The 56,245-nt window shown below is 57.0% G+C and carries 62 protein-coding genes and 1 tRNA gene (2 of these 63 running past the window's edge); 11 read left to right on the top strand and 52 right to left on the bottom strand.

What is annotated here, in order from left to right; genetic code table 11:
- The 24 genes from flhA to JNK54_01445 form a co-directional block, all read right to left on the bottom strand.
- A protein-coding gene (flhA, locus tag JNK54_01330; protein MBL8022913.1) for a flagellar biosynthesis protein FlhA crosses the window boundary here: on the bottom strand, window positions 1-858 show its 5' portion. 1,248 nt of this gene lie to the left of the window's left edge; the window shows 858 of its 2,106 coding nt (coding positions 1-858); its start codon is at window positions 856-858; the stop codon falls past the left edge of the window.
- 47 nt (window positions 859-905) lie between these two features.
- Window positions 906-1,973, bottom strand: a complete 1,068-nt coding sequence (gene flhB / locus JNK54_01335; GenBank protein ID MBL8022914.1) for a flagellar biosynthesis protein FlhB — start codon at window positions 1,971-1,973, stop codon at window positions 906-908.
- Between the two features lie 9 nt (window positions 1,974-1,982).
- Window positions 1,983-2,750 (bottom strand): flagellar biosynthetic protein FliR, encoded by a 768-nt coding sequence (gene fliR / locus JNK54_01340; GenBank protein ID MBL8022915.1) that lies wholly within the window; start codon window positions 2,748-2,750, stop codon window positions 1,983-1,985.
- Between the two features lie 12 nt (window positions 2,751-2,762).
- Window positions 2,763-3,032 carry a flagellar biosynthetic protein FliQ gene (locus JNK54_01345; protein MBL8022916.1) on the bottom strand — a complete coding sequence of 90 codons (270 nt, stop codon included), beginning with the start codon at window positions 3,030-3,032 and terminating at the stop codon, window positions 2,763-2,765.
- Window positions 3,029-3,796, bottom strand: a complete 768-nt coding sequence (gene fliP, locus JNK54_01350) for a flagellar type III secretion system pore protein FliP (GenBank protein MBL8022917.1) — start codon at window positions 3,794-3,796, stop codon at window positions 3,029-3,031. Before fliP ends, JNK54_01345 begins: the two co-directional genes overlap by 4 nt.
- Window positions 3,786-4,226: a flagellar biosynthetic protein FliO gene (locus JNK54_01355; protein MBL8022918.1), complete on the bottom strand. Its 441-nt coding sequence runs from the start codon at window positions 4,224-4,226 to the stop codon at window positions 3,786-3,788. The genes fliP and JNK54_01355 overlap by 11 nt, the downstream gene beginning before the upstream one ends.
- The gene (gene fliN / locus JNK54_01360; GenBank protein MBL8022919.1) at window positions 4,226-4,585 is read right to left on the bottom strand and encodes a flagellar motor switch protein FliN; all 360 of its coding nucleotides are present in this window, start codon (window positions 4,583-4,585) and stop codon (window positions 4,226-4,228) included. Before fliN ends, JNK54_01355 begins: the two co-directional genes overlap by 1 nt.
- Window positions 4,582-5,484, bottom strand: a complete 903-nt coding sequence (locus JNK54_01365; GenBank protein MBL8022920.1) for a FliM/FliN family flagellar motor switch protein — start codon at window positions 5,482-5,484, stop codon at window positions 4,582-4,584. The genes fliN and JNK54_01365 overlap by 4 nt, the downstream gene beginning before the upstream one ends.
- A complete protein-coding gene (locus JNK54_01370; GenBank protein ID MBL8022921.1) occupies window positions 5,481-6,098 on the bottom strand; it encodes a flagellar basal body-associated FliL family protein in 618 nt (205 codons plus the stop codon). The genes JNK54_01365 and JNK54_01370 overlap by 4 nt, the downstream gene beginning before the upstream one ends.
- A gap of 17 nt (window positions 6,099-6,115) precedes the next feature.
- Window positions 6,116-8,137: a flagellar hook-basal body complex protein gene (locus JNK54_01375; protein ID MBL8022922.1), complete on the bottom strand. Its 2,022-nt coding sequence runs from the start codon at window positions 8,135-8,137 to the stop codon at window positions 6,116-6,118.
- Window positions 8,138-8,222: 85 nt separating this feature from the next.
- Complete coding sequence (locus JNK54_01380; GenBank protein ID MBL8022923.1) at window positions 8,223-8,576, bottom strand: hypothetical protein; 354 nt, start codon at window positions 8,574-8,576, stop codon at window positions 8,223-8,225.
- Window positions 8,576-8,986: a flagellar hook capping protein gene (locus JNK54_01385; protein MBL8022924.1), complete on the bottom strand. Its 411-nt coding sequence runs from the start codon at window positions 8,984-8,986 to the stop codon at window positions 8,576-8,578. The genes JNK54_01380 and JNK54_01385 overlap by 1 nt, the downstream gene beginning before the upstream one ends.
- A gap of 16 nt (window positions 8,987-9,002) precedes the next feature.
- A complete protein-coding gene (locus JNK54_01390) occupies window positions 9,003-10,607 on the bottom strand; it encodes a flagellar hook-length control protein FliK (GenBank protein MBL8022925.1) in 1,605 nt (534 codons plus the stop codon).
- A complete protein-coding gene (locus JNK54_01395) occupies window positions 10,604-11,314 on the bottom strand; it encodes a hypothetical protein (GenBank protein MBL8022926.1) in 711 nt (236 codons plus the stop codon). The genes JNK54_01390 and JNK54_01395 overlap by 4 nt, the downstream gene beginning before the upstream one ends.
- Complete coding sequence (locus tag JNK54_01400; protein MBL8022927.1) at window positions 11,311-11,757, bottom strand: flagellar FliJ family protein; 447 nt, start codon at window positions 11,755-11,757, stop codon at window positions 11,311-11,313. The genes JNK54_01395 and JNK54_01400 overlap by 4 nt, the downstream gene beginning before the upstream one ends.
- Complete coding sequence (locus JNK54_01405; protein ID MBL8022928.1) at window positions 11,754-13,073, bottom strand: FliI/YscN family ATPase; 1,320 nt, start codon at window positions 13,071-13,073, stop codon at window positions 11,754-11,756. Before JNK54_01405 ends, JNK54_01400 begins: the two co-directional genes overlap by 4 nt.
- The gene (locus JNK54_01410) at window positions 13,070-13,639 is read right to left on the bottom strand and encodes a hypothetical protein (protein ID MBL8022929.1); all 570 of its coding nucleotides are present in this window, start codon (window positions 13,637-13,639) and stop codon (window positions 13,070-13,072) included. Before JNK54_01410 ends, JNK54_01405 begins: the two co-directional genes overlap by 4 nt.
- 4 nt (window positions 13,640-13,643) lie before the next feature.
- Window positions 13,644-14,711, bottom strand: a complete 1,068-nt coding sequence (locus JNK54_01415; protein MBL8022930.1) for a hypothetical protein — start codon at window positions 14,709-14,711, stop codon at window positions 13,644-13,646.
- 19 nt (window positions 14,712-14,730) lie between these two features.
- Entirely contained in the window at window positions 14,731-16,287 is a 1,557-nt protein-coding gene (gene fliF, locus JNK54_01420) for a flagellar M-ring protein FliF (GenBank protein ID MBL8022931.1), read from the bottom strand.
- Window positions 16,288-16,367: 80 nt separating this feature from the next.
- Entirely contained in the window at window positions 16,368-16,679 is a 312-nt protein-coding gene (fliE, locus tag JNK54_01425) for a flagellar hook-basal body complex protein FliE (protein MBL8022932.1), read from the bottom strand.
- Window position 16,680: 1 nt separating this feature from the next.
- Window positions 16,681-17,706, bottom strand: a complete 1,026-nt coding sequence (locus JNK54_01430; GenBank protein ID MBL8022933.1) for a hypothetical protein — start codon at window positions 17,704-17,706, stop codon at window positions 16,681-16,683.
- Window positions 17,703-18,122: a flagellar basal body rod protein FlgC gene (flgC, locus tag JNK54_01435; protein MBL8022934.1), complete on the bottom strand. Its 420-nt coding sequence runs from the start codon at window positions 18,120-18,122 to the stop codon at window positions 17,703-17,705. Before flgC ends, JNK54_01430 begins: the two co-directional genes overlap by 4 nt.
- 5 nt (window positions 18,123-18,127) lie before the next feature.
- The gene (locus tag JNK54_01440; protein ID MBL8022935.1) at window positions 18,128-18,502 is read right to left on the bottom strand and encodes a hypothetical protein; all 375 of its coding nucleotides are present in this window, start codon (window positions 18,500-18,502) and stop codon (window positions 18,128-18,130) included.
- 41 nt (window positions 18,503-18,543) lie between these two features.
- A complete protein-coding gene (locus JNK54_01445; GenBank protein MBL8022936.1) occupies window positions 18,544-18,849 on the bottom strand; it encodes a hypothetical protein in 306 nt (101 codons plus the stop codon).
- Between the two features lie 123 nt (window positions 18,850-18,972).
- Between JNK54_01445 and JNK54_01450 the strand changes: the two genes are divergently transcribed.
- Entirely contained in the window at window positions 18,973-19,551 is a 579-nt protein-coding gene (locus JNK54_01450) for a hemerythrin family protein (GenBank protein MBL8022937.1), read from the top strand.
- Here the strand turns inward: JNK54_01450 and JNK54_01455 are convergent.
- Complete coding sequence (locus tag JNK54_01455; protein MBL8022938.1) at window positions 19,438-20,775, bottom strand: sigma-54-dependent Fis family transcriptional regulator; 1,338 nt, start codon at window positions 20,773-20,775, stop codon at window positions 19,438-19,440. The two genes, JNK54_01450 and JNK54_01455, sit on opposite strands and share 114 nt — an antisense overlap.
- A 188-nt stretch (window positions 20,776-20,963) precedes the next feature.
- On the opposite strand from JNK54_01455, the gene JNK54_01460 reads away from it, so the two are divergent.
- The 4 genes from JNK54_01460 to JNK54_01475 all read left to right on the top strand — a co-directional run bounded on the left by JNK54_01460 (window position 20,964) and on the right by JNK54_01475 (window position 25,885).
- Window positions 20,964-21,740: a flagellar motor protein gene (locus JNK54_01460; GenBank protein ID MBL8022939.1), complete on the top strand. Its 777-nt coding sequence runs from the start codon at window positions 20,964-20,966 to the stop codon at window positions 21,738-21,740.
- A gap of 3 nt (window positions 21,741-21,743) precedes the next feature.
- Window positions 21,744-22,625, top strand: a complete 882-nt coding sequence (locus JNK54_01465; protein ID MBL8022940.1) for an OmpA family protein — start codon at window positions 21,744-21,746, stop codon at window positions 22,623-22,625.
- Complete coding sequence (locus JNK54_01470; protein ID MBL8022941.1) at window positions 22,612-23,139, top strand: hypothetical protein; 528 nt, start codon at window positions 22,612-22,614, stop codon at window positions 23,137-23,139. The genes JNK54_01465 and JNK54_01470 overlap by 14 nt, the downstream gene beginning before the upstream one ends.
- A gap of 73 nt (window positions 23,140-23,212) precedes the next feature.
- Window positions 23,213-25,885 (top strand): cation-translocating P-type ATPase, encoded by a 2,673-nt coding sequence (locus tag JNK54_01475; protein ID MBL8022942.1) that lies wholly within the window; start codon window positions 23,213-23,215, stop codon window positions 25,883-25,885.
- A gap of 37 nt (window positions 25,886-25,922) precedes the next feature.
- On the opposite strand, the gene JNK54_01480 is transcribed toward JNK54_01475, so the two are convergent.
- From JNK54_01480 to JNK54_01580, 21 genes are all read right to left on the bottom strand, one after another.
- The gene (locus JNK54_01480) at window positions 25,923-26,672 is read right to left on the bottom strand and encodes a hypothetical protein (protein ID MBL8022943.1); all 750 of its coding nucleotides are present in this window, start codon (window positions 26,670-26,672) and stop codon (window positions 25,923-25,925) included.
- Window positions 26,673-26,742: 70 nt separating this feature from the next.
- Entirely contained in the window at window positions 26,743-27,417 is a 675-nt protein-coding gene (locus JNK54_01485; GenBank protein MBL8022944.1) for a hypothetical protein, read from the bottom strand.
- 146 nt (window positions 27,418-27,563) lie between these two features.
- Window positions 27,564-28,673 carry a glycosyltransferase gene (locus tag JNK54_01490; protein MBL8022945.1) on the bottom strand — a complete coding sequence of 370 codons (1,110 nt, stop codon included), beginning with the start codon at window positions 28,671-28,673 and terminating at the stop codon, window positions 27,564-27,566.
- 2 nt (window positions 28,674-28,675) lie between these two features.
- Window positions 28,676-29,080, bottom strand: a complete 405-nt coding sequence (locus JNK54_01495) for a hypothetical protein (GenBank protein MBL8022946.1) — start codon at window positions 29,078-29,080, stop codon at window positions 28,676-28,678.
- An 11-nt stretch (window positions 29,081-29,091) separates the two neighbouring features.
- Entirely contained in the window at window positions 29,092-30,180 is a 1,089-nt protein-coding gene (locus JNK54_01500; GenBank protein MBL8022947.1) for a hypothetical protein, read from the bottom strand.
- Window positions 30,177-31,058: a ParB/RepB/Spo0J family partition protein gene (locus JNK54_01505; protein ID MBL8022948.1), complete on the bottom strand. Its 882-nt coding sequence runs from the start codon at window positions 31,056-31,058 to the stop codon at window positions 30,177-30,179. The genes JNK54_01500 and JNK54_01505 overlap by 4 nt, the downstream gene beginning before the upstream one ends.
- A 12-nt stretch (window positions 31,059-31,070) precedes the next feature.
- Complete coding sequence (locus JNK54_01510; protein MBL8022949.1) at window positions 31,071-31,880, bottom strand: ParA family protein; 810 nt, start codon at window positions 31,878-31,880, stop codon at window positions 31,071-31,073.
- Window positions 31,880-32,182, bottom strand: a complete 303-nt coding sequence (locus tag JNK54_01515) for a hypothetical protein (GenBank protein MBL8022950.1) — start codon at window positions 32,180-32,182, stop codon at window positions 31,880-31,882. The genes JNK54_01510 and JNK54_01515 overlap by 1 nt, the downstream gene beginning before the upstream one ends.
- Before the next feature lie 46 nt (window positions 32,183-32,228).
- Window positions 32,229-32,978, bottom strand: a complete 750-nt coding sequence (locus JNK54_01520) for an energy transducer TonB (GenBank protein ID MBL8022951.1) — start codon at window positions 32,976-32,978, stop codon at window positions 32,229-32,231.
- A 103-nt stretch (window positions 32,979-33,081) separates the two neighbouring features.
- On the bottom strand, window positions 33,082-33,495 hold the full coding sequence (locus tag JNK54_01525) for a biopolymer transporter ExbD (protein MBL8022952.1): 414 nt from the start codon (window positions 33,493-33,495) through the stop codon (window positions 33,082-33,084).
- Between the two features lie 14 nt (window positions 33,496-33,509).
- Window positions 33,510-34,139, bottom strand: a complete 630-nt coding sequence (locus JNK54_01530; protein MBL8022953.1) for a MotA/TolQ/ExbB proton channel family protein — start codon at window positions 34,137-34,139, stop codon at window positions 33,510-33,512.
- Window positions 34,136-35,752 (bottom strand): HEAT repeat domain-containing protein, encoded by a 1,617-nt coding sequence (locus JNK54_01535; protein MBL8022954.1) that lies wholly within the window; start codon window positions 35,750-35,752, stop codon window positions 34,136-34,138. The genes JNK54_01530 and JNK54_01535 overlap by 4 nt, the downstream gene beginning before the upstream one ends.
- 54 nt (window positions 35,753-35,806) lie before the next feature.
- Window positions 35,807-35,879: transfer RNA gene (locus JNK54_01540), tRNA-Thr, on the bottom strand.
- Between the two features lie 75 nt (window positions 35,880-35,954).
- Window positions 35,955-36,611, bottom strand: a complete 657-nt coding sequence (locus JNK54_01545; protein ID MBL8022955.1) for a dienelactone hydrolase family protein — start codon at window positions 36,609-36,611, stop codon at window positions 35,955-35,957.
- Between the two features lie 83 nt (window positions 36,612-36,694).
- Window positions 36,695-37,630, bottom strand: a complete 936-nt coding sequence (locus JNK54_01550; protein MBL8022956.1) for a universal stress protein — start codon at window positions 37,628-37,630, stop codon at window positions 36,695-36,697.
- 10 nt (window positions 37,631-37,640) lie between these two features.
- Complete coding sequence (gene hypE, locus JNK54_01555; protein MBL8022957.1) at window positions 37,641-38,669, bottom strand: hydrogenase expression/formation protein HypE; 1,029 nt, start codon at window positions 38,667-38,669, stop codon at window positions 37,641-37,643.
- Window positions 38,666-39,763, bottom strand: coding sequence for a hydrogenase formation protein HypD (hypD, locus tag JNK54_01560; protein MBL8022958.1), 1,098 nt, complete (start codon window positions 39,761-39,763; stop codon window positions 38,666-38,668). Before hypD ends, hypE begins: the two co-directional genes overlap by 4 nt.
- Entirely contained in the window at window positions 39,760-39,981 is a 222-nt protein-coding gene (locus JNK54_01565; GenBank protein ID MBL8022959.1) for a HypC/HybG/HupF family hydrogenase formation chaperone, read from the bottom strand. Before JNK54_01565 ends, hypD begins: the two co-directional genes overlap by 4 nt.
- Window positions 39,972-42,236, bottom strand: a complete 2,265-nt coding sequence (gene hypF, locus JNK54_01570; GenBank protein ID MBL8022960.1) for a carbamoyltransferase HypF — start codon at window positions 42,234-42,236, stop codon at window positions 39,972-39,974. The genes JNK54_01565 and hypF overlap by 10 nt, the downstream gene beginning before the upstream one ends.
- Window positions 42,220-42,594 (bottom strand): hydrogenase maturation nickel metallochaperone HypA, encoded by a 375-nt coding sequence (locus JNK54_01575; GenBank protein MBL8022961.1) that lies wholly within the window; start codon window positions 42,592-42,594, stop codon window positions 42,220-42,222. Before JNK54_01575 ends, hypF begins: the two co-directional genes overlap by 17 nt.
- Window positions 42,587-43,018: a hydrogenase maturation protease gene (locus JNK54_01580; protein ID MBL8022962.1), complete on the bottom strand. Its 432-nt coding sequence runs from the start codon at window positions 43,016-43,018 to the stop codon at window positions 42,587-42,589. Before JNK54_01580 ends, JNK54_01575 begins: the two co-directional genes overlap by 8 nt.
- Before the next feature lie 100 nt (window positions 43,019-43,118).
- On the opposite strand from JNK54_01580, the gene JNK54_01585 reads away from it, so the two are divergent.
- Complete coding sequence (locus JNK54_01585; GenBank protein ID MBL8022963.1) at window positions 43,119-45,389, top strand: YfhO family protein; 2,271 nt, start codon at window positions 43,119-43,121, stop codon at window positions 45,387-45,389.
- A 9-nt stretch (window positions 45,390-45,398) separates the two neighbouring features.
- On the opposite strand, the gene JNK54_01590 is transcribed toward JNK54_01585, so the two are convergent.
- Genes JNK54_01590 through JNK54_01615 form a run of 6 tightly spaced genes read right to left on the bottom strand, consistent with a single transcriptional unit; the run spans window position 45,399 to window position 52,076 of the window.
- Window positions 45,399-46,325 (bottom strand): response regulator, encoded by a 927-nt coding sequence (locus tag JNK54_01590; protein MBL8022964.1) that lies wholly within the window; start codon window positions 46,323-46,325, stop codon window positions 45,399-45,401.
- The gene (locus JNK54_01595; protein ID MBL8022965.1) at window positions 46,322-47,893 is read right to left on the bottom strand and encodes a Do family serine endopeptidase; all 1,572 of its coding nucleotides are present in this window, start codon (window positions 47,891-47,893) and stop codon (window positions 46,322-46,324) included. The genes JNK54_01590 and JNK54_01595 overlap by 4 nt, the downstream gene beginning before the upstream one ends.
- A gap of 20 nt (window positions 47,894-47,913) precedes the next feature.
- On the bottom strand, window positions 47,914-49,881 hold the full coding sequence (locus JNK54_01600) for a hypothetical protein (GenBank protein MBL8022966.1): 1,968 nt from the start codon (window positions 49,879-49,881) through the stop codon (window positions 47,914-47,916).
- Window positions 49,868-50,326 carry a glycogen-binding domain-containing protein gene (locus tag JNK54_01605; GenBank protein ID MBL8022967.1) on the bottom strand — a complete coding sequence of 153 codons (459 nt, stop codon included), beginning with the start codon at window positions 50,324-50,326 and terminating at the stop codon, window positions 49,868-49,870. Before JNK54_01605 ends, JNK54_01600 begins: the two co-directional genes overlap by 14 nt.
- Before the next feature lie 46 nt (window positions 50,327-50,372).
- Window positions 50,373-51,452: a hypothetical protein gene (locus JNK54_01610; GenBank protein MBL8022968.1), complete on the bottom strand. Its 1,080-nt coding sequence runs from the start codon at window positions 51,450-51,452 to the stop codon at window positions 50,373-50,375.
- A gap of 9 nt (window positions 51,453-51,461) precedes the next feature.
- Complete coding sequence (locus tag JNK54_01615) at window positions 51,462-52,076, bottom strand: radical SAM protein (GenBank protein ID MBL8022969.1); 615 nt, start codon at window positions 52,074-52,076, stop codon at window positions 51,462-51,464.
- 146 nt (window positions 52,077-52,222) lie between these two features.
- Here JNK54_01615 and rplU point away from each other — a divergent pair, with 146 nt between their 5' ends.
- The 5 genes from rplU to JNK54_01640 all read left to right on the top strand — a co-directional run.
- Complete coding sequence (rplU, locus tag JNK54_01620) at window positions 52,223-52,558, top strand: 50S ribosomal protein L21 (GenBank protein ID MBL8022970.1); 336 nt, start codon at window positions 52,223-52,225, stop codon at window positions 52,556-52,558.
- 1 nt (window position 52,559) lies between these two features.
- A complete protein-coding gene (gene rpmA, locus JNK54_01625; protein MBL8022971.1) occupies window positions 52,560-52,847 on the top strand; it encodes a 50S ribosomal protein L27 in 288 nt (95 codons plus the stop codon).
- A gap of 256 nt (window positions 52,848-53,103) precedes the next feature.
- The gene (gene obgE / locus JNK54_01630) at window positions 53,104-54,384 is read left to right on the top strand and encodes a GTPase ObgE (protein MBL8022972.1); all 1,281 of its coding nucleotides are present in this window, start codon (window positions 53,104-53,106) and stop codon (window positions 54,382-54,384) included.
- Window positions 54,385-54,538: 154 nt separating this feature from the next.
- Entirely contained in the window at window positions 54,539-55,630 is a 1,092-nt protein-coding gene (gene proB, locus JNK54_01635; protein ID MBL8022973.1) for a glutamate 5-kinase, read from the top strand.
- Window positions 55,631-55,675: 45 nt separating this feature from the next.
- On the top strand, window positions 55,676-56,245 hold the 5' portion of the coding sequence (locus tag JNK54_01640) for a sigma-70 family RNA polymerase sigma factor (GenBank protein ID MBL8022974.1). 15 nt of this gene lie beyond the right edge of the window; only the first 570 of its 585 coding nucleotides appear in the window; it begins with the start codon at window positions 55,676-55,678; the stop codon falls past the right edge of the window.

Genomic DNA, 56,245 nt, shown 5'->3' on the forward strand with positions numbered 1-56,245 from the left:
CGCCATCGCGATGGAACGGGGATTCGCAGCCATTTGGCGCGCCCATTCCTGCCCCACGGGAGCCCGTGTCGCCGACCGAGTCACAAGGATACCCGCCGCGGTGGAAACCACCAGAGCCGGGATTTGGTGAGCCAAACCGTCCCCGATGGTCAATACCGTGTAGGTCCGGAGAACGTCCACAATATCCATGTTCCGACGCATCATACCGATGACGACCCCGCCAATAATATTGACCGCCACCACCACCAACCCCGCCACCGCGTCCCCGCGAACAAATTTCGACGCGCCATCCATGGCTCCAAAGAAATCCGCTTCCCGCTGAATGGCTTCTCGCCGAGTACGGGCCTGTTTTTCATCAATCAACCCCGCATTCATTTCGGCATCCACCGCCATTTGTTTTCCGGGCATGGCGTCTAAAGTGAATCGGGCGGCCACTTCCGACACTCGCTCAGACCCTTTGGTGATCACAAGAAATTGAACAATCACGAGGATGAGAAACACCACAAATCCCACCACCGCGTCGCCCCGTACCACGACTTTGCCAAAAGCTTCCACCACCGATCCGGGATCCCCTGACAACAAAATCAGTTTGGTGGTGGCAAGATTCAGGGCCAAACGAAACAGAGTCAAACCCAGCAAAACGGAAGGGAAAATAGAAAATTCAAGAACATCCTTGATGCCCATCACCACCAGGAGCACGGTCACCGAAAGCGCCAGATTTGTCACCACCAACAAACTCACGGACCAGGACGGCAGGGGAACAATCATCATCCCCAAAATACTGAGGAGGCCAACGGCCCCCAACAAATCCCACAATTTCACCCGCCCCTTCGTTGGGGGAGCGCCCTCAAAGCTCATTCAAAACCCTCCTTTTATATCTAAAAGAATCGAGATAGGAGCGCCATCTAAGACCGGACCCTATTTTTGAGTCGATACACATAGGCCAAGACCTCGGCCACAGCCTGATAAAGTCCCACCGGTACGGGATCACCCACCTCTACTTTCTTATACAAGAGTTGTGCCAAGGGCTTGTTTTCCAATAGGGGAACCCCGTTGGCCAGGGCTGTTTCCCGGATCCGTTGAGCCATCAGGCCCGCTCCTTTCGCCACCACTTCAGGAGCACGCATACGGGACCGATATTGAATGGCCACGGCCAAATGGGTGGGATTCGTAACCACCACATCGGCTTTGGGAACCTGACTCATCATTCGCCGACTTGACATTTTTCGCATCAATGTCCGGATGCGGGATTTGATCTGCGGGTTCCCTTCCGTTTCCTTATTTTCGTCTTTGACCTCCTGCAAGGTCATGCGCAGGTCCTTGGACACTCGCCGGAATTCTTTGGCGTAGTCCCACACCGCGATCGCCACGAAAAATGCTGTGCATTGCCACAACATTTTTGAAGAGAGAGCCCAGGTCGATTCGGCCAAAGCAGCGGGGGACATCTCGACCATCAGTGGCGCTTGAGCCCAAAAGACCTTTAAGGTGAGGTAGGCAATGAATCCGAATCCCGACGCTTTTAATGCCGTCTTTCCCGCGTCCACCCATTGGCGGATGGAAACCAACCGACCAAATCCTGTGATGGGATTTAACTTGTCGAATTTAGGTTTAAGAAGACCGGGGGTGAATCGAAACCCCATTTGCCCCCACCCGAAAACCAGCGCCCCGGAGGCACAGGCCAGGAGAATGGGCGCGAAAAGCCACAGGAGACTAATCACCGATCGCTGGATTGGCTCAAAAATATTTTCTTCCATGAGGGGGGCCCGGGAGAGAGCAAGACTGATTTCGTTCCAAAGGGTGGCCCAGCGACCTTTCCACGCCGATCCGGTGGCCCCGATGGCGATGATCCCCAGGGCGAGGGCCGCGACACCAGGAACTTCTCGACTGTGGGCAACGGTGCCTTCCTTTTTTGCTTTTTCGAGGCGGCGGGGGGTGGGTTTCTCTGTCTTTTCTTTTCCGTCATTCGCGGCCATGGGAAGCGCTCACGGGGCAAGACATCGGACCAGGACGTCCGCCCGTTTAAAAAAGAGGTCCAGGAGTCGTTCGCATACCCGTGTTAAATGAGGGGCCGACAGCGCGAGAACAAAAAAGCCCACGACACTCCGGAGTGGAAAATCAAGGGACAGGAGATTCATTTGAGGGGCGGCACGACCGATCAGACCCAGACCTATCGTCAACAACCAAATGGCCACCGTCAGGGGGGCCGCCAGTTTAAACCCGATCTCAAATAGATTTCCGAAAGAGGCCGACCAATTTGAAAAAAACGATCCATGAAACGCGGCGTTCCCCAGGGGAACCCACTCGAAACTTCGCACAAGGATTTCCATCAACCGCAAGTGGCCGTCCACAGCGAAGAACAAAAGGAAAAAGATCATCCGTTGGAAAAGGACAACCACCTCGGAGGAATCCCCCACCGTTGGGTCAAAGAGCCCCCCCCACCCCAACCCCATTTGAGCGCCCATGAGATGGCCCGCCATTTGAATTCCAGTCAAAAACATCGACCAGAACCCCGCAATGACCAATCCCACCAATAATTCCGTTCCCGCCGCCAAAGCCCACCCCAACCCATCATGCGGGAGGGTCGCGGAAGAAGGAATCCACGTCACCAAAAGAGTTGCTGTGAGGAATGAGAAACCCGCCCGCGCCATGGGAGCCACGTCTTTTCCTCCAAAGGGAGGCGCAAAGGAGAGGAACGCGGAGACGCGAAGAAAAACAAGGAAGAATCGAGCCAGCTCAAAATCAGACGGCACGAGATGTCCCGATCAGCGCGCCATCTGAGGTAATCCAGCCAAAAGTCGACTGGCAAACTGAACCAAGAGACCCCACTGCCAATGGCCGAACACCGTCACCACCAGAGCCACAATGATAATCTTCGGGACGAAGACTAAACTCATTTCGTGGACTTGGGTGGCCGCTTGAAAAAGGCCGACCGCCACCCCTACGATCAAACTTACCGCAAGGATGGGCCCCGCGAAGAGGAGCGCCCCCATAAAACATTCCCGCCAAAGTTGCATCACGAAATCGACGGTCATCGCACGCTCTTGACCAGTCCCTGCGCAATAAGAGCCCACCCATCCACCATGATGAACAATAAAATTTTAAGGGGCAACGACACCATGCTGGGGGGAACCATCATCATCCCCAGAGACATGAGAACACTCGACACCCCCAAATCGATCACGAGGAACGGGAGGAACAGGAGAAATCCCATTTGAAACCCCGTTTTCAATTCACTCAAAACAAAAGCGGTGACCAAAACAATGAAGGGAACCTCTTCCTCATTTTTTGGCGTGGGCATGCGGGACATGCGAATGGTAAACCCCAATTCACGGGCCCGGGTTTGACGTAACAAGAAACTTCGAACGGGGACCGCGGCTTTTGGGATCGCCTCGGCAAAGCTGAGCGTATTTTCTCGGTAGGGTTGCACAGCCACTTCATTAACTTCCGCCACGGTCGGGGCCATAACAAAAAAAGTTAGGATCAGGGCCAAACTGATGAGGACATGATTGGGAGGCGTGGTTTGAAGCGCCATCGCTTGGCGGAGAAGACCCAATACGATAACGAACCGCAGGAAACAAGTGGTCATGATCAGGGCTGAAGGGACAAGAGAAATGGCTGTGAGCACAGCCACTGCCTCGAAAACAGACGTCAACCGCTGGGGATCGCCGATCGCGCGAACAGCCCCTTCTAGCGGGGTGGGCAATGTCGGTGCCGCCGGAGCGGCGTGGACCGTCCACACTGAGAGAATAAGAATCCCCGTGGCGCCAAACACTTTCTGAAAAGTTTTAGAGGTCATGGGGCAACACGGACGGCGGGTTTTCAAGGGACGTTCCATCCCCCAGTTCGGCCAATAAACGGACCCCGTCCGCCCCAACCCCCAGCAAAAATTTCCTTCCTTCCGCTCGGACCAAACAAATTCCCGCACGTGGCCCCAGAGAAGCACGCCCAAGCACATCAAGCCCCGTCCCGCCAGAAGCTCCTCCCCATTTTGTTTTTTGGAGAAGTGGTTTTACGAAATACAGAGCGCCCAGAAGAAGGGAGAGCGTCACAATAACCCGGACCACGGGGAAAGAAGGGGCCGACTGAGGTTTGAGAAAATCCGGGGTATCCGGCTCGGAAACCGAAGGTTCCATGGGAGGTGGAAGCCCCTCCCCGGCTTGAAGAACGATGGTTCCCCCCAACACGCAGAGGGCGAAGAGGACGCTTCGGCCGGTGGGGAAACCCATCAGGAAACCCCGGGTTTCGACCCGCCCACGATGTCAATAATTTTTACTCCAAAAGATTCGCCAACCGCCACCAATTCTCCTCGGGCGTAAAGACGTTCATTCACTAAGATATCAATAGGGTCTCCCGCCGCACGGTCCAGCTCAACCACAGATCCCGTTCCTAATTTCAACAACTCACCAAGGGTCATTCGTGTTTCACCCAACACCACGCTCACACGTAGAGTGATGTCCATCAGGGGGGCGATGTTGGTGGGAAGAGGGTCCCCCCCTCCCGCGGCCAGATCCGCCAAACGGACTTGCTTCACTTCCGGGGAATTCGGCTCCGTTGGCGCTGTGGGGGTAGATTTTTCGTCTGTCATTGAGACCTCCGATCCTGTTTGGCGATACTCGTGATGCGGATGGCGCGGTGTCCGTTCAAAATCCCGGCCTGCCCACGGAACATGGGAACAGAACCAGCCAGTAAAACCGCTTCGGCGCCCAATCGCCCGACGTTGAGAACGTCGCCGGGCTCCAACGCCGCCATGTCACGAAGTGAAATATCGGGTTCGGCAAGAAACGCCCGGACCGGGACCGTGACCCCATCCATTTTTCGTTTTAAAACGGGGTGAAGTTTCGGGTCGTCCACCATCGATGTGTCTTTTTCTTCTGGATGTTCCAAACCCGCAGTAAGGGGTTTCACAAAAGAGAGGGGAAGCCCCACCTCCAAGGCACTCGATGTCCCCATGGCGCTCAGGGAGAAAAGGACAATCACATAGGTCTCTTCCGCTCGTTTTTCGGGGGACCCTTCTTCAAAGGACCCGGTTTTCCTTGACGTGAACGCGCATTCCCCCAAGCTTTCCCAAAGGGCGTTCAAACGACTGAGAAAAAATTCCATAAATCCTTCAGCCACCCGGCGCTCCACGGGCGTTATGTCCCCCGCGGACCGTTCTCGAGTGGAGGATCCCGCAGGCTGGGCCGTTCCTCCCAGGGACGCCTCTAAAAAAACGCGGGCAGCGGCACTCTCTAGCCCCATAAACCCTGAACCGGCCCCAGGAGAAATAAGGAACGGCATGGCGATGGCTCCCGCTATTTGGGGGGTAGCACCAATCACCACCTCAACAGATCGTGCCTCGATTTTAATGGGCAGACCCAAACGTGCGGCTAAATCCGTTGATGCCTTTGGACCAAAGGTGAGGTGGATTCGGAACAGGGCATCGCGGGTTTTCCGCGAGAGGGTCCCTCCCGGCGCGGGGGCGAAGGGGCGGGCGGTTTCGGTCATTGGATCAGAAATTCCGTCAAGTAAACGTCGCTGATCTCACCTTTCGTTAAAAATTTATTCATTTTGGTGCGGAGAGTTTCTTTCAACATGTTCTTCCCCACATCACTACCGATGTCCTGGGCCCGCACATTGCCCAAGGTGTCGATCAGACAATCGTAGATTTGATGGTCCACGCTTTCGAGTTCTTTGATCACCTCCGGGGAATCGGCTTCCAGGGTGATGGAGACTTTAGCGAAACGGTGATTGGAATCCCCCGCCAAATTGACCACTGTGGTTTTTAGCGGGTAAGGTGTTGCGATTTTTGTCAAAATCCCCTTTCCGTCATTTTTCCCTTTCTTCTTTCCGGTGTCGCTTGAGCCATGCCCTTCATTGGGATTAGGCTTGACTTTCCCATCCCCGGCCCCTTCCCCCAAGTCGATGGGGCCCGCCCCAGCGGCCAAACCGAGCGGCCCCACAGAATAGGCCGAGGGCTGTGCCGCCAACTGAGCGCTGGCTTCAGCCAGCGCGTGGTCCACAGCCAAACGCGAACCAAACACACACACCGCGCCCGCCGCCGATAGGAGAACCACATCCCACACACCTTTTAGGATTGTTGCTTTATCAATCAGCGCCATCGGTCACGGTCTCCTTATCATCGTTTCAGATTAACCAACTCTTCAAGCAACTGGTCTGACGTGGTGATGACCCGGGCGTTCGATTGGAACCCACGCTGGGTCACGATCATATCGGTGAACTCCCGGGCCACATCCACATTGGACATCTCCAGGGTTCCGGAAATAATGCTTCCCCGTCCCCCGACCAGCGCGGCACCGAATTCCGCGGTACCCGAGTTCGACGTTTCGGACATGTAGGTCTGCCCTTCGCGTTTTAAGCCGGAGGAGTTGCTGAACGACGCCACGGCCATTTGACCCAAAATCAAGTTTCGACCGTTGGAGAAAGTTCCGACCACCTCTCCCGATTGTCCAATGGAAAAACCGCTTAAGGTGGCACTACTGAACCCATCCTGATTGTTCAGCACAATGGACGAATTGTTGGTGAATTGGGTACACCCCGTAAAGTCCACCGCGACCGCCAAGGGAGACGCCGCCCCGTTGGTCAACGGGACTGAAATGCTTCCCGTGGGGGTTACCAATTGCCCCCCGTTGTCAAAGTTCATAACGCCCGCCCCCACAGACACTCCCTGGTGAGAAGCCGTCCATTGCCAGCTGTTGGTGGCAGACTTTGAAAAACGAAGATCGATAGCCAATGGATTTCCAAGAGAATCGAAAACTTGGGTGGACGTTCGATAACTGGTGGCGTCCAAAGCTTTCTGGATTTCCCCAAAACTTTGGGAAGCCGAAAAGGTGGACCGGAGATCATCACCTGAGTTCGGCCCGGCCCCAATCACGATGCCCGCGACGCCATTGGACGCTCCGTTGGATCCAGTTAAGTAGAGGGTTCCGTCCGACTGAATGACCAAATCTTCTCCCAAAGCCGGGGCCCCTGTGAAAAGAGCGCTCCGAAGAGCGTCCCGGTAATCCCCGTAGGTGGAAGCGATCGTGATGTCCGCCAGAATAGGTGTTGAGGCCACAATCGATCCCTTCACGTTTGCCGAAATGAGCGTCATATCATCACCCGCCGTCAACCCCAAGGAAACCCCGGAAGAGGATTTCATGGAAACCAGAGTGTCCGATGCGATCGCGGGGCGAAGCATTACTTCCGTATTGCCGGTCGTCCCTCCCCCCAAAATGGCGAGAGGAAATTGGAACGCGTTATTCGCCAGGGTATTCCCGGGTACACTGATTTGAAGGTTGGTGATGTCGTTTGTTCCGTCCGATGTGACTCGGATGGACCCATCCGCTTGAACCGTAGCGGTTTCCGTCAAATCGCCGTCCGCCACCCCACGAAGAGCCGCTTGCAGAGCCGAAGCAATGTCCGCGAGAGTGGTCCCCGCTCCCACAACCAATGGCGTTGCCGAGATCAGGGTTCCCCCCACAGATCCTGTAAAGGATAAGGAGCTTCCTGTCGTAAGACCCAGGGAAGCGCCCGCGGCGTTTCGGATACCGCTCACCAAAGACGTCCCTGCCGCCGCGGCCAGGAGAGGCTGAGTTTGCGCAATGGTTCCCTGAATAAGCGTTCCGGCCGCGTCCAAGTTTCCGATAAATGTCATTCGTCCGGTCCTTTGGGCCGGAAGGACATCCCCCACCGGAATAGAAAGAGTGGAAATAGAACCGGAGGTGTCCACCACCGAATTGACCGCGTTCCATCCCATATACGTGGACCCGTCAGAAGGATTGACCAAATTCCCCCCCAACCCCAATTCCATGAGTCCCGCCCGGGTGTATTTGTTCCGATTGCCGTCGTTGACAACAAAGAAACCGTTCCCTTGAATCGACATATCTGTCGACCGTCCGGTGGACTCCAAGTTTCCTTGAGTATTGATCGTGTCCACACTGTGGATGAACGATCCCAACCCCAATTGAACGGGGTTGGTTCCCCCCACCGCCTGCGGGGCAGAGGCGTCCCGAACCGTTTGATAAATCAGATCGCCAAAACTGACGCGGTTGTATTTATAACCGATGGTGTTCACGTTTGAAAGATTGTTTCCGATCACGTTCATACGAAACTGATGGTTCTTTAATCCCGACACTCCTGAGAACAAGGCTGGCATCATAGATTCGGTTCCTCCTGGTTTTGGATGCACTTCCCGGTAAAACTCTTCATGTTGTGTTTATGCAAGATCCGTGCGAACCGTGCGACTATAAAATGACCGCGCTATCGATCTGAGTGAATACGTTGTCCCGCAATCGATCGCGGGTCATGGAGGTGATTACAATCTTTTCTCTGACGTTGGCGATGAAGACCTTATCGTCCATGAGGAGCACCGAGGAACGGGCGCCCTTCGCCGCCGCTTTGTCCATCCCGCTGTCCAACCGCTCCTTTTCGGCTTCCGTGAGTTGGATTCCGTCCCGTTGAAGACGGTCCTCCGCGTGTTTTGAGAACCGGACCAATTCCCGACGGAAAATATGGTCAAATGCGTCAGAGGGGCGGGCTGCTTGAGGGCCCCCTGGCCGGGGCGAGGAGGGACCTCCGATGGAACCAATCCCGTCCATTAGGCGAAGACTTCGGTGAGACCGGCCAAAGGCAAGTCCACCCCGTCTCCCAAATCCAACAACATTTGATCACCTTCCATTCTCATCCCGAATACTTTTCCCGTCACAATATTCCCCGCATCGTTCTTCCCGACCACAATTCGACCGAGGATACTTTGCCCTTGACTCCATTGGTTGCTTCGCGTGAGAGCCTCCATGGAAAGGGCCAATTTTTCAGTCTGTTCAAGAGATGAGAATTGGGCCAAGGTCCCCACCATTTCCTGTTCTGACGCCGGGTTCAGGGGGTCTTGGTGTTCAAGCTGAGTGGTTAGAAGTTTGAGGAAATCGCTCTTCCCCAACCCCCCTGTGTTTCGCGTCGCTGATGTTTTTGAAGCGTCGGCCGATGAAACAGCATCAATGGATTCCGGCATATTTTTTCTCCTTTTCTTACGCGACTAAATCAACGCGCCAGGCCCCAGGCGCTCTTTCTGTTTCGGTTATCCCCGTTTCGTCCACTAAGACGTTGGAATTGTGCGAAGAGGACCCCATGTCGGAATGTCCTCCGTCCCCGCGCCCGTTTCCCACCCCCCCGGAAGAAACGTTAACCGCAAGATCATTGACACTCCACCCCAGGGTCGTCAACGTCCCGGAAAGCTCGCGCAACCCGGAAACCACGACCTGGCGGGCGGTATCGTTGTCCACCCGGAATTGCATGGACACATCTTTTCCTTTGGCTTCAAGGGCGATATGAAGTTCACCTAAATGGTCTGGCTTGAGATCGAGACGCACCAAAGAACGGCCGGATTCCAAGGTCACATGAATTTGCCGTGCCAAATCGATGGGCGACGGTTTGAATTCGGGTGGGGCCGGAGGAGGAGCGGAAAGAGCGGCGTTGGTTTTGGATCCCTCCACAGAGGGGAACCCAGGGGATTGCCCCCCCATATGGGGAACAACCCCACCACTCCGACCCAACCCATTCAGGACCGAAGCCGCCGGAGACAGGGCCTCTTCCGTAGAGTTCATCCCTTTCGGAATCAACGTGTCCACCGGTTTTCCTTCCGGCACGGCGAGGGAAAAAGAGGGGCCAGACCGAAGAGAGGACGGGAGTTCGCGACGATCTTTTCCCTCCAATTGATCTTGGAACTCGGAATTTCCTTTCTCCTCCTGGGTGAGTCCCGAAGGCCTATTCGCTACCACAGGAATGGCCCGTGGTATTGTTTTGGCTTCAGGAGTTGGCCCTTCTGAAGACGGGGCCACCGCTTCGCGTTTCGAGGGCGGAACCTCTTGAGGTTTTAAAGGGAGAGGTGAACCCGCCTTCCCTTCCGAAGAAACCTCCACTCTTTTTTCATGGGTGTCTTCAAGGTTTAGGGAAGGCCCCCCATCCGCCATGGGGGACAAGGATCCCAGGGACTTTTCCTTGGAGAGTGCGGGTTGAAGAGGCACAACGACTTCGGACTTTTGATGGGGAACGGGGGGAACCAGGGAGGGAAATAGAAACGGGGAAACAGGATCTCCTTTCGTGCTCGTCTCACCCGAACGAAAATCCTCCGTCGTTTCAGAACCGGAATCACTGGGGGCATCCGGTTCGGGCCTCTCTTCTTCCCCCTGCAAAACCACCTCGGGAAGAAGGACCGGGACAACCTCCACTCCCTCTGTTTCATTCGCGTGAAGGTCTTCTCCATGGACAGGTGGGGAAGCGAGAGAATCAACATTCTCTTCGTTTTCACCCGAATCCAGGAGGCTCCCCTCCGTTCCCGTACGCTGGTCGTAAGGGAGAGCCTCTTTTGTCAGAGGGAGAGGACGATCGTCCTTTAGAGACGGAGAAGAAGTTAACTTCCGCTGCGCTCCATGGGGAGAAAACGGCTTTTCCTTTCTTTCCGATTTCGTAGAAATCGAGGGGCTCTCTTGAGAAGGAGGCTTCCGGTTTGGATCGAAACGGTCGACTTCCTTATATAAATGAATTGAGAAACGCTCACCCTCACTCGCCGATCCCGGCGAACTTTTTGGCCCTCCCTCAAGGGGTCCAGGCCCTGCGACAGACGGAACAATCATGGAGGTCCTCCTCGGTTTCCAGCCAATCGGGCCGATAGGGCGGCCGCACGTTTTGGGGGAAACAAAACCAAAATGGCGCCAGCTTCAGCCTCTTTCATGCGTGCCAATAAATCAGCGGTCTCTTTGTTCGGTAATTCCTGAAGAATCTTCGCCGCGTTCTCCGGCGGCATGGTCACAAATAATTTCACCATCTTTTTTGTGCTGAGAGTGGCCTGTCTTTCCACTTCTTCCGCATTTTTTACCGCGCTTTCCATTTTTCCAATCCTTATTTGGGCCGCTTCAAGGGCATTGCTGGCCTCTTGAATCAGACGCTGGGTTTCCATCATCCTGTTTTCATACCCCTCGGCGATTTGCGTGGTGGACTTTATTTCACCTTCCATCCGCATTAAAGTCTTAACGTGAACCTCCATTTGGGTTTTCATACTTTCCCGTTCCAACTCCGCGTAGCGCCATTTCGTTTCGATCGCCTCCAGATCCGATTTCAAGGGCTTTACCTCGTTCTTCCCCACACCCGATTCTAATGCAAGAGTCGTGCTAACAGGGCGTGAGAGAGGACCAAGAAAGTCCGGTGTAATTGCAGGGGAAGTCGGAGCAAGTGGCGCAGAACGAGCGGTCCTCATCAGGTTAAACAGTCCCCCCGCTAAAAAATACGATGTTCCAATTGTTGTAAAAATGGCCACCATGGCCACACGAAGAGTCGGGTTCATTGGGTAGACCTCCGGAAAACGGCGGACGCTGCAAAATCCATTCGTTTCATCTCCAAAGCTCTCATGTCCTCCCGATGGGATTTTTTTCTGATTTCCTTGAGACGTTCAAGTATTTGACGGTCCCGCACAGCGATTCGAAGCGCGCCTTCACGAACAGACACCTCATGAGCCAAACGTCGGACAATTTCCTTAGAGGCCTGGATTCGAAATTCCATATGCTCCACGTAATCCCGCCGACATTGATCCCGGGTCAAATCAAGGGTGCCCGACCCATCCAGGACGGGAGGCACGGCCCAAACCTCTCGCTCTTTTTCAAGACGCTCTAAATCCAAGCGAGCCGCGATACATTCGGCGTGGGCCCGCGCCAGTTCCTGGGCAACTTTGTCCTCTTTTCGACGCCGAAGACGAAGCGGGGTTTCCAGTCGAAACCGAAACTTTTTCACGCGGGTTTCCGTTCCGCAAAGAGGGACATCAGTTGGCGTTGGGTTTGCTCAAACGTTGATCCCGCGGAGACCTCTTGGCGAAGAAACCCGTTGACACGGTCCAAATGACCCACCGCGTAATCGATTTTAGCGTCACTCCCCTTCGCGTAGGCTCCCACGCGAATAAGGTCCTCCGCTTCGCGGTGCGTGGCCAGGACCTCCCGCAATTGACCGGCGGCTTTTTGTTGTTCGGCACCCGTGACATCGGGCATAAGTCGACTGAGAGATTCCAGCACGTCCACAGCCGGATAGTGACCTTGGCTTGCCAGCCGACGGGAAAGGACCACGTGCCCATCCAATAACGATCGGAGCGCATCGGCCACGGGTTCGTCCATATCATCGGCCTCAACCAAAACCGTGTAGAACCCCGTGATACTCCCGGTTTCAAAAAGGCCCGCCCGTTCCAATAGGCGGGGAAGAAATGCGAACACAGAGGGGGTGTACCCTTTGGTTGTTGGCGGTTCGCCCAACGCCAACCCCAATTCACGGCCGGCCATGGCCAGTCGCGTGACCGAATCCATCATGAGCAAAACGTCTTTCCCTTCCGCGGCAAAATGTTCCGCCGCCGCCGTGGCCCCCAGAGCGGCGTGAAGTCGCGCCATGGGCGTTTGGTCCGAAGTGGCCACCACCACGACCGATCGAGCCAACCCCACATCTCCCAAATCTTTTTCAACAAAATCGCGAACTTCCCGGCCCCGTTCGCCCACCAACGAAATCACGTTGACATCCGCTTTGGTGGATCGAGCGATCATCCCCAAAAGTGAACTTTTTCCAACCCCTCCCCCCGCGAACAAACCAATACGTTGCCCCCGCCCGCAGGTCAACACCCCATCCAGCGCGCGAACTCCCGTGACCAACGGCGTTTGGATGCGCCGACGGCGCATAGGTTCGGGAGGTGTCGCCCGCAAGGGGCGTCGTTCGGTGAGGCGGAGGGGCCCCTGGTCATCGAGAGGCATGCCCCGATGATCCACCACACGACCCAATAAGGCGTCCCCCACCGGCATCGAGACAGAACCGATCCCGTTCATCCAAAGGCTTCCGGGCCCTAACCCATCCACTTCTGTCAACGGAGCGAACAAAATCGTCTCATCTCGAAACCCCACTGTTTCCGCCCAAAAAAAACGATGCCCCCGTCGTTCCCAGACCCGACAAATTTCTCCCAAAGACACCGCGGGCCCCACCCCTTCCAGTATTCCCCCCGAGACGCGGGTGAGCCGTCCCACGTGGCGCGCGAGGGGCACCCGTTCGACCACATCGTCATACTTGGCAAAATTCATCCTTCCTCCGCTAACCGGTGAAACGTTCGTTCCAGCTCTTCCAACCGCGTGGAAACCCGGGCGTCCCATTGTTCGCGCTCCCCTTCGATCACCACATCTCCCGGGGCCAGGGAAGAATCCCCTTGAACACGAACGGTTCCCCCCGCACTCTCAGTGGAAACACGGACGGCGTTGACATCATCATGGTGGACACGAATCGTCCGGGGGCCATCGTCCCCTAAGACCGAGAGTCCTTCCCGCACCCACTGGAGAACCCCTTCACGATTGATCGCCAACTCCTGACGACACACCCGGGTGGCAATGGAAAGAATAAGGCGAGCGATCTCGGGCTCACTGCGGGCAAAAAATCGGTCCAATTCGGCTTGATGGAGCGCGGCCAGTTTCTCTTTTTCAACCGCCAAAGCGGCGGCCGTCTCCTCGGCCAACAGCGCTCGGATTTCCGCTGTCAATCTTTCTCTCTCCACACGCAATTCTTCCGATCGCTTTTCATCCCGAGGAAGTCCCTTCGGCTCATAGCGTACCGTCCCCTCGGACATCCTCGATCGCTTTAGAATTTTCGGGGACATGCTCTTACACCAACTGCTCTTCCGCTGGAACGTCCACTGGGGGCGCCGCGCTGTCGGTGGCGGCCGCCGCTGTGGGCGGTTTCAAAGTGATATCGCCATTTCGAACCATTTCGCGGACAGTCGACGCGATACGGCGTTGAGCTTCCTGAACCGCCAAGAGTTTCTGGGGAGGAGATATTTGGATTTCTTCTTTGAGAGCGGCTCCCACTCGTTCGGACATATTTTTAAAGACTTTTTCTGTGATGGCCTCCGGGCAACGACGCAGGGCGATCTTGAGATCCGATTGATTGATTTTGGCCAACACCCGCTGAAGATCTTTGTCTTCCACCCGCACCAAATCATCAAAGGTAAATAAGGCTTCGGCAATCTTGCGCCCCAGTTCGGGATCTTGTTGATAAAGAGCGTCCATAATGACTTTCGATACTTCTGTCGTCAGTTGGGACAAAATTTCTGCGGACGCTAATATTTCCGCGGGCGCTGGCGGAGGAGGCCCTCCTTCTTCCTTCTGAGTCAGTCCTGCCCGCAATCCTTCCCGAACCCACTGAGCGATTTCCGGCCGAAGCGAAACGCCCCGGGCCCGGGCCAGAAGAACGCTCCCGCGCGTTCCTTCCGGGAGAAGCGCCAACACACGGGCCGCTAAAGTGTTTGGCATTTCGGTCAAAGCGAAAGCGCCCACCCCTGGAATTTCTCTGGACAACAACTTTGCGATATTGGCGGGGCCCACTTCTTCCGCCAGGGCCGCCAACCCTTTATCATCTCCCCCGGCCGCTTTTAAGCGAACCACAATTTCCGATGAACGCCGGGCTCCGTACATCTGGGCCAAGATCCCTTCAATCGTTTCGATTCCCGCTTGTCCATCGGATTCGGCCAACGCCTCAGAAAATTCCGTGAGAACTTTCGCGCGCGTTTCGTCATCCACCACGACCGGGCTCGCCATGACCGCGCAAATCCGTTCGACTTCCTCTTCCGGGTAGTTTTTCAGGACTTCCACACATTGCTCATCGGGAAGAGTACTTAAAATTATCCCTATCTTCTGAATTTGAGTGGGATTCGAAATGGCCACCGTTGTCATAACTCAGATCCGAAATGGTTCATGCCGAAGCCCTCCCGGCGAATTTCTTTTGCATCACCCGGGCCACCCCCGCGGGATCCTTGCGGGCCGCGTCCAGAAGTGCCGCTTGAGCCTGAGATGAATTTAGGGTAGGCAATTCTTTGGGAGAGGGGACCCCTCCTTCGGCCCCTCCCGTTGACGCGGGAGGGGGGGGAGTTGCCGCGGCCAAAACCGGTGCTGCAAGAAGTGCGGTATCGTTGGTGTTGGGTGGCGCGTTATTTGTTGAAGCCCCCGCCGCCTTGAGAAACTTCATAAAGAGAATCAGCACCATGACAATCGCCAGGGCCGAACCGCCGCGTCCGATGGCCAGCATAAGGGTTTGTCGGGTCCTTTCCTTTTTCAGAACCTCTTCCTGCGCGGCCGCTTCCTCAACCATTTTGTCTCGCTGGGCGGTATCAAACGCAACATTTTTGATTTCAAATTGGTCTTCTCGATCCTCACTAAACCCCACGGTTTGTTTCACCAAGAGACCGATGGCGTTCATTTCTTCTTCGGAACGCGCCACGTAGGTTCGGGCACCGGGGGTGGCGGGATCTTCCTTATTCGTTCCATCAATGACGACCGAGACGTAAAGGCGCCGAATGGCCCCGGGGCTGGCCACAATCTCCTTCACCGAACGGCCCACTTCATAATTTTTAACGAACGAGGGACCCGTTCGAGGCACGCTGGTTTGTTGCTCACTTCGCAATGGCGTGTTCGGGTCATAGGTCTCTGTTTTTTCGCGAACAATCCGATCGTCCATTTCAACGCGCGTTCGCACAATGGCTTTCCCGGGCCCCAGAAAACCGTCCAACAGGCTCGTGGTCTTTTGTTCCAAATACCGTTCCGCGTCTCGTTGGAGGTCCAGCAGTTCGTTGCCATGACTGTAAACCCCATCCGAGGATCGTCCCCCAGCCAACAATCGTCCATGGGAATCCAAGATAGAAACGTTTTCTGGTTTAAGATCTTTCACGCCACCCGCCACCAAATGGACAATCCCACTCAATTGCCGCTGGTCGATGGAGGCCCCCGCTTTCAAGGTCAAGACCACCGAAGCGCGGGCCCCGTCCTGGCTATCGAGAAACGGAGATTCTTCCGGAAACACCAGGTGGACCCGAGCGGCATGGACGTTTTCGAGGGCTCCAATGGTTCGAGCCAATTCACCCTGAATCGCACGCTGGTAACCCACTTTTTGGGAAAAATCGCTCATCCCGAGGGGGGATTTTTCAAGAATTTCCAACCCCTCCCCTTCTCCCTTGGGAAGACCTTCTTGGGAAAGTTTTAATCGAAGCTCATCCACCATCCGGGAAGGCACATTCACCGTTCGGCCTCCGTTCGTCAGACGATAATCCACCCCGTCGTTCCTCAATTTTTCCACCACCTGGGCGGCATCGATGGGGCTGAGGCGGGCGTAGAGCGGTGTCTGGTCCAGTCCCCGCATGGGGAGGGACAAGGCGTAGACGGCGCCAGAGACCGCCGCCGCAAAGATCAACACCATGGCTTTGCGGCCGACGGGCAAGGAGAAAAAAAGGTCTTTCAGTCGAATCAAGGATTCCACGCCGAGCTCCTCTGTTCAATGGGACCATCCCGGTCAAGGATGTCCCTCGGCCTCCTACAACGAGGTCCAGCCGAAAGGAGTTACAACGGCATGCGCATAATTTCTTGGTACGCCTCCAGGGCCCGGTTACGCAATTGAACCGTCCACTGGAGAGCCAAATTCGCCTCCTCTAATTGAATCATGACTTCATGGGAACTGACCGCTTTTCCAGAAACCAAATCGTTGACAGCCGTGTTGGCGTTCACCATGGTGTTGTCCGCCCGCTCAATGGCTTGGGTCAAAACCTCTCCGAAATTTTTATGGGGCCCGGCTCCACCCGCCGCACCAAACCCACCCCCACCGCTTAAGGGACCGGTGGTCCCGACACTCCCCAATCCCCCGAGCACGGCCATATTACGCACCCTCCTTGGAATCATCGGCCCGTGTAATAGAAGCGTGATCCAGAATAAAATCAAACACCTTGTCCTCAAGCAAAATCCCACGAACTTCTTCTTTCTGAGAATCCAGGCGCGCGATCGTTTGCTCTCGCTGATGAACAGGCAATGGGTGAGCGGCTTTCCGCACCGCCACCACCGCTTCCTCGTTCGATACAGAAATTCCCTCCGCGTCGCCAATCGCGGCCAATATATAGGCCAATCGAACCCCCCTTTCGGCCTCCAATCGAACCGTAGGTTCATATTCAACGTAACGGTTTTTCCAGGCTTCCAGAGTTCCCCCTTCCGCCCGAAACTGTCCCTCAAGACGACGAAAAAGTTCCCGGGAACGTTCCCGGGCCAGGCTGGGAGGCACATCAAAAGGGTGGGCCTCAAGCAGTGCCTCCACCGCCTGACTCTCCAAGTCGCGGCGAACCAGACGTTCCGATTCGGACTCCAATATTTTTCGCACCGCTTCCCGAAATTCTGAGGGCGCCCCAATGGTTTCACCCCCGATTTCCTTTAAGGCCGCCTCCAGTGCCGCTTCTGTCACTGGGAAGGAACGTCTTTTGAGGGAAAGACCTTTGTATCCGGTGATATCCACGTCGGGAGGGCTTTCAACTGAAAATTGAATTCGAATACTCCCCTGGCCCACATCCGCGGCCTCCACGTTTGGAGCGCTGAGCGTAATCAAGTGACAATCCTCGAGCGCGCGCCCCACGGATTCTTTCACGAGAGCCGTTAAGGCTTGTTCTCGGGCTTCGGTAGCGAACCGAAGACGGACGCGGGGGATGGGAACACTTCCGCGCCGAAATCCTGGCCATTTCACGTCCCGTTGCAATCGCTCAAGAACCTGGGCCTCTTTGACCAACAAATCTTCGAGGGGCTGTTCAATCCAGAAAAAGGACCGCCCGTTTTTGACACCCATGGGTCGAACGAAAAAACTCCGGCCGTCCCCCATCGTGCCTGGATGGTGTTTCGGGTTCGGAGTCGAAGCGGGCGTCATTTCCCAATTTCCAAGGATTTTAATAGCATGCTTTTCGTGGCCCCAAAAGCGGAGACATTGGCTTCGTAACCACGCGTGGCGGCGGTGAGGTCCACCATTTCGCGCACGGGATCCACATTGGGAAGCCTTACGTAACCCTGTGGGTCCGCGTCGGGATGAGAAGGGTCGTAGAGGCGCGGGAACGGGGTGGGATCTGGAACCCCAGCCGTGACGTTCACTCCGGAGGGGGCCTGAGCCGCTCCAATTTCAGCGGCCCGCAAGGTTTCTTCAAAAACCACCGTCTTTCGTTGGTAAGGGCCTCCCGCGGCGGTACGCGTGGTGTTGGCATTGGCGACGTTCGACGCGGCCGTTTCCATCCACGCCCGATGGGCGGTCATCCCCGACCCGCTAATAGTCAAACCGTCAAACGCGCCCATTCACATCACCGTCCTTCGATGGCCGTTCGGGCCATCCGATGTCGTCGCGCCACCACCTCAATGAGGGTTTGGTAGCGGACCCCCGTTTCGGATATCTCCGCCATTTCTGAATCGGGAGAGAGATCTTTGACCGCTTCTTCCGAAAACCCTTCTGAAAGAGAGGATGAACTTGTTGGTAAGTGGCGGGCGTCCGTGCGTGTCACTTCCCGCGAAAGAAATTGGTCAAAGGAATTGTTTTCTTTAGGGACCATTCTTGTCCCCACAAATCCAGGTGTTTGGATGTTCGCTAAATTATGGGCCGCGGCCTTTTGGTTTAACCAAAGGCGATTGAGCTCGCCTTTTACCGGGGAACTCGCGATGGGCATCCAGGATTCGGTCATGGCATTGGTCTCACTTTATCCATATGCAAGAAATGTGCCGATCAAACCCGTCCATAGGCCTCGTTGGCCTGGGAGCGGCGTCGGACCGCCATTAGTTTTCCGCCGACCTCCGCCAAAGCCTGGGCGAGGAGTCGGGTGTTCGCATCGCTCTGATCTCGAACCGCGATCGCCATTTTTCGCGAAATGGACTGCCCCGGATCGGCTCCCAGAGCTTTCCACAATCGGGTCCGGAGGCGATCCAGCGGCGCAAGTTTTTCCCAACGCCCTGAAATAATGGCGTTTTCCTCACGATGAAGGACATAGAGAAGTTTATTGGCTATTTCTTCTGGGCCCGGGTTCGTCGGCATCAGGGTTCTCCTTAACCTTTATTAATTCACCTCATGGCTTTGCAATTCGCGTGCCATTCCATTCGACATTATTTAGGTCTATTTTAATTTGCCGATAATGGCTTTTGCGAAAGGAGGGATCCATTGACCAATCCCCACAGCTGGCGATCTGAATTTAATTTGGGCGTGGACATGATGGATCGGCATCACCGTGAGATGGTGAGTCTTTGTGACGCGGTGGCAGACCGAGCAAACACCCAGGGAGGAGTTCCCCAGGCGGTGAACCTTTTAGCCGAACTGGTCGGGTACGTGGGGATGCACTGCGAAGCGGAAGAGGAATTGATGCGGCGATTTTGTTACCCAGGGAGAATGGATCACCAGGATCGACACCATGAGATGGGAGTCCTTTTAAAATCCTGGGAAGATCGGGCGCGGCGACAGAAACAGGCGATCAATACCGCCTTTCTGCTTCGTCTAAGCCAATGGGTGGAAAGTCACATTCTGGGGTCGGATCGGGGCTTTTCTCGTTTTCTTTTGGATCACGTGGGGGCAGACCCTACGGCTCTGCCGCGAAGAAGGAAGGCGATTGACGTGAACGAATCCCGGTGTTCAGTGGGGAAGTCGACCGTAGCGTTTCAGTCGACTTCGTGTGACCGTTTCGCTCAAACCCAAACGAGTCGCGGCCGTTTCAATCGATTCGTTGCAGGTGTCATAGACTTTTAAAATATGGCGTCGCTCGACAGCGGCGAGCGTCTCCGAGGCGTCTGGATCCGGGGACGCGTGTTGTCCTTGAAAAACGGCGGGCAAGTCCGCTACGCGAACGGCGTCCCCCTCGGCGAAAACGACCGCGTGCTCAATGACGTTGTGAAGTTCTCGGATATTCCCGGGCCACGGGTAAGCGTTGAGGCACGCCAGGGCCTCCACGGAAAGAACGGTCGGTCCGCGGCCGCGAACAGCGGACTGGAGAAAAAAACTCGCCAAGAGAGGAATGTCTTCTTTTCTTTCCCGAAGCGCGGGGAGGCGGAGGGAAAACACGCCCAACCGGTAGAAAAGATCCTCACGAAATTGGGATTGACGAACCATAGATTCCAAGTCACGGTGAGTCGCGGCCACAAAACGAACATCCACCGCCTGTTCGGTGTTGCTCCCCAAGCGTCGAAAACGTTTCGTCTCCACCACACGCAACAGTTTGGCTTGGAGAGGCAGGGGCATGTCGCCGATTTCATCCAGCAAGAGGGTCCCGCCGTTTGCCATTTCCAAAAGGCCCCGTTTCATTCCGGTCGCATCCGTGAACGCCCCTTTCTCGTGCCCAAAAAGTTCGCTCTCCAACATGGTTTCGGGGAGGGCGCTGCAGTTCAGGGGAATAAACGGTCCTTCTCGACGGGTGCTGCGATTGTGGAGCGCGTGGGACACCACCTCTTTTCCTGAACCCGTTTCCCCCCGAATCAGAACGTTGCACTGGGTTGGGGCAATGCGGTTAAGAAAATCCGCGACCCGTTGAATAGACGGACTTTTACCGATCAAATCAGGAACAGAAAAGAGGTTGGACATGGGCCGGGGCCCCACGCCCCGCTGAGAAGACTTACGTTTTTGCCGGATTCTGTCGATAACTTCCATCAGAGCACGCATTTGAACAGGTTTGGGGAGAAAATCAAACGCGTCCAATTGAAGTGTTCCCAACGCCGCGCGCATGCTGCCGGCCCCCGAAATCGTGACCACATCGGTCGAGGGATGGACTTTTTTGATTTGGCGCAACATTTCAGTTCCATCCATCCCGGGCATGAACAGGTCCAAGAGGACGATGTCGGCGGCGGCATCTTTCAGGGTTTGGAGTCCTTCCTCCGCCGAAAAAGCCAGGTTGACCGTGTGGCCCTTCTCCGTTAAAGCGCGGTCCAAGGCATAAGCCACCGATCGATCGTCATCAACGATGAGGATCGAAAATGTCATTTCCAAGGGCTGTGAGGGCGAGGCCATGGGGGATCGCGTCCTTTCAATGCGCGTTGTGTCTGTTGGTGTAAAATTCATAGGCCGTTTCTATATACCCCACGTCTCGAGATCTGTCAAGAGTAAACTCAAGGTGTCCGCCAATGGACCGATAATACCCTTGTCACGTATTCTGTACGGGGGGCTCTTCATTGAAACCGGATTTGGCATCCATTATTGGACTTGTGTCCGCCGTGGGCTTGATTCTCCTGGGCCAACGCCTCGAGGGCGGACACATGAGTTCCATCATGCAACCGACAGCCGCCCTCATCGTTTTCGGTGGGACCTTGGGGGCCACGCTCATTGGGTTCCCCCTCCACGTGGCCACTGGAGCCGCGAAAAAATTAGTGGCGGTTTTCTTTGGCCCCCACCACAACGGAGTGGAAGTCTCCCGTGCTCTCCTCAGTTACGCCACCTTAAGCCGCCGAGAAGGGTTGTTGGCTTTGCAAAAGCCCCAGTCCGAAACAAAAGATCCTTTTTTTGCCAAGGGACTCCAACTCTTGATCGATGCCACTCCTGAAAAAGCCCTGCGGGAAATGATGGAACAGGAAATGACCCGGGAGGAACACCATGATGAGGAATTTATCAAGTTCTTCGAAGCCGCGGGAGGATATGCCCCCACGGTGGGAATCATCGGAGCTGTGTTGGGGTTAATTCACGTTATGGAAAACTTGGCTGATCCCTCCTCTTTGGGCGGTGGGATCGCGGTGGCGTTCGTGGCCACGGTTTACGGTGTGGGGTCCGCCAACTTGGTTTTTCTTCCGGCCGCCACGAAACTCAAACACCACAAAGAAGACAGCACCCACCATCAGGCGCTAATTTTGGAGGGATTGATTTCCATCCAGCAAGGGGAAAACCCCGCCTTGATGAGTGAACGGTTGAAAGGGCATCTCTCCGTTAAAGACCAAAAACTCTTGGACGCGAAATAAGCCATGGCCCGTAAACCTAAAATCCCGGAACACGTCAATCACGAACGGTGGCTGGTCTCCTACGCCGATTTCATCACTCTTCTCTTTGCGTTTTTTACCGTCCTTTACGCCACCGCCCAAACCGACGCGGGAAAAGTTAATAAACTGGTGGGGGCCGTGGAACGGTCTTTTAGCGCTGGGATGTTTTCAAGTGGAAGCAACGAACTCATGTTTGTGACACCCGGGAACACCAGCGGTCGAGAGATTTTGGATATTGGGATGAACCTGAAAGACGTTGAAAAAAACATCTCTTCGCAACTTAAACGTGAAGGGACTAGCGCAGACAACATTAAGCTGGAGCGCCACGCTGAAGGCCTCACCATTCAACTCCGAACGAACACCTTTTTCACCCCGGGGTCCGATGCCCTTCGACCGGAAGCCTTGGCCATTCTTCCCGGGGTGGTTGATGTGATTAAAATGTCGAAACATAAACTGAGGATTGAGGGCCATACCGATGACATGCCCATTCATAACGAACAATTTTCGTCCAACTGGGAATTGTCTACCGCTCGGGCCCTCTCCGTTCTACGGTATTTAATCCTGAGTGGGGTCGCTCCCTCACGATTGGCCGTCGCTGGCCTCGCTGAATTTAAACCCCTTCAGCCCAACACCTCTTCGGAAGGTCGATCTCGAAACCGCCGGGTGGAAATTGTCATTCTGGAAAACAAGCCATCCTTCTGGGCAAACGTCAATAAAAAACAAGGGAAAGTGGAACCGACGATCTCCGCATGGAAACCCCTGATTGCGAACGATCACGTCGCACCCAATCCATCGGAACCACCGACCTTGTCCCCCGTGCAAGAAGAAGCACCCACAGTCCCGGAGCCCTCCCATGGTCCCCATTGATCCAGCCCCCGGGGCCGGTCGTATGCAGGTGAAAGGCCATTTGCCCTTGCACTGGCGCCTCCTTGGAAAAGAGGAAGCAGAATGTGTCCGATCTCTCATCATGGACCGAGCGGTGGCCCGCTCCTGGACGGCCCATCCGGAAGGCCACGTGAGCGTTTCAGAAGAAATGGCTCCGGTGGTAAGACGGTTGAACGAAATCGAACAAAAGATTGACCGACTTCAAAAACATTTGGACCGAACCGGGGCGCCCCCGCTCCCAACCCGCCCGCTCACCCTAGGAACCGGGAATTGCGTCCTCACACCGCTTCCGGAAGAAGTTTTCCCCCCAGCGGGAGATTGGGTTGAAATCCGGTTTGTGATCCCGCCTGAAAACGAAGATGAGATATTGGTTTTAGGACAATCGACGGGAAACGGGGCCTTTGAGTTCACTATTTTGGCCCAGGACCAAATGGATCGTTTGGTGCGCTATCTCTTAAACCGCCAAAGACTCGCCCAAGATTACCCGCACCTCTAAAACATTTCGATCTCCCCTCCAGATAAAATTCTGATAAAGTTACCGGAGTTAAGAACCCCACGAGGAGAAATTTATGCCCACACCGCTCTGGCACACCCTTTCCGCGGAAGATACCGCAGTTCACCTTCGGTCAGCTCCTGAAGGATTGACATCGACGGAAGCCGCTCAACGACTGGCCACCCATGGCCCAAACGAATTGCAAACAACCCAACGCGTTTCTCCCTGGACACTCCTCCTCGCGCAGTTTAAGAACGTCCTCATTCTGATCCTTCTTGTCGCCGTAGGTCTCTCCGCCTTTTTGGGACACGGGATCGAAGCGATCGCCATTCTCGTCATTGTCCTCTTTGCAGTCATCCTGGGGTTCGTTCAGGAGTTTCGAGCGGACCGGGCCATTGAAGCCCTCCGCGAAATGGCGGCCCCCCGTGCCGCCACCATACGGGACGGGAAAGAAATTGATGTGCCCGCCCGGGAGTTGGTCCCGGGAGACGTCATTTTTCTTCACGCGGGGGACCGCGTACCCGCTGACGCTCGGCTGTTGCAAGCCATCAACCTCCGGAACGAGGAAGCGTCCCTGACAGGAGAATCATTGGCCGTTGAAAAAAGTACGGAAACATTCCTCCGCCCTGATTTGCCCGTGGGGGACCAACGCAACATGGTCTTCGCCGGAACAGTTGTCGCCTACGGTCGAGGGAAAGCCCTGGTGGTCACAACGGGAATGGCAACGGAATTTGGACGTGTGGCCCAGCTTCTCCAATCGGTGGAGACGGGACGGACGCCCCTCCAGAAAAATCTAGACCGGGTGGGACACATTTTGGCTCGAGGCGCCTTGGCGATCGTGGCCGTGGTCATTGGACTTGGCCTTTGGCGCGGGGAACCCCTTGTGGAAATGTTCATCTTTGGGATCGCGCTCGCCGTGGCGGTCGTTCCCGAAGCTCTTCCGGCTGTCGTAACGATTTCGTTGGCTATTGGCGTGCAACGGATGTCCAAGCGGAACGCCCTGGTTCGCCGCCTCCCCGCCGTTGAAACCCTGGGAGGCACTTCGATTATTTGCTCGGACAAAACGGGAACTCTCACGAAAGATGAAATGACCGTCCGAGCCCTGGTCACCCATGAGGGCGAAATCGAGGTCACTGGAGCCGGGTATGGCCCTATAGGGGATTTCCGGGTCAAGGGAGAAATATGGCCCGTGGATGAGCCCCTGAAAGCGCTCCTGCGGGCCGGGGCATTGGCGTCGGACGCGCTGATTCATCAGGAGGAGGGCCGGTGGCGTCTCAAAGGAGACCCAACGGAAGGAGCCCTCGTGGCCGCGGCCGCCAAAGCAAATATGATGAAAGGCGACCTGGACCGAGATTTCCCTCGTCAGGATGAAATTCCTTTCACTTCCGAATCGAAACGGATGACCACGTTGCACACAGGGCCTTCCGGGACCGTGGTGGCCTTTGCCAAGGGAGCCCCGGAGGTTATCCTGGGATCGTGCGCCTTTCAATGGGGGGCCGCGGGGCCTCAGGCGATGGACGCCACCGCTAAAGAAAAATTTTTGGCGGAAGCTCGACGGTTGGCCGAAAAATCCTACCGGGTATTGGCGGTGGCCGAAAAACAAAGCGCCGTTCGGGAAACCGCGGAAACCGCGATGACCTTCCTCGGATTGGTCGGCATGATGGACCCGCCACGGGCCGAAGCCCGGGAAGCCATCGCCCGATGTATCGTCGCGGGGATTAAACCCGTCATGATTACCGGGGACCATCCCCTCACCGCCCAGGCCGTGGCCCGGGAGTTGGGGTTACCCGACAGCGAGAAAACGGTCACAGGACCCGAGTTGGATCGATGGACCGATGCCGATTGGGCGGAACGGTCAGAAGGGATTGGGGTATTCGCCCGGGTTTCCCCCGCGCACAAATTGCGCCTGGTCTCGGCCCTGCAAGAGCGGGGACACGTGGTCGCCATGACCGGGGACGGGGTCAACGATGCGCCGGCCCTCAAGAAAGCCGACATTGGCATCGCCATGGGCATCACCGGCACCGGCGTCACGAAAGAGGCCGCGGCCATGATGTTGACGGATGATAATTTCGCGTCCATCGTCGCCGCGGTGGAAGAAGGGCGAGGGATCTTCGATAACGTGAAGAAATTTCTCATGTATCTGCTCTCCGCCAACGTCGGGGAAATGGGCCTCATGCTGGGGGCGGCTCTTTTGGGGTATCCCCTGCCGCTCACCGCGGTTCAAATTCTTTACGTCAACCTCGCCACGGACGGATTGCCCGCCCTGGCCCTTGCGGTGGATCCGGCCGATCCGGACCTGATGCACCGCCCCCCTCGACCAATGAACCAGGGGATATTCACTCGGCCTGTTGTGTTGTTAATGCTTGTGGGAGGGTTTTGGTCCGCCGCGGCCAATATCGGTCTGTTTGCATGGGCACTCAAATCCGGCCGCCCCCTGGAAGAGGCCATGACCATGACATTCCTTTCCTTGGTCTTTATTCAGTTCTTTAAAGCTTACAACCTCCGCTCGGATCGGCACTCCATGATGAGGAAACCCTTCTCCAATAAATGGCTAAACCTGGCCATCCTTTGGGAACTCCTCCTGTTGCCCTTCATTGTGTATCTACCGTTCCTCAATGTGCCCTTTGGGACCTACGCTCTCACTGGGATGGATTGGCTCATCGTGATTGGGGTTGCCCTCACCATCACACCGGTATTGGAAATCGCTAAGGGGATGGTACGGCACGGCTGGTTTGGCCGTTTAACTTAACCCCCAACTTTCAGTGGGGCGAGAGAACCATGGGAGACTATTTAGAAGTGGCGAACCGGGTTTCGATCTTAAAGAAAAGCCCCTGGAGAGTGGTTTGTTGACGGTTGTAAGAGATGACAGCGCCGTCCGTTCCTTCCAGGTGGATACGTCGGTTCCCCTGTCCGAGAATGAACCAATCTTGCCAGAGCCCCCCCATTTCAATGGAAAGCCGGGGGGTTATGCGCCACCCCAACCCCGCTTCCCCTTGAAAGATAGACCCGGCTGATGCGTCGGTCTTCGCGTCAAAAAGCTGAACATAGTAATGGACGGCCGTTTGCCAGCGAAAAAAGAAACGGGCCCCGTGGGTTCCAGCAAACCCAAAACCAATACCCTCGGCGGAAATTTCGTTGACGTCATCTACCCCCCCGGAGGCACCGGTTCCTTCCACAACAAAATTTTCCCGCTTAAAGATTTCGCGGACCACGGAAAGATGCACGTGGGCCTCCACCGGGATCCCCACCATCGGACGATGATAGGTGACAAACAAATTGGTAAACCCCACATTCATCTGGTTCGTTTGATAGGGTGTCCCTGTCCCGTCTGAAACGGATTCTTGTCCAAACCTCCCTCCTCCAAAAATCCCCGTGTGCTGAAGACCGAGACCCCAAAACCCCGTGGGCTGGGCGGTTTGTGTCCATTCCAAACGATAAAGGGGTGCTGTGTGGCCTTCAAAACGGTTGACGTAACTTTGGGGAAGAATCTTTCCTTCGCCCTTATAGCGCAACGATGCCGAGGGGGCCACGGTCATGGAAAAATCTCCCGCATGGCCGAGGAATCCCCAAAAAAGGACCACTGACCCCATCAGGATAAATTTCACGTTAATACGTCCAACCCAGGGCAAGAAAGGCTCCGAACAGGTCTGTTTTGTTGATGGGCAAACTGGCTGTCGCACTGGACGATGTTCCGGGAGTAAAACGGCGCCCTCCGGGGACTAAAATCTCGTAGAGTTGTCGGGTATACCCAAGGGAGAGACGCCATCGTTCCCAAGCCAGCCCCCCCTCCATTCGCAAGGCGTAAGTGTATCCGCCCCGACGGATCGACCCATCCTCTGAGGTGAGTCTATTCTTGGTCCATAAATAGTGTCCCAAGAGGATTTCACCGTCCCAAAACAAACCGGGACCCCTCGCCCACGGGTGGCTTACCCCTTTCCCATGGAACCCCAAATGGGCCCCCAAAGCGGCATGGATTTCCCGAGAAGCTCCCGGTTCTGGATTTCCTTGAAATACAATATTTTTTTGACGGAGGCTTTGGTAAGCCCCATTCATTCCCAGAACACCTTCGATGGACGATCCCACCAACGGACGCCGAAAATCCACCCAAAGGGATTGGAGGGACAGGCGCGCTTGCCCTTCCTGGGCCAAATGAGTTCCGGCGCTATTCCCAAACTCCGCGTAATACGCAGACCGGTTCGCCCAATATTGCGTTTGAAATCCAAGATGGGGAGAGAGCTCCTCTCGCCAACGGATTCCCCCCACCGGCGTCCAAGGTTTCACTTTGAGCTCCCACCCGCTCGGGGATTCGCGGTATCCCACCCCTTCATATTCAACCCGCGCCTGGGGAACCCATTGGAGGGAGACTTCCCCCCCTCTGAGGAGAGGAACGTAAAAGAGTAAAGTGAGACAGGAGAGAGAAATCCAGTTCAGGGACAATGGGAGGCGAGCATTCGTTCGTAGAGCGCGATCGTTTTTTCCACCATCGTGTCTATCGAGTAGTGAGTCGTCACATTTTCCTTGGCCGCACGAGCCATCTCTTGAGCCTTAGATCGGTCGGCCAAGAGATGACGGATGGCCTCGGCAAGAGCCGCCGCGTCACGAGGGGGAACCAAACGGCCTGTTTTAGAATCTTTCACCAATTCCGAGTTTCCTCCCACATCCGTCGCCACAACAGGAACACCCATACACATGGCTTCCCGAAGGACACCTGAAAACCCTTCCCCCGCCAAAGAGGACAACACGCTCACGTTTAAGAGCGAAAGGACCTCCGGGATATCCGTGCGAAACCCCGCCAACGTCACGTGATCGGAGATTCCAAGCGCCCGAACCTTCTCTTGAGCTTCCGCGCCATCGGTGTCTTTGCCCACCAACAAGAAGTGTGCGAAGACCCCAGCGTCCAGAAGGATTTTGGCCGCGTCCAGAAAAAATGTTTGCCCTTTCCACCAACTGAAATGGGTGAGGTTTCCTACCAACGGTTTTCCAATGGGGAGACGGAGTTCCCGTTGAATGGTTTCGGCCGCGGGGCGCGGCGAAAACCGTCGAACGTCCACTCCACTGTGAATCACGGTCACTTTTTCGGGTGGGACACCGCCTTGAATCAAGATCCGACGAATATCTTCCGAGACCGCCACAAAAGTTCGGATATTCCCTGACCGGTATTTCCATTGACTGAAAATGTTCCATTTCTTTAACCGAAAAGAAACGCGCCGCGAAACCACCAAACGGGGGATGGACGCAAAAATACCCGCCAAAAGGGCAATGGCGTGTGCCCGAGGATGATGCGCGTGAACAATGTCCGCTTTAAAGAGACGGATGGCTTGGGCCAGCTTCCAGGCCGCAACAAGGTCATAGTCTTCCCGAAGTCGGCATACCGTGGACTGGACCCCGCTTCCCGGAACATGGCGCAACAACTCACTTTCCGGTGGACAAAAAAGAGCGGCGTTGTGTCCCCTCTTCATCAACCCCACGCAGAGGTTCCACAACTGAACCGTTCCGCCCGACCAACTTCGACTTTCAGTGACGTGCAAGACCCGCATGCTTATTGGATTTCCATGGCCATCTGATCCATGGCCGATTGCGAGGCGGCGATGGCTTCGTTGGCCTTGTCCACCGAATCCTTGGCTTTCTCCGTTGCGGTAACCAACCCATCTGTATAACGTGTGACCGAATTGTCAACCTGAGGGGTCGGCTTAACTTCTTCTTTGCACCCAGAGAACAAGACAACCAATAGCAACAAACCAAAAAAGGGACTCTTGAGCCGAACGAAGGGTATTCCCTCTCCCGCGGGCGGAAGAGGGGGAGGGAGAGGGAATGTCCTAGATGGAAAACGGCCCCTCATCCGGCTCTTCAGCCCAGCTTCTCCAACGGAGTGGAGAAGGAATTCTTTTTTAAACTCTGTCGCGCGCTTCAGAACGATAAAGAGATGCCCTAAAAAACTACGCATGAAAATCTCCTTTACTGGGGGGTGACCGACACAGGGGAGCTGGTGCCCACGGCTTCCCAGACGTCCCGCGCGCTCACCCGAATATGAAACGGACCGACGGGAAGAAACGCGGGGGATACAGTGAAAATGTAGGGCGCCCCGCGGAGCGAACGTCCTCTCCGTGTCCATTGCCGCCCATCCGGCGAAATTTCAAGCCACGCCGATTCAATATTCGTTCCTTTTACCGCAGCCCGTACCACGAGATTTTTTCCGTTCCAAAACCCTTCCGAAGAAGCGGGAAGATTTACCTGAGGCCGAACCGACCGAGCGGGTACAAGCTTAAGCGCCACCGCCGGGGTGTAAGACACGGCGGGGAATTGGAAAGCCGCGGTGCTGGTCCGGGGCGGCTGGCCCTCGGATTTATCGCGCCACCAGGCAATCCGTTGGTCTTCCACCCGAGCCCCCGCCAAAACCGGGGAATGTTCTTCCCCTTTCAACGCTTCGCTCGGGGAATAGATGACCACGATATTGGGAACATCGGTGGAGAGAGAGGACAAAGGAATTTCGGTCCAAAACCAGCGCGCCTCACCCACGCCTTCTAAAGGCTGGCGGGGATGGCCGGCCAAGGGAATCTCCTCGGTGCGCACCAGGGGGTAACGCCGATGAGGAAGACAGGGAAAAGTCTGGGTCACCGCGGCAAAAATTTCACCGGGAATTACACGCTGGTCCCAGTCGGGACGACCCGGTTTTCGCTCTGTTTTCATGCCCCCCAACTTGGCTCCCACAAACGCCCGGTTCCATGAACCCATGGGGACAGGGGGAAGAAGAACCACCCAACTGCGGCTGAATCCTACCGAAAATCCAAATGTTTCCCCCCCATCGGCAAGGAACGGGTAATCGTTCGGATTTGGCTGAGCGCCCAAATAAAGGGGAAACTCCGGAAAGGAAAGAGCCTCCTCAGGTAGAGGGGGTGGCTTGGATGGAATAGAAACAGGACGAGGTTTCTCCCCAGAGGGGGAGACCATCGGCCGCGCCGGAGGGACGGGCAGGCCCGGTTTATTCGTGGGAAGCGTAACGCATGCCCCCATCAAGAGAGGAAGGACAAGAAGGAAACGGTTCATTTATGTGGACGGAGAGTTTTAAGTTGTTGAACGATGACATCCAAATCATCGATCGAGTAGAAATCGAGTCTCAACCAACCCTTAGTTTTTCCCCGGGAGTTGATGACCACGCGCCGCCCCAGAAGGCGTTGCAAGTCTTCCTCGATATGGCGAACATCGGGGTTCTTTTTGGGTGGGACCTTCAAAGGTTCTTCCGGGGATCCGTGGGTCCAGGCCGCCACAAGGGATTCCACTTCCCTCACCGTCAACTTTTCTTGCACCACCCGCTTGCCCAGCTCTTCCTGTTGGGCTCGATTGGAAATCCCCAACAACGCCCGGGCGTGACCTTCGGAAAGGAGGTCCTCGATCAGCGCGTTCCGAAGCATTTGGGAAAGATCCAATAAGCGAAGTTTGTTCGCCACCGCTGACCGGCTTTTCCCCAACCGACGTGCCACCTCTTCTTGGGTCAACCCCGCTTCGTCCATCAGACGGCGAACAGATTCGGCTTCTTCAACCGGATTGAGATCTTCCCGCTGAAGGTTTTCCACCAACGAAAGTTCGTGTCGCTCTCGTTCCGTAACCACTCGAATCACGCAGGGGACATCCACCAATCCGGCCATACGCGACGCACGCAAACGCCTTTCCCCAGCCACCAATTCGAATTCTCCCGGAACCGCCGAGGGAGCCACCAGAAGAGGCTGGGCCAGTCCATGAATTTGAATGGAGTCGGCCAATTCCTGCAGAGATTCCACCGTAAAACGAACGCGAGGCTGATATCGATTCGGCCGAATTTTATCGATTGAAATTTTGGCGACCAATCCTTCCGTCGCCGGACCCGTGTTGCCAGGGGCCGGTTTTAACAGAGCTTCCAGCCCGCGTCCCAACGCTTTGTGCACCATTCCAGTCTCCTTTTAAGAAGCAACCACCTGAGGTTCCGTCTTGGGCAGATGGGGCAATTCCCCACGACGTTCTAAAAACTCCCGCGCGAGGGTCAGGTAGGCCCCGGCTCCCGACGAATGGCGATCATACACGAGCGCCGGCATCCCATGGCTGGGCGCCTCGGCCAAGCGCACGTTGCGTGGGATCACCGTCCCGTAAAGTTTGGTGCCAAAAAACTTTTTGATCTCGGCGTAAACCTGCTGGGTAAGAGTCGCCCGGCCATCAAACATCGTCACCAAAACCCCCTCCAATTCCAACCGGGGATTCAAGCCCGCGCGAACCCGATCGATGGTGTTCACAAGCATGGAGAGGCCTTCCAAAGCGTAGTATTCACAAGGCATGGGAATCAAAACAGCGTCCGAAGCCACCAGCGCGTTGATGGTGAGAAGGTTTAACGCCGGGGGACAATCAATAAAAATGTATTTGTACACCTTGTGAAATTTTTTGAGGGCCGCTTGCAAACGACATTCTCGATCTTCCATGTTCACCAGTTCCAGTTCGGAGCCGTAGAGATCCATGTGGGACGGTGCCACATCCAACCATTCCACCCCGCTCTCTTTTAAAATATCCTCCATGGGAGTCCCTTCAAGAAGGACATGGAGAATATGCTTGTCCACAACGCCCCGCTGAAGACCAAGGCCCGAGGTCAGGTTGGCCTGGGCATCCATATCAATTAATAGAGTTTCCTGCCCCAAATGGGCCAAAGACGCGGCCAGATTGATGGCCGTGGTGGTTTTCCCCACACCGCCCTTTTGGTTCGCGATAGAAATAACCCGCGCCATTAGTCCAGATCCATATCGCGGACCGGGCGAGCCCCATCGGGCTCGTCCTGGGCCTTGCGCAAAAGGTCTTCAAAGGATTTTTTCAATCGGTCCGCCTTCGTTTTCTCAGATTCCAAAGATTGGGCGAAAAGGTTTTCCCGACGTTCGGGATCCTTTTTCAGTAACTGAACCGCCTCGTCCATATCTTCCACCGGTTTCGGTTTGTGGGGCTCTTTATGGCCCACCACCGCCCGCGCGTCGGGACTAATGGTCAGGGCCGCGTGACAGTGTGGACAGGTCACATCAAAAGCAGAGGAGGACATGGGATGGATTATACCAAAGTCCACCTCCAAGACAGCGATCGACGTATTATTCTTCTAGCTGAAAATCAATGGGAAGACTGATTTTAACGGCCACCGCGCGGTCCCCAGCGCGAGCCGGTGAAAACGCCGCCAGGGAAAGAACTTTTTTCGCCGCTTCATCAAAAAGAACGCCGGCCGAGGTTCCAATGTCCACTCCCGATACCCCACCGTTCTTATTCAAATGGATATGGGCCACCACCCGCCCTTCACGCCCCGCTCGCCATTCTGCCTCCGGGTAAAATCGGCGAATATTTTTTACCAACTCCGCTCGATTTAATAACCGCGGGTGTTCCGTCAAGTACACCCAGTCCACTTCCCCCTCGCCCCCTGTTCCAAGACCACCCAATCCCTGACTCTCGCCCTCAACCGTTCCGGTGCCCGTGGAAGGGGCGGTGGATTTTGAGAGCGGATTTCCAAAATCGGTGGGCTGTTCAAGAATCTTTGTAGCGGGCGTTGGAAGTGTCCAATCCGTCCCCTTCATCGCCACGCCTCCCCCAGCTTTAAACGGACCGGGGGTCGGTTTTTCCACGCGCGGCGCGCCTGTCCCGGGGTTCGGGGACTTAAACGCCTTGCGCGGATCCGACGTCAGTCGATAGGGCCGCGTGAGGTCCACTTCAATCAGGTCGGGTTTGGCCCAAGAAAGGTTAAAATCCATGCCCCCGGTTCGATGAACGAGCGCCCAAAACAGGACCCCGTGAACCAGAAGGGAAATTTCTATTCCTAACCGAAAAGGCGGTGCCTGACGTCTGTTTCCCACAGGACCCTCTCCTCACAAAAACGATTCAATGATCTCCGAACCTCCACGCACGAAAAACCTTTTTTCGCTCAACCCGCCGCCGACGCCCAACCGACTCTCTCGGCTAACGCGCCCGCGCTTTCGGACGAACCTCGAGAGCCACTCGTTTGACACCGGAAGTGCGAATCGTGTCCAACAATTCCACGACCGCGCCGTAGGGCAACCCTTCCTCCGCGGCAACCGTCAGGCGGAGTTCCGGTTCATGGGCTTGCCGTTTTTTTAACTCTTGCAACAAACCGGCGAGGTCAAACAGGGAGGATTCCAACCGGATTTTCTGGTCCGCGGTGAGCGTGACCTGGAGAGAAGAGGAGGCCCGTTCCCCCGTGGCCGCGCGGGGCACATGAACGGTCAGCGCCCGCTTAGCGATCAAGGGCGCTGTCGCCATAAAAATAATCAGCAGAACCAACACCACGTCCACGAGCGGCGTCACGTTAATGCCCGTGATTAACCCCTCCGGGTTTTCTTCTGAGGCCGCCACGAACTAAGAACCGCTCATGGGCGAACTTCTTTAAGCGCGGCCATGAGACGGCGGGTGAGCGCATCGGTTTCAGCCAACAGTTCCCCAGCCCGTTTCATGAGATAGTTGTACGCCATCACCGCCGGAATGGCCACCAAGAGCCCTACGGCGGTCGCGATCAACGCTTCCGAGAGCCCCGCCATCACCACTTCCGGCCCCGCAGAAGCGGATCCCGCCAAGTCGGCAAACGCCTTGATCACCCCCAACACCGTTCCGAAGAGTCCGACAAAAGGCGCGTTATTCCCCAAGGTTCCCAACACCCAGAGCCGTCGTTCCAGCACATATTTCCCCTCAATTCTCGCCGCCATCAATCGTTCTTCCACCGCCGCCGGCCCCGCTTCGGGCCGAGAGAGGCCCGCCCGTAAAATTCGCGCCACCACACCCTCCGCTTTTTCCACGGACACCGCCGCCTGGGAAATATCCCCTTGATTTAAGAGCGCGGCCGTTTTGTCCTTAAACAACAAAAAGGCCCGGCGTTCTCGCCCCTGAACAAGAACCCGTTCCACAATTACCGCCACCGTTAAGACAGACGCCAATAGCAAGAGGTGAATGACCCACCCGCCCCCACTCCCCACCAAGGGCTGCCATACTGTAAAATCCGTCATCGGGACATCCTTAACACCGCCAGACAATTTTCCGCCACCACATGGTTCTCCTGTTCTTGGGTAAGATTAATTAGGAACCGTTCAAAATCCGCATCGTCTCCCAATTGCCCAAGGAAGTAAGTCGCCAGGGAACGGATAACCCAGTCGGGATCCGTGAGGTAACGACGAAGGAGATCCACCCCCTGGGCGTCGCCCCGCCGCCCCAAAGCCTGTGCCGCAAAAAGGCGCACAACCAGAGACGTGTCCGTTTGGGCCGCCCCCGCCAACATTCCGCGCGCCATGGGGTTGGTTTGGGCCGCCAACCCTTCCACCACCCCGAAACGAACTTGAAGGCTTCTGTCTTGAAGAGATCGCTCAAAGAGACTGAGATCGATCCGGGAGACATCATGCCCCAACGCCACGAAAGCAGATCCGCGCACCGGCGTATTGGGACTGGACCGAGCTATCGTCTCCAACCGGTTCACCAGTGTTAAGTTGCTCGTCCCCGCCAACCCTTCGGTTAAGAGGAAACTAATATCCGTATATCGCACGTAAAGCCCGAACCCCTGAGGAGTCACCAACTTCTTAATCTCAACCAAAACAGGGTCAAGCAACACTTCTTCCGGAAGAGGTTCGGTGGCGATCTTTTCCAAAAGGTTCACGAGTTCGTTATCAATCTGAGCCGGCACCAGTTGCGAACCGGACACACGAAGCCGCGGGGCCGTCACCACCAGGGGTTCCAACTCAAAAAGACTACTGACTTTTGCGGGAGCGCGAGGGGAATTTATCGGCGGAGGAGACTCTTGTTTCGGAAGGATCGGGCCACGGCGGGTCCAAAGTTTTAGTCCCGAGAGACAGATTTCCGCCAACACATAAGGGTGGTCACGCTCGCGACCCATGCGATCGAGAAGAAGATCCAAATCATTGGGCTCTCCCAAATCTCCCAGGTACCGGGCCGCCATAGCTCGCATCAACCAATCTTTGTCCAGAAGAAACTTTTTCAATTGCGCCCGTCCCTGGGGAGCTCCCAGACGCAACGACATTTGTGCCGCAAAAACCCGGATCAAGGGGGACCAATTCCGTTCGGACGCGTCGAGCAGCAACGGCAACGCTTCCGGCAACCCCCAGGCCCCCAAAGCCTCCACCGCCGCAAATTGGACCGCCACATCTCGGTCCAACAAGGCTTCTTTAAAGATTTTGAGATGATCTGGGTTTTTGCGAGCGGCTAAAACGAGGAGACTTTCCGATCGGGCCCGCCGTCCGGATTCAAATCGCGCCGTTTCCAATAAACGGCCAAACAACTGCTGGTCCTGGGACAACGAAAGTCCCTGGGCCACCGGAACTCCAATTTCCAAAAAACGGTATTTGATCCGGTACCCTTCCGGCGTCGTGAGTTTCAAAATATCTTTTAAGGCCGTGTCATTGTAATCGTCCGGATTAATCGTCTGAAGACGCCGATCGTCCACCAACTGAACCAACCGCGGAACAGCGGCCGACTCCGCTCGGAGGTTCATGCTCTCCCGGACCTCTTCGGAAGACGGTCGAGGGGAAACCGCCAACGCCGGCCCCACGCACCCGGAAAGGAAGAAACTCCCCGCCACTCCAATAAAAGAAATCTTCCGATTGGATCCCATGAAAACTCTCCTCCAAACCAGAACCACAAATCAAGACCAACCAAAAATAAAATCAGCCGAGGATGGGAATCAAACCCACAACCTCCCGCTTACAAGGCGGGTGCTCTATCGATTGAGCTACCTCGGCAAAAACAAGCGTCTGTCCCAACGCGCCCTGACCGCTTTCTCCTATCGAAACATGAACACGAACAAATTTTTTTCCTTACCCAGGGGAATGCGGGTGAGGGGGATGGCTCCGCTGAAGGTATTTGACAAACCACTCGGAGATCACACGGGAAACCTCTTCTAGGGCTCCTGGCTCAGGGAACAGGTGAGTGGCCCCAGAGACAATGTGCAAGGAATAATCTCCAGACAAATGATTCACGGCTACTTTGTTCCAACCCAAAACGGGCTCGTCTTTTTCACCCACAATAAAAAGCGACGGAGCCACCACATGTCGAAGTTGTTCAGTCACCAGATCCGGTCTGCCTCCACGCGAGACAACCGCCTGAACTTCTAGAGGTCTCTCGGCCGCTGCGAAAAGCCCTGCCGCGGCCCCCGTGCTGGCCCCCAGTAGTCCAATACCCAAATCTCTTGTGAGCGGAGACAACGCGGCCCAATCCATGGCCGCAAGGAGACGGCCGGCCAAAAACGGGATATCAAAACCCAAATGACCACGCCACTGATTCTCGGCGTCTTCAGGTGGAGTGAGAAGGTCAAAGAGCAAAGTGGCCACTCCAACACCGGTCAGGACATTGGAAATTTTTCGGCTCCGCGGACTGTGGCGACTGCTTCCCGGCCCATGAACAAAAAGGACCAGCCCCCCAGGAGAATCTGGCAAAAAAAGATCCCCATGCAAGGTCGCGTCGGAAGCAACAATTTCAACTAAACGGTCGGCCGTGTGACGACTGAACGGGCTCACAATAACCCCATTCTATAAAAATCCGCTACCCGCGGGCCGGATCATTTCCCTCGGCCTTTTTGAGAAAGGGAACGGACCACCTCCACCGCACAAGACGCTCGAACGGCAACCGCCGAAGACACACTTCCCAACAAAACCCGTTCCCATAGGGTAAGACCGCGCGCGCCCATGAAAATAACGTCGGCTTTCCATCGGACAGACTGATCAACGAGAACTTTTTTAGGATCTCCTTCTCGCACACGCCCCGTCGCCAATAACCCCCGCGCGATCAGTCTTCGCTCCACGGACTCCACAAGTCGGCCCAGCCAGGAGCGAGGATCAGCGTCATCCGGCTTGGCCCACCGTTTCAGCGCGGGGACAGAAACAGGCGCGTGCCTCAACCGATCGTCAGCCACGGCGACCACCCGGACCAGGGTTGAGGCCGGCCAATTCCGATCCAACACCTGAACCACCGCCCGCTCGGCGTCAGATGAACCGTCCACCGCCAACAAGATGCGGTAAGGCCCTTTGCCCGCTGTGCGCTCCCGCCCCACGCGGACAGAAGTCTGACAATCCGTCAACACTTTATGAGAGACACTGCCCAAAGCCCAACGGGCCAAACGGGACTTCTCTCGGGATCCCACCACCACCAAATCCGCTCCACCATCCCGAGCTTTTTTAAAAATCGCCCAAGCGGGCGAATCGGCCACCGATTCCGCGGTCACGCGCCAGCCGGGCAAAGCGGCACGCACGAAACCCGCCCCCCGGCGCGCCGTCTCACCAGCCGAAACCAAAAGCGCCTGAGCCCGTTCGCGCGCCTGGGCCACATAGGGAATGGCTCGAAGAACTTGCGGTGAAGGTTTTTCTACTGCCGAAGGCCACACATCCGCCACCGTAAAAACCGTTGCGTCGCCCTTCGCCGGCAACCCCGCGCGAGACAAATCCGCGATAGCCGCGTCGCCGGCGGCGGAGCCCTCATACCCCACTAAAATTTTCATGCCGACCTCCTCAGCAAATCCGTGGTAAAAGTTCGCCCGAAAGCATATCCAATAAACGTTCCCCACCCAAGAGAGGACGAACCGTCACCCGTCCCGAAGGCCCCGGCAGAACGTGGCCAACCGCACAAACCTCGGGGGAGAAAGGACGAACAGCGTCCAAAACCCGATTGACGTCTTTTTCAGGAACGTAAACGATAAACCGCCCTTCGTTAGCCACCGCCAGAGGGTCCAGACCCAAAACTTCACAAGCCGCCCGAACCGGTGGAGAAACCGGCACCGCGGATTCCTCGAGTCGCAACGCCGTGCCGGACGACCGCGCAATTTCGTTCACCGCACTCGTCAAACCACCCCGGGTCAAATCCCGTAACGCGTGAACCTCCACTCCCGCCAAAAGAAGCGCCTCCACCGCGGGCCAAAGATTCGCGCAGTCCGATTCCACCGCAGACTCAAAATCCAACCCTTCCCGAGCGGCCATCACCGCAACCCCATGACGCCCCAAATCACCTGAAACCAACACCACGTCCCCCGCCGTCACCTGAGACGGCGAAATTCTCTGAGTGGTCTCTAAAAATCCCACACCCGTAGTGGCGATGTAAAGACCGTCGGCCTGACCACGCCCCACAACTTTCGTGTCCCCCGCCACAAGACGAACCCCCGCTTCTTTGGCCGCGGCAGCCATCGATTCCGCCACCCGACGAAGAATGTCCATCGACAATCCCTCTTCCAGGATAAACGCGGCCGTCAAATAAGAGGGCCGCGCTCCCGCCATGGCCAAATCGTTAACCGACCCGAACACCGCCAATCGGCCGATGTCCCCTCCCGAAAAAAACAACGGCCGAACCACAAACGCGTCCGTCGTTAAAACCACATGTTTCCCGCCCGGCAAAACAGCCGCGTCCGAACGCTCCCCTAAAGAAGGATCCCCAAAAATGGGGAGAAAAACTTTTTCAATAAGATCCCAACTCTTTTGTCCCCCACCACCATGGGCCAGGTGAACGAGCCCCCCATCCACCCGGGGTGTCGGGCATTGCCCGATCACGAGACCGCCACCGGGCGATACCGAAAATAAGCCGCGCACGCCCCTTCAGAGGAAACCATAGGCGCCCCCAACGGGTTCTCCGGTGTGCAAACGGTACCAAACACCGGACATTGGGCCGGCTTAATTAAACCCCGCAACACATCTCCCGCTCGACAGTCCCCCACGCTTTCCTCCACCCCCACGTGCGAAAGATCAAACCGTCGCTCCGCGTCCCACGCCGCAAAAGCATCCCGTATCCGCAACCCGCTTTCCGGGATCGTGCCAAACCCACGCCAAGGCCGGTCGGCAACTTCGAAAACCCGTTCCACCAGTTTTTGAGCCGACGCGTTTCCTCCCGGCCGCACCACCCGCGCGTATTCATTTTCCACTTCCGCCCGCCCCTCTTCCAATTGACGAACCAAAGCCAAAACCCCCTGCAAAATGTCCACCGGTTCAAACCCCGTAATCACAACGGGGATCCGGCGCCGCGCCACGAAATCCCGATAGGCAGCCTCCCCCATAATGGTGCACACATGCCCCGCGGCCAAAAATCCCTGCACCCGGTTTTCCGGCGATGCCGCAATGGCTTCCAAAGCCGGCGGCACCAACACATGCCGAGCCAAAAGGGCAAAGTTCCGAATATTTTCTTCCCGTGCCCGTGCCGCAGTAAGAGCAACAGCCGGCGCCGTGGTCTCAAAGCCAACGGCAAAAAAGATAACAGTCTTTTCGGGATACTTTCGCGCCAACGCCAGCGCGTCCAACGGCCCATAAACCACCCGCACATCCGCACCCCTCGCGCGCGCCGACGCCAAATCTCCCCGCGTTCCCGGCACCCGAATCATGTCTCCAAAGGAAGCCAAAAGAACACCGGGCCGCTCGGCCAAATCCACAGCTTTGTCCACAGCCTCCGCGGGCGTCACGCACACAGGGCACCCCGGCCCGTGAGCCATCGTAATGAGGGAAGGCCAAAGAGAGTCCAACCCATTTTTAACAATACTGTGCGTCTGACCGCCACAGACTTCCATCAAGGTCCAGGGCCGCGTCACAGCCCGCCCGATATCGTCGGCCAACCGGCGCACAAGACCCGGATCGCGAAACTCATCTAAGAATTTCAATCAAGATTCTCCAAATCCACTAAAGTTTTTTGGGCTTCTTCCTCATCCACCTGGGCAATAGCAAACCCCGCGTGCACAAGCACAAAATCGTTCAACGCCGCTTCCGGAAGCGCTGCCAAACTCACCCGACGGAACACCCCGCCAAAATCGACCTTCGCTTCCCGTGCCAAATCCACGCCCACGATTTCCACCACCCGCCCCGGCACCGCTAAACACATAAGGTTCCTCCTCCCGCCCGAACCACCGCCGCTTGCCCCAACGCCAACCCGCCGTCGTTGGTGGGCACGCGCCGGTGATAAAGGACTTCAAATCCGTCGGTGGATAACCGCCGTGATGCCCCCACCAAGAGCCGCCTATTTTGAAAACATCCCCCGGATAAAACCACCCGTTTCTCTCCCGCCCGCCGCGCCACCGCCGCGATCACGTCAATAAGTGTCTGATGAAACCGCCCCGCCATGCGCCCCTGAGCCACCCCCGCTTCCCGATCCGCCAACACGCCAGAGAGAAGAGGCCCCCAGTCCACCACCAAAGGATCCCCACTTAATTGAAAAGGATACGCCTCCACCCCATCGTCAGCCGCAAACTCTAACGCCATGGCCGCCTGCCCCTCAAACCCCGCACGGTCCCGAACCCCAATTAAGGCGCTCACCGCGTCGAACAATCGGCCCACACTTGACGTGCGAAAACACAATAACTTTTTCTCAAGCGCCTGTACGAATAGAGCGGCCTCTTTTTCCCCAAACCATTCCCGGGCCAAATCCAAAACCCGATCCCCGCTTTCGTACAACAACCCCACCGCACTCCGCCGAGGATCTCGCACCGCCGCTTCCCCGCCCGGCACATCAAAGGGACGAAAATGTCCAAACCGCCGAACGTCTGCCCGCCCGCCCACCAAGAATTCCCCGCCCCACACCGTTCCGTCGGGTCCCCATCCCGAACCGTCCCAAACAATTCCCAAAGCCGGCCCATCCACTCCCCATTCCGCCAAACACGCCGCGAAATGCGCGTGATGATGTTGAACAAAACGCAAGGGCTCCGATCGTGTCTTGGCCAACCGCGTCGACGCATAGTCCGGGTGAAAATCAGCCACCAAGACCGCCGGGCGAACCCCATGCAACCAAGGCAAATCGTGCACCACCCGATGATACGCGTCCACCGCCTGGGGCGTATCCAAATCGCCCCCATGGGGCCCCATGGCCACACGGTCCCGCTGAACCACGGCGATGGTATTTTTCATATGCCCGCCGAAAGCCAAAACAGGCCGCGCCCCAGTGGGAAATGGAAACGGCGCCGGCGCATACCCACGGGCCCGCCGAAGAACGACCTCTTTTCCCTCGATCACCCGGGCCACACTGTCTTCCACCGGCCGAACAATCCCCCGATTATGCACCAAAAAGAAATCCGCAATCCCCGCCAACCGCCGCAACGCCTCCAACTCATCCGTGCAAATAGGCTCGTCGATCACATTGCCGCTGGTCGCCACCACAGGCCCCTTCACGTCCGCAAGGAGAAGGGCGTGTATCGGCGTGGTCGGCAAAAACACGCCCAGATCCGGGTTGCCCGGGGCCACGTTCTCCGCGATCGACGCCCCTCCCGCCCAACGAAGAAGGACAATCGGCCCCTCGGGCGATTGCAACAACCGTTGCTCTTCATCCGACACCCGGCACAGTTGAGCCGCCGCCGCGACATCAGGAACCATCACCGCAAACGGTTTTTCTTCTCGCCTCTTCCGTTGACGCAACAGGTCAACCGTGTCCACCCGACGCGCGTCCGCCAAGAGTTGAAATCCACCCAATCCCTTAACCGCAATTATTTTACCATCCAAGATAGCCCGCGCCGCCCATTGAAGGGCCGCGTCTTTCTGCGCCACCACCTGCCCGTCGGGCGCCCAACATTCGAGCTGGGGCCCGCAGTCCGGGCAACAGGTGGCCTGGGCATGAAACCGGCGATCCCGGGGATTGTCGTATTCGGCCGCACAGACGCCACAAAGGGGAAACCGCCGCATGGTCGTGTGATTCCGGTCGTAAGGAACTCCGTCCACAATAGAAAACCGCGGCCCACAAACAGAACACGCCGTAAACGGATATCGAAATCGCCGATGGTGAGGATCAAAGAGGTCCCGCTGACACTCCGCGCATAACGCCAAATCCGGCGGCGGCGCCGTCGTCCCCACCCGCCGATGGGCCGACACGGAAATACGAAACCCGCTCTCGCCCCGAACCGGCAGCGATCGACGCCGAACCTCCTCCACACGAATCGGCGGCCCCGCGTCTTTCAGCCGCCGCACGAATTGATCCACCACCCCCATCGGGCCTTCAATTTCGACCGCAACCCCGCGCCGGGTGTTCCGCACACGCCCCGCCAAACATAAGGTCTCCGCCAACCGAAACGCAAAAGGTCGAAACCCTACCCCTTGAACCGCCCCGCGCACGTCCAACCGAACCCGCGCTAAGGGTTCATCCGCGATGGTCACCCGCCCCCTCTGGCACTTTCAAAGCCACGCTTTCCACCCGAATTTCATGCCCTTCCACGTTCGTAACCGAAACGGACTCACATTTTTCGCAGTGCGGCGCGTGATGGTCCTCCACTCCACTCACTTCCCCACACCCGTTGCATTTCACACGAAGCGGCACCTCCACCAAATCCAGTTCAGCCCCTTCCAGTGGGGTCCCTAACGTCAGACTCTCAAAATGAGCCCGCACACTGTCCGGAACCAAATGGTAAACCTCGCCAACAAGCACCCGGGCAGAGGTCACTCGTCCAGACGGATAATCTTTTAAAGAATCCAAAATAGACTCAACAATTTTTTGTGTAAAAGGCCGCTCATGCATGGGAAGACTCCAAGAATAAGATTAACCGCCGCGCCGCTCGGCGCACACGCCTCTCCGCCGCCGGGGACATCCCCTCCGACAAATCAAAAGACACCCCCGCCACCGTAAAGAGATACACCTCTGATGCCGAACCAAAAAGCCGTTCCGCTAACCCCACCAACGTTTCGGCGGTTAAATGATGGGTCAACGCCACCCCCGCCCGCCCCGCCACCCGACGGAAAGAAGACCGCCGCCCCACCCCCGCGTCAACGATAACGGCCCGCCGCGCGTTCGCCAAAATTTCCGCGTCTTCCGGCGTCAACTGATGAACCCGCCGCACCTCCACCCCCGGCAGCGCCGCCCGCTCAACCGCCTCAGCCACCCGCCACCCCACCTGATCATCTCCGCGAATGAGGTTCCCACAAGCCAAAACTAACGTATCCATTGTCCCATTTCACCACTTTGTGGGAATACCCCGCAACGGTGATTTTAGAAAAAAAAGCATTTTCCTTGCGCCGCCCCAACCCATGTCCTAAACTTCCTCCATGACCAGCCGAGAATTAAAACGCGCCGCCATGCTTTTCCTCGCACCGGCGGTCCTCTTTTTTTACCCCTTCCTGAAGGGCAACACCCCGTTCCTGGGGGACATTACCTATTCGTTCCAACCCTGGCTCACGTATGCCGCGCAAGAAATTCAGGCGGGCCGCTTCCCCTTATGGAACCCCTACTCCGCCTGCGGCGAACCCTTTTTCGCCAACCCGCAAACCATGCTGATGAACCCCCTGGCCATCCTGTTTTGGATTTTTCCGTTCCCCTGGGCCCATAACCTCTTTTTGGTCCTCAGCCAAACGCTGCTCTATTTTTTCACGTATTTCCTCGCCCGACGATGGATCGGAGACTCCAAACTCCGTTTCAGCTCCACCCACACCCCCGCGGCCCTGGCCGCGTTGGCGTTCACCTGGGGCGGGTTTGCGGTGAGCCAGTGGGAATTCCCCTCCGCCACCGGGGCCATGGCCTACCTGCCCCTCTTTTTCCTTTTTGGAATAGCCCGGTGCTGGCCTGCCCTTGCGGCCACAACCTTCCTAGCCCTCTCCACGGGCTATATCCAGTTTGTTTATTATGGGGTCTTCCTGTCCCTGGCGGGAACCCTCTCCACCAGCCTGTCCCCCACCCACCCGCCCCCCTGGCGAACGCGTTTCACACCGTTCGTGTTCTGGGCCATCGCCATCGCCACAGGAACCCTTCTCACTCTCGCACAAATTTTGCCTTCGTGGGAAACCACAACCCAGTCCATCCGCACCGCCATGACAATAGGGGAAACCCGCCTCCACCTGCTCACACCGATCTTCCTGGTCAAACTCTGGATTCCCTGGATCACCAACCCTGTCGCCCTGGCGTTCCAGTCCGATCCGTTCGGTGCCGAGTTCTGGCCCATCCAGCGGAGTTGGCTCACGACCTTTTTCCTTGGAACCCCGGTCGTCCTCTTGTCCTTCGCGGGACTCTGGCGAGGCGGATTTCGAAAAACAATGGTCCTCAGCCTCATCGCCGCCGTGTCCGGAATCCTCGCGTTCGGAATCGATCCCTTTTTCGGATGGGCCCGAACCGTCTTACCGGGGTTCCGATACCTGACCCATTTTTCCAACGCTTCTGTAATGGGCCTCCTCTGCCTTGTTCTCTGGGCCACGGAAGGCGCCCATCCCCGCCGAGGGCGGAACCTTCTCCTGTCTCTGATAACCCTCACGCTCCTCAGCACAAGCCTAGCACTGGCTCTTTCGCCCACGGTCCGAACCCAAACCCTCCACGCCCTCCTGGGAATAAGTTCCCTCACCCCCGCCCAAGACCAGTGGGTGATCGAAGCCGGCGGAATCTCCGCAGCAGCAACCCTTTGTTTTGTGGGCGTTTGGCTCTTTTTCCGTCATAAGAGATGGGCCGTCTTGTGGTGTTTCACCTTGTTGGAGTTGTGGACCCTGGGCCGCACCCTCCAACCCTCCGGCCCCGCCAGCCTGTTTCACCGCCCCGTGGGCCTCGCCCACATGATGAAAGATTCCCCTTTCCGCTTTAGCATCAGCCCCGAGACCATGAAAGGATCGAAAATCATGGGCGGCACCAACCTAGTGGACGGATACCATTCTCTCCGCGAAGCGTTCTACCCCAATACCGCCTTGCCTTTCCGTGTCCACCACACCTGGGCTTATGAGGTGTTCGGTTTCCAACGCTTCACCGAATTTCGCCGAAGAATACCCGCGTTGCCGGGGGAAAGCCCCGCGCTCGATTTTTTGGGTGGGGCCCTGGTGATGTCAACGATCTCCCTACCGCCTCCGTCCGTTTTCGTCGGCCAGCGCGATAACGCCCTCTTGTATTCCCGCCCCACCGCACTGCCGCGAGTGACAGTGGTCCCCACCGCCGTGGTCAGGTCCAACGCCGAAGAACGATTGAATTATTTGTTTGGCCCCTGGCGACCGCAAAAGGAAGTGGTTCTAGAAACAAAGGTGCCCCCGTCCTCCGGAACGCCCCAACTCGACGGCTGGAAAGACGAACCGGGCCGAGTCGCTGCGAAAGGAATGGGAAAAGGTTGGTTGGTTTACAGCGGAATCTATTATCCGGGATGGGAAGCCTATGTGAACGGAAAACGGGAACCGATCCTCCGGGCGAACCACGCGTTTCAAGCGGTGGCCACCCCGGAAGATTCCTGGCGCGTGGATATTCTTTATCGCCCCAAACTGTTTCGAGTGGGCCTGCTGATCACTCTCTTGACCGCCCTGGGCTTCTTCCTCTGGGTCGGCAAAAAACTGCACTCCTACAGCGCTGATCTGTAAGAGTTTTCCTTACCCCTGCTCGCCTCCCACCGACCGACGGATCAGGTGCGGCCCGACAAACTGTTTCGCCTCACGCAAAGCCGCCCGCACCACATCTTGAATCGACGCCGAGTGCGTAGGCCCCCCCGGAAACACATCCACAATCCCCGCCTTCAAATTCATTAACGGCCCAGACCCCCGCTCAAACCGTCCCCGCACCCGGTCGGGCTCATCGTACTGCATCATCAACAAAACTTCCGCGTTTTCCAAAACCCGGGCCGCCACCACTTCCGCACGGGCAGGGGTCGACACAAACCCAAAATCGGCGGTGCCGAAATGAGCGGCGATATCGTTTCGGTCGGCCAACTCCAACACCGCGCTTTTAAGGATCATCCCGACCAACCGAATCACATGGTCTCCCCGCTCATAACCGTAAGCCATGTTAAATTCCCCTAACCCCGACACAGCCACCCGCGCAACAGAAAACGGCGCTTTCGCGACCACCCGCCGACGAATTTCCTCCTCCACCGCCACGCCGCCCGGCAACCCCGTGAGCGGGTTTGCCGCCAACCCTTCCCGACTGCGCCGAAGAACACGCCCCACCCGCGCCAACAATTCGAGCACATCAAAGGGTTTGGTGACGTATTCGTCGGCCCCCAACTTAAACCCCGTCACTTTGTCTTTAATCTCGGAAAGAGCGGTCAACAACATAATGGGGATCAAACAGGTGGACGGGTCCTGCCGTAACCGTTGGCACACTTCAAACCCGCTCAACTCCGGCAACAAAACGTCCAGAAGAATAAGGTCCGGCCTCTCGGCCAGCGCCAGAACCAGGGCCGTTTTACCATCGCCGGCAAAAGACACCGCATACCCTTCTTTCGTTAAAAGTAGCCCCAAAATTTTGGACGTTGTGGGTTCATCTTCCACCACCAAAATTCGCGCGGGGGCTTCGGTCATTGCCCGTCGCGATAACTCAAGTAAAGGGACCGCCCCCGACGCACCACATCCAACAAAACCCCGTCTTTGGTGGAAAGGGATTTAACCGCTTTTTGAAAAGCCACCAGCGTGGGCGTGGGCTGACGGTTCACAGAGACAATCACGTCGCCCTGGTCCACCCCCAACCGTTCCGCCAATCCCCCAGGCCGAATCCCGGTCACGAACACCCCGGCGGTCGCCGCGGGCACCCCGAACCGCTGGGCCCATTCCGGCGTCAACGGGGCCACCCGAGCGCCTTCCCATTCCGCGGGTTCAACCTCTTCGTTGGACTCTTCCTCCGTCACTCCCGATGTCGATGATGGGTCTTTTGGCATTTCGGTGGTGGTCAACGTCAAAGGAACTTTCTTCCCGTTACGAATCACATCCATCTTGACCGTTGTTTTCGGCGGCGTGCGTCCCACGAGATCCCGCAAGACAACCGGGTCCGGGGTCGGCTTCCCGTTAAACGTCACGATCACGTCCCCCCGCTTCAACCCGGCTTTTTCTGCGGGCGAGTCCGGCTGAACCATATTCACCAACACCCCCTCGGTCTTCTCCAGTCCAAACTGTTGGGCCATCACGTCGTTCACAGGCAAAATTTCAACCCCCATCCACCCGCGCACCACATGGCCTTTTTCAATCAATTGGTCCATAACTTCTTTCACCCGGTTCGAAGGGATCGCAAACCCGATCCCGGCAAAAACGCCGGTGGGCGCGTAAATCGCCGTGTTGATCCCGACCACTTCGCCGCGAATGTTCACCAACGGCCCGCCGGAATTCCCCCGGTTGATGGCCGCGTCCGTTTGCAGAAGCCCAGAATAAGAAACCCCTTCAATCTGTAAAGACTGCCGCATGGCCGAGATCACACCCACCGTCACTGTTTGCTCCAGCCCAAACGGGCTGCCCACCGCAATGGACCAGTCCCCCACACGCACTTTGTCGGAATCCCCCAACACCGCGTAGGGGAAAGGAGATTTCGGTTCAATTTTAATCACCGCCAAATCCGAACGCGGGTCACTTCCCACCACTTTCCCCACAAATTTGAGTTCCTCCGGAACCTGAAAGGTAATGGTCAGCTCGTCCGCTTCGCGCACCACATGCTCGTTGGTCAAGATGTACCCGCGGGGGTCCACCACCACCCCCGACCCCATCCCCTGCTGCCGCCGTTCGTAGGACCGGGGGGCCGGCCGCCGCCGGGATTCCCGGGGCCTCCCGTAAAATTCCTGAAAGAACTCTTCAAAGGGGTCCCCGAAATAAAATTGGTCCGGCATCGCCCGAACCTTTTCCACATGGGTGGCGGTGATGCTCACCACGGCCGGTTTCATTTGAGCCGCCACCCGGGCAAAAGAGTCTTGCAAATCCAACACGGGCCCTTCCACAGGAACCGGCTCCACCTTTTTCCCTTCTTCGACGGCCGCCGGCCGCCAGGAAGGGGGAATCAAATCACGGATCCCGCTCTCCCCCCGCTGCTCCGAAACCACGAAAACAGAAATAACCAAGATAAAGATTCCCATCAACCACACCAACCGATTATTTTTAGAGTCCGCCATGACCGTCTCCTTTTCTCGGTTTATTCCGCACGCACAAACGGAAGAGTAATGTCTTGCCCCATTTTATAAGCGCCCAACACTCGCCATTGGGAGGATCCCTCCGGCACAATCAAATCGATGTACGGGGGCGCGGGATGGTCCGCCACCGCGCCGCCAAATTGGGCGGATCCCGGTTCCACACCCACCGGCAAAGGGTCCCCTGTGGAGGATCGCCCCATCACCACCACCGCGTAGCCCCACGCTTCCGGTTCCCCGCGAAAATACCGCCGGGGCACCGTCACCGAAAAAGAACGGGCTGTTTTCTTGACCGCTGAAAAAACCGCCACCGGCTGAGCCCCCCTGCGCGAGACGTGCTGGAAAAACCGAGCGCCCCACCCGTCCACCGAGAGCGCGTATTCCCAAGCGTCCAAGGCCTCCGCCATGCCGGGCCGACCCGGTAAAAACTCCTGGGATCCCGCCCCCACCGAATGGTTGATGTCGATGTACAAATCAACCAACGGCAACGAAAACCCCGCCGGGGCCTCGCTCGGGTTCGGGAGCGCTGTAAAGGTAAACGTAAAAGTCACCGTTTCATTCCGAGGATAAACATCAAACGAAACAATGTCCCAGGCCCCCGTTGGAAACTGGGCGCCTGTCGGATAAAAATAATCGCCCGGTCCCCGGTCGTCGTTGGTGGCGTCCCGCCAACGCAACACATCGCCCTCCCGTTCAAAAACGCCGTCGGGTTCGTCCCCATCCGCCGGAACAATTCCCTGCCCCGTAAACCCACCGCGGATCTCCGGGGGCACAGGCACACCGATGATTTGGAACACCTGGGCCAGGGTCGCGGTAAAATCGCGCACCACATCGTTGCCCCGGTCCACGTTCCGTTCCGCCCCCAACCGGAAAAAATAATCGCCGTTCTCCGCGCTGTGAATGGCCCGCTTGGCCAAATCCAACGTTTTCAAATCCGCCGTGCCGGAATTCTGATAGCCGTCCACCGCGAGACGCGTGATCCCCAAAAGGTCCCAGGCCCTGTTCTCTTCGGCGTCCCCCACCCAGGGGGTAAAGTCCACCGGGTCCGGAAACACCCGGTCCACCGTTTCAGGCACCCCCTCCTTTAGAAATTCAGAAAGGAGCACCCAAACCACTGGCCCCTCGGCCAGGGTTTCAACGTTTTCCAAATCCTCGATGGATTCCACTTGCAAGGGCCCCACCGTTCCCGATGACAAGAGAGTTTCCTGCGCGTGCTCCGCAAACCACACCTTCCGCTCCAACGTCCGAGACGGAAACGCCGCCGGCCGAACCACCGGAATTTTAAATTCTTCAATCACCGCGGGGGTCGTCCCCGACGATGGCAAGAGCCCCCATTCGATTTTCAATTTTCGGAGGAGAGGGAATTCGGGCCCCAAAGCCACGCCCCAAGGAAGTTCCATCCCGGCAGGCGAAACCTTCCACCGACGGCGAAACGATTCCCGCGCCAACCCCACCTGGTCCACCACGTCTGAAGGGCGGGCGAACGCCGCGGGCAGGGCCGCCACGGTGGGGGACGAAAGGAGAGCGTTCTGCATGTCCAGGATCAAAGGCAAAACCGGCCGGTCGGGCAAAGTCAAAACCAACTCCACTTGTTTTAAAGAAATCAGTTCGTGGAAGAGCGCCCGCGCCTGACGGGAATTTTCGTCGTCCCCCAAAAACCGCTCGGGGAAAACAGCCGTCACCCGCATCCACGGCCGTTGAGACAAATACCGCGCGGAAGCCAACGGGTCCGTACGAACACCGGGAACCCACACCGCCACCCCCCGACCGCGGCCCTCAGAAATAACGGGAATCTCAACCCCAGGCTCCACGGTTTCTTCCGGGGTTAAAATCACCTCATCACTCACGGGCGGCGGCACCGCCCCAGGGGGCCGCGAGGGCGGCGTCCCACGCCGGGGCACCGGGCCCAAACACCCGGCGAAAAAGATCCCCACCCCCACCAGAATTGGAAAATATTTTTTAGGAAGGGACATGGATTAAAGAAGTCTCCCGGGGGTTCGGTGTTTTCTCAGGATTCGTCGGATCCAGAATCCATTTCCCGTCCACCTTAAACTTGTAGGTGTAACTCCCCGGCAAAAGCGGAACAGTGGATTCCCAAATTCCATCCGAGCCCTTCACCATGGGATTTTTCGAGGCTTTGTAATGATTAAAGGACCCGCCCAAAAAAACTTCCCGGGCCGCCGGGGCCAGTAACCGAAAAGTGATCGGACGATCCACCACGGGGGCCGCGCGAATTTCGGTGGGCGGACGGGGAACCAAAGAGGGTTCCGGCCCCGCTCGTTTCGATAAAAGGGCCGGGGTCAACTCTCGCTTCCCATGAAACACTTGAACACTCTCGATCAACCCGAGGGTGGGATACCACAACACGCCCACCGCCACAAGAATGAAAAGGGCCGTCACCCAAAAAGGTGGCGGCATCCGCGTTGATTCTGGAGATGGAACGGAATGAGTTTTTTCCAATGGTCTAATCCTTTCGAGATAAAAAACGAACCGCCCGAACCAGCGCCTTTTCCGACCCAAACCCGCCGGGTTTGATGGCCACCACGCGGGGCGACTCTCCCACAGACCGACAAACGGGAACCCCGCTCTCAACCGCCGCCACCACCCGCCACCGGGCCGACCGCCACAAACGGGCCAAGGCAAAGGCGGTCTCTCCCCCCGTCACCACCCACCGCCGAATCCGATGAACCTTTTCCATCAACCGAGCCTGCAAAACAACCCGGTGCAAAATTTTCGCTGGCACCCCCCGCTCCAAAGGCCGCTCAATCAGGTGCCACGGGCCCCGCCGCGTCCCGTTCTTCAACCGATCCGCCTGCCGCTCCGTCAACGGGTGCGCGGACCCCACCACAACACCCACCACAGGGGGACCCACCAAGGGAACCGATCTCCCACTCATTTTCCGCGTCACCTTTTTGCCCGCCATCCCGTGGGCCAACGCCGCCGCAAACCCCGCCGACCCGATCGCGCACCGCCCGGCCAGCGCCCGGCGAGCCACCCCCGCCATCTGCCGATCGTTCTCAACGTCGGGCACCCAAACGCGCGCCCGAAAAGGTTCCGGTAGCGCCACAATATCTTCCACCCGGCTCAACCGAGCGGGATGCCGGGGATCCGAACCAAAAGCGGACCGATCCAAAGACACACCCTCCACGAAATGCCGGCCCCCCACCGTGGATCGCCCCATGCGCGGAAACGCCGGCACCAACGGAACCGGCCGGTCCGGCCTCAGCTTTCCCACAAACGCCGCCACCTCAGCGCCCACCGGCCCCCGGAGGGTCGAGTCTATTTTCTTAAAAATAAAGGAAGGTTTCCAGGGGGCCAACGCGGTTAAGGCCCGGCGAACGCGCCGCGCGGCCTCTAAAGGAGGCAGCCCCCGGGATTCCGTGTCCAAAATCCACACCCGCACGCCCGCATCCGGTTGGCGAGGTTTCCCCCCCACCGGGGCCCAAATTTCCGTCGAAAACCCCGCGGCTTCAAACGCCAACGCCACATCCCCCGCCCCCGAAAAATCGTCCGCCAACACCCCCACCCGCCGAAAATCGACCATCCGAAATTTTTAGTTTTCCAGTTGAGGTCTGGCTCGAAACGGCGCGCCCGCGGCTTCCGCCACGGCCCGCACACCCGCCAAATCCACGCCTGGCAACTCCACCCCCGTCACCACCGTTTCTGGGACAGACCGCACGCATTCGCGGATAAACTCTTTCACACTTTCCAAAGCCCCTTCACGAAACTCCGGCCTTGGGCGCATGATCTTGGCGTATTGTTCCGGGTCAACGGTGTTCAAGCTAATGGACACCGCGTCCAAGAAAGACCCCAACTCCGGCGCGATGTTCCGCCCGTTAATCAGGTTTCCCAACCCCACGGTGTTGAGCCGAACCCGCTTGGCTCCCCGCTGGCGAAACGCGGCGGTCAACTCTCGCATCTCCGGTATCCGGTAGGTCGACTCCCCGTATCCACAAAACACCACTTCCCGATACGAAGAGAGGTCCGCCGGGGTGGCCGCCAAAATCTCGGTGACGGAGGGGTCCTCCACCAACTTGAGGTTGTTCCCCCGATACATATAATCCCAAGAGAACTTCACACAAAAGGCGCAGGCGGTTGGGCACCGGCTCGTGAGGTTAACGTAGAGCCCGCCCTCGTATTCGTAAACGGTGACTTGTTTTTTGTCCACGAAATTAGTATATCATTTGAGAACCCCCAACCGGGGCTTGCCCTTTCCCAGTCTTCACCCGCATGGTTTTGAAAGGCGGACGGGACGGGGCTATTTACATTCTCCCTTGACAAATCAACGGGAAATTCTTACTATTGGCGCTCACTATGACAGAGATCGAGAACACATACGCCGTTATCCGCACTGGCGGCAAACAATACCGAGTGATCCCCGGCCAGCGGCTCCACGTGGAGAAACTTGAGCAGGCAGTTGGCGCGGAGATTACGTTCAGCGACGTGCTCTTTTTTAAGGACGGCGACAAAGCCGAAGTGGGCCGCCCCACGGTGAGCGGCGCGGCGGTTTCGGCGAAAGTGGTGCGCCAGTTCCGCGACAAAAAAGTTTTGGTGTTCAAAAAACGCCGCAAGAAGGGTTACAAGAAATTACAAGGCCATCGGCAAAACCTGACCGAGATCTTGATCAACAGCGTTTCCACGGGAGCGTAATATGGCATCCGTAAAATCACAAGGATCCACAACCAACGGGCGGGATTCCGCCGGCCAACGACTCGGCGTCAAATGTTTTGGTGGTGAAAAAGTTCACGCCGGTGACATCATCATTCGTCAACGGGGCACACCGATCGCGGCAGGAAGGAACGCCCTGCGCGGCAAAGACGACACCATTTTCGCGCACATTTCGGGGATCGTCAAATTCGAATATCGCCGAGGCACTCCCGGCCGTCGCGGCGTCCATCGCCGATGCGTGTCGGTTTACCCCGTCGCCGCAAGCGCCTAAACGAGACGGAATAACTTTAGTACCGCCCCAAGGCTCCCCCCGAGCCTTGGGGTTTTGTTTTATAATAAACACGTTAAACGTAACGATTGAGCTGACAAAAGTTCTGCACCGTGGAGGAATGGGAAGAGGGTTCCCTCTCCCGCGGGCGGGAGAGGGGGAGGGAGAGGGAATGTTTTCGACGGGAATCATGCCCTCGTCCGGTTCTTAAAACCATCTTCTCCAGAATCACCGTCGAACCAAACCAAAAGGAAAACCCATGTTTATTGATCGCGCAAAGATCCACGCCATATCGGGAAAAGGAGGCGACGGTGCCCTTTCTTTTCGACGGGAAAAACACGTGGAGATGGGTGGCCCCGATGGGGGATCGGGTGGCAAAGGCGGCGATGTCTGGGTCGAAGCGGACCCCCAAAAGAATACCCTCTACGACTTCACGTATCGACCCCTCTTCAAGGCCGAACTGGGCGTGAACGGAAAAGGCAAACGCCAAACCGGCGCTTGCGGGGAAGATATGATCATTAAGGTTCCTCCCGGCACCCTCCTCTTCCGGGACGGAAAACTGCTGGCCGACCTCAAAGCGCCGGGAGACCGCTACCGGGCCGCCCGCGGCGGCCGGGGTGGCCGGGGAAACACCACCTTCAAAACCGCCATGAATACAGCCCCCCACCTGTCCGAACGAGGTGAACCCGGTGAAGAAATATTTTTGGATTTGGAGTTAAAACTTTTGGCCGACGTGGGGCTCTTGGGCTTTCCGAACGCCGGGAAATCCACTTTTCTATCTGTCGTAACCGAAGCCCGGCCCAAAATCGCTGATTACCCGTTCACCACCCTCACCCCCAACTTAGGGGTCACCACCGCGGGTGGCAAAACGTTCGTCATCGCGGACATCCCCGGTATCATTGAGGGGGCCCACGAGGGGAAAGGATTGGGAGACGAATTTCTACGCCACGTGGAACGCACGCGCGTGCTGATCCACCTGGTGGACGTTTTCGGGTTTGACGGCAAATCCGCGGCCCAAAACCTCCGCGCCCTGAACAAAGAACTGGCGTCTCACTCCGCGCGCTTGGCCGCCACACCTCAAATCGTGGTGGCAACCAAGATGGATCTGACCGACGCCGACAAAGCCCTCGCGGCGTTCCGAAAATCTTTTAAGAAAGAAAAGATTTACCCGCTCTCCTCCGCCACGGGCCAAGGGGTGAAAGAACTCATGCTGGCCGTGGTGAAATCCCTCGACCGAGCCCCCGAACCCGCCACCTTCACGCCGGACATCATAGACATTATTATTGAGCCCGATTTCCGCATCGAACACCCCAGCGAAAACCGCTGGCGCGTGACCGGCAAAAAAATCACCCGATTGGTGGCCATGACCCACTTCGATCAGGACGAAGCCGTGTCCCGATTCCAAAACATATTGATCAAAATGGGCGTAGAGGAATCCCTCGTGCGCGAGGGCGCCAAAACCGGCGACATCGTCTCCGTCAGCGACCACGACCTCACCTTCCGCCCCTCCCTAAAACACCGCCAACGCCCCCCCCAATGACCCTTAAACAAACTCTTTTCCACCAACAAAGAAAAGGAAGGACAGATTCATTTTTTTCCCTCTCCCGCTCGCGGGAGAGGGTGTCCGAAGGACGGGAGAGGGTGGGGGTAGAGCTAAGCGTTGAAGTAAACCAAAACAATAAGACAAAAACCCCATGAAACGCCTCGTCATTAAAGTAGGCACCGCCATCCTCAGCCGCCCCGAAGGTGGCCTCAACCGACCCCGCATTAAAGACCTGGCCCGGGAACTTTCTGCGCTGAAGGAAAAAGGCCACGCCCCCATCCTCGTCACCTCCGGCGCCATCGGCGCCGGCATGGACGCCTTCGGCTGGAAAGAACGCCCCACGCTTTTAAAGGATAAACAAGCGGCCGCCGCCGTAGGCCAGGTGGCACTCATGGAAGCCTATAAAACAGCCTTCACCGGATATGGAACCACCATCGCCCAAATTTTGCTCACCCGTTCAGACCTGGACGACCGTGAACGTTACCTCAACATTCGCAACACCTTAACCGCTCTTTTAGATCGGGGCGTCATTCCCATCATCAACGAAAACGATACGGTCGCCACGCAAGAAATAAAGTTCGGCGATAACGATACCCTCTCCGCCCTCGTGGCCGCAAAAGTCGATGCCACGAACCTCTTCATTCTGACCGACGTGGACGGCCTCCTCACCAGCACCGGGTCCGACGGCCACCTTCTCCCGGAAGTCTTCCAAGTGACTCCCGACATCGAGGCCCTGGTCCAGGCCGGCACCGGGTCCACCAAAAGCGTCGGGGGGATGGCCAGTAAATTGGCCGCGGCGCGCCTAGCCATGGCGTCCGGTGTCGAAGTGTGGATTGCCTCCGGCCGCAAACCCGGCATCGTCAACGACATTTTGGAGGGAAAAGGCGTCGGCACCCGTTTCGTCCCCAGCCCGGAAGCCCTCTCCGCCCGGAAACGCTGGATCGCCTTTGGCCGAAAGGTAAGGGGCACGCTCCATATTGATGAAGGCGCCGTGCGGGCCCTGTCCGAAAACAAACGAAGCCTGCTCCCGTCCGGCATCACGAAAGTGGAAGGGACCTTTAACGCCGGCGACACGGTCAAGATCCTCACCCCAGAAGGAAGAGAACTCGCCCGGGGCCTAACCGTTTTCAGCGCCACTGATTTAAAGAAAATCAAAGGCCGCCGTTCAATCGAAGTGGAACCCCTCTTAAACCGCCCCGCCCCCGCCGAAGTGATCCACCGCAACAACCTCGTCATTCTTTAACGCCCGACACTTTCCCCGCTTCGCCATCGTCTATAATAGAGACCGATGACGACCGACCCTTCCGACAGCGACCTGATCACCACCCTTCTCGCCGGACAAACGGACGCTTTCGCCACGCTCGTCCACCGCCATCAAGACCGCGTCTATGGCCTGTGCCTGTCCCTCACCAAAAACCCCACCGACGCCGAAGACGCCGCCCAAGAGGTTTTCCTAAAGGTGTACCGACGACTTAAAGAGTTCCGTTTTGAATCTTCGTTTAGCACCTGGCTCTACCGGGTGGCGTACCACCACACCCTGGACCTGTTAAAAGCCCGGTCCCGCCGCCCCGCCGAATCCCTCGACGCCCTCATGGAAATTAAAGGAGAATTCGTCACCGAAACTCTGCCCAGAGAACCGTCCATGGCCGCCGAACAAGCCCGACAGATTTTAGATTCCCTCCGCCCGGAAGACCGCCTGGTTTTGACACTGCGAGAAGTCCAAAACCTCACCTACGACGAATTAGCCGAAACCCTAAAGATATCCCTAGACGCCGTCAAATCCCGCCTGCGGAGAGCCCGGGAAACCCTTCGAATGAAATCCCGACACTTTCCCCCCACCCCCGTCGTCCAAGGAAGT

The organism is Elusimicrobiota bacterium, assembly GCA_016788905.1.
GTDB lineage: Bacteria > Elusimicrobiota > Elusimicrobia > FEN-1173 > FEN-1173 > JADKHR01.

What these genes read in the sequence shown, in the direction of transcription:
- rpmA (MBL8022971.1), top strand. Translation starts at nt 52,560, where the DNA reads ATGGCATCCGTAAAATCACAAGGATCCACAACCAACGGGCGGGATTCC.
- JNK54_01535 (MBL8022954.1), bottom strand. Translation starts at nt 35,752, where the DNA reads ATGGGATCCAATCGGAAGATTTCTTTTATTGGAGTGGCGGGGAGTTTC.
- JNK54_01375 (MBL8022922.1), bottom strand. Translation starts at nt 8,137, where the DNA reads ATGATGCCAGCCTTGTTCTCAGGAGTGTCGGGATTAAAGAACCATCAG.
- JNK54_01440 (MBL8022935.1), bottom strand. Translation starts at nt 18,502, where the DNA reads ATGACCGAATCCTGGATGCCCATCGCGAGTTCCCCGGTAAAAGGCGAG.
- JNK54_01365 (MBL8022920.1), bottom strand. Translation starts at nt 5,484, where the DNA reads ATGACCGAAACCGCCCGCCCCTTCGCCCCCGCGCCGGGAGGGACCCTC.
- JNK54_01500 (MBL8022947.1), bottom strand. Translation starts at nt 30,180, where the DNA reads ATGAACCGTTTCCTTCTTGTCCTTCCTCTCTTGATGGGGGCATGCGTT.
- JNK54_01510 (MBL8022949.1), bottom strand. Translation starts at nt 31,880, where the DNA reads ATGGCGCGGGTTATTTCTATCGCGAACCAAAAGGGCGGTGTGGGGAAA.
- JNK54_01610 (MBL8022968.1), bottom strand. Translation starts at nt 51,452, where the DNA reads ATGGTCGATTTTCGGCGGGTGGGGGTGTTGGCGGACGATTTTTCGGGG.
- JNK54_01415 (MBL8022930.1), bottom strand. Translation starts at nt 14,711, where the DNA reads ATGACAACGGTGGCCATTTCGAATCCCACTCAAATTCAGAAGATAGGG.
- JNK54_01370 (MBL8022921.1), bottom strand. Translation starts at nt 6,098, where the DNA reads ATGGCGCTGATTGATAAAGCAACAATCCTAAAAGGTGTGTGGGATGTG.
- JNK54_01490 (MBL8022945.1), bottom strand. Translation starts at nt 28,673, where the DNA reads ATGCGGGTCTTGCACGTCACTGAAAGTCGAAGTTGGTCGGGCGGAACG.
- JNK54_01470 (MBL8022941.1), top strand. Translation starts at nt 22,612, where the DNA reads ATGGTCCCCATTGATCCAGCCCCCGGGGCCGGTCGTATGCAGGTGAAA.
- JNK54_01480 (MBL8022943.1), bottom strand. Translation starts at nt 26,672, where the DNA reads ATGACCGTGGCCCCCTCGGCATCGTTGCGCTATAAGGGCGAAGGAAAG.
- JNK54_01395 (MBL8022926.1), bottom strand. Translation starts at nt 11,314, where the DNA reads ATGAACCCGACTCTTCGTGTGGCCATGGTGGCCATTTTTACAACAATT.
- JNK54_01585 (MBL8022963.1), top strand. Translation starts at nt 43,119, where the DNA reads ATGACCAGCCGAGAATTAAAACGCGCCGCCATGCTTTTCCTCGCACCG.
- JNK54_01345 (MBL8022916.1), bottom strand. Translation starts at nt 3,032, where the DNA reads ATGACCGTCGATTTCGTGATGCAACTTTGGCGGGAATGTTTTATGGGG.
- JNK54_01565 (MBL8022959.1), bottom strand. Translation starts at nt 39,981, where the DNA reads ATGTGTTTAGCGGTGCCGGGGCGGGTGGTGGAAATCGTGGGCGTGGAT.
- JNK54_01390 (MBL8022925.1), bottom strand. Translation starts at nt 10,607, where the DNA reads ATGATTGTTCCGTCTGTCGCAGGGCCTGGACCCCTTGAGGGAGGGCCA.
- JNK54_01505 (MBL8022948.1), bottom strand. Translation starts at nt 31,058, where the DNA reads ATGGTGCACAAAGCGTTGGGACGCGGGCTGGAAGCTCTGTTAAAACCG.
- fliP (MBL8022917.1), bottom strand. Translation starts at nt 3,796, where the DNA reads ATGACCTCTAAAACTTTTCAGAAAGTGTTTGGCGCCACGGGGATTCTT.
- JNK54_01445 (MBL8022936.1), bottom strand. Translation starts at nt 18,849, where the DNA reads ATGCCGACGAACCCGGGCCCAGAAGAAATAGCCAATAAACTTCTCTAT.
- JNK54_01475 (MBL8022942.1), top strand. Translation starts at nt 23,213, where the DNA reads ATGCCCACACCGCTCTGGCACACCCTTTCCGCGGAAGATACCGCAGTT.
- JNK54_01600 (MBL8022966.1), bottom strand. Translation starts at nt 49,881, where the DNA reads ATGTCCCTTCCTAAAAAATATTTTCCAATTCTGGTGGGGGTGGGGATC.
- JNK54_01575 (MBL8022961.1), bottom strand. Translation starts at nt 42,594, where the DNA reads ATGCATGAGCGGCCTTTTACACAAAAAATTGTTGAGTCTATTTTGGAT.
- JNK54_01355 (MBL8022918.1), bottom strand. Translation starts at nt 4,226, where the DNA reads ATGGGTTTCCCCACCGGCCGAAGCGTCCTCTTCGCCCTCTGCGTGTTG.
- obgE (MBL8022972.1), top strand. Translation starts at nt 53,104, where the DNA reads ATGTTTATTGATCGCGCAAAGATCCACGCCATATCGGGAAAAGGAGGC.
- proB (MBL8022973.1), top strand. Translation starts at nt 54,539, where the DNA reads ATGAAACGCCTCGTCATTAAAGTAGGCACCGCCATCCTCAGCCGCCCC.
- JNK54_01495 (MBL8022946.1), bottom strand. Translation starts at nt 29,080, where the DNA reads ATGCGTAGTTTTTTAGGGCATCTCTTTATCGTTCTGAAGCGCGCGACA.
- flhB (MBL8022914.1), bottom strand. Translation starts at nt 1,973, where the DNA reads ATGGCCGCGAATGACGGAAAAGAAAAGACAGAGAAACCCACCCCCCGC.
- JNK54_01550 (MBL8022956.1), bottom strand. Translation starts at nt 37,630, where the DNA reads ATGAAAATTTTAGTGGGGTATGAGGGCTCCGCCGCCGGCGACGCGGCT.
- JNK54_01430 (MBL8022933.1), bottom strand. Translation starts at nt 17,706, where the DNA reads ATGACGCCCGCTTCGACTCCGAACCCGAAACACCATCCAGGCACGATG.
- JNK54_01385 (MBL8022924.1), bottom strand. Translation starts at nt 8,986, where the DNA reads ATGCCGGAATCCATTGATGCTGTTTCATCGGCCGACGCTTCAAAAACA.
- JNK54_01515 (MBL8022950.1), bottom strand. Translation starts at nt 32,182, where the DNA reads ATGTCCTCCTCTGCTTTTGATGTGACCTGTCCACACTGTCACGCGGCC.
- flgC (MBL8022934.1), bottom strand. Translation starts at nt 18,122, where the DNA reads ATGGGCGCGTTTGACGGTTTGACTATTAGCGGGTCGGGGATGACCGCC.
- JNK54_01465 (MBL8022940.1), top strand. Translation starts at nt 21,744, where the DNA reads ATGGCCCGTAAACCTAAAATCCCGGAACACGTCAATCACGAACGGTGG.
- JNK54_01405 (MBL8022928.1), bottom strand. Translation starts at nt 13,073, where the DNA reads ATGAATTTTGCCAAGTATGACGATGTGGTCGAACGGGTGCCCCTCGCG.
- JNK54_01580 (MBL8022962.1), bottom strand. Translation starts at nt 43,018, where the DNA reads ATGGATACGTTAGTTTTGGCTTGTGGGAACCTCATTCGCGGAGATGAT.
- JNK54_01455 (MBL8022938.1), bottom strand. Translation starts at nt 20,775, where the DNA reads ATGACATTTTCGATCCTCATCGTTGATGACGATCGATCGGTGGCTTAT.
- JNK54_01380 (MBL8022923.1), bottom strand. Translation starts at nt 8,576, where the DNA reads ATGGACGGGATTGGTTCCATCGGAGGTCCCTCCTCGCCCCGGCCAGGG.
- JNK54_01410 (MBL8022929.1), bottom strand. Translation starts at nt 13,639, where the DNA reads ATGTCCCCGAAAATTCTAAAGCGATCGAGGATGTCCGAGGGGACGGTA.
- JNK54_01595 (MBL8022965.1), bottom strand. Translation starts at nt 47,893, where the DNA reads ATGGCGGACTCTAAAAATAATCGGTTGGTGTGGTTGATGGGAATCTTT.
- JNK54_01590 (MBL8022964.1), bottom strand. Translation starts at nt 46,325, where the DNA reads ATGACCGAAGCCCCCGCGCGAATTTTGGTGGTGGAAGATGAACCCACA.
- fliN (MBL8022919.1), bottom strand. Translation starts at nt 4,585, where the DNA reads ATGACAGACGAAAAATCTACCCCCACAGCGCCAACGGAGCCGAATTCC.
- JNK54_01530 (MBL8022953.1), bottom strand. Translation starts at nt 34,139, where the DNA reads ATGACGGATTTTACAGTATGGCAGCCCTTGGTGGGGAGTGGGGGCGGG.
- fliE (MBL8022932.1), bottom strand. Translation starts at nt 16,679, where the DNA reads ATGGCCGTGCTCGGGGGATTGGGGAGTGTCGGGACCACCGGTCCCTTA.
- JNK54_01605 (MBL8022967.1), bottom strand. Translation starts at nt 50,326, where the DNA reads ATGCCGCCACCTTTTTGGGTGACGGCCCTTTTCATTCTTGTGGCGGTG.
- rplU (MBL8022970.1), top strand. Translation starts at nt 52,223, where the DNA reads ATGACAGAGATCGAGAACACATACGCCGTTATCCGCACTGGCGGCAAA.